Annotated in this window: 45 protein-coding genes (1 of these 45 running past the window's edge); 32 read left to right on the top strand and 13 right to left on the bottom strand. The window is 71.5% G+C overall.

Annotation, left to right across the window (positions count from 1 at the left end; translation table 11 throughout):
- From ACFOYY_RS33820 to ACFOYY_RS33805, 4 genes are all read right to left on the bottom strand, one after another.
- Positions 1–2,028, bottom strand: partial view of a hypothetical protein gene (locus ACFOYY_RS33820; protein WP_386195167.1) — the 5' portion only. Its footprint begins 2,697 nt before the window's first position; only the first 2,028 of its 4,725 coding nucleotides appear in the window; the start codon lies at positions 2,026–2,028; its stop codon lies beyond the left edge, outside the window.
- Positions 2,025–4,133, bottom strand: coding sequence for a CHAT domain-containing protein (locus ACFOYY_RS33815; protein WP_386195165.1), 2,109 nt, complete (start codon positions 4,131–4,133; stop codon positions 2,025–2,027). Before ACFOYY_RS33815 ends, ACFOYY_RS33820 begins: the two co-directional genes overlap by 4 nt.
- Positions 4,130–5,386, bottom strand: a complete 1,257-nt coding sequence (locus tag ACFOYY_RS33810) for a hypothetical protein (protein WP_386195163.1) — start codon at positions 5,384–5,386, stop codon at positions 4,130–4,132. Before ACFOYY_RS33810 ends, ACFOYY_RS33815 begins: the two co-directional genes overlap by 4 nt.
- Positions 5,387–5,616: 230 nt before the next feature.
- Positions 5,617–6,345: a lytic polysaccharide monooxygenase gene (locus tag ACFOYY_RS33805; protein ID WP_352015762.1), complete on the bottom strand. Its 729-nt coding sequence runs from the start codon at positions 6,343–6,345 to the stop codon at positions 5,617–5,619.
- Positions 6,346–6,853: 508 nt separating this feature from the next.
- Here ACFOYY_RS33805 and ACFOYY_RS33800 point away from each other — a divergent pair.
- The 4 genes from ACFOYY_RS33800 to ACFOYY_RS33785 all read left to right on the top strand — a co-directional run bounded on the left by ACFOYY_RS33800 (position 6,854) and on the right by ACFOYY_RS33785 (position 9,671).
- Positions 6,854–7,129 carry an SseB family protein gene (locus ACFOYY_RS33800; protein WP_352015761.1) on the top strand — a complete coding sequence of 92 codons (276 nt, stop codon included), beginning with the start codon at positions 6,854–6,856 and terminating at the stop codon, positions 7,127–7,129.
- Between the two features lie 329 nt (positions 7,130–7,458).
- Positions 7,459–7,911, top strand: a complete 453-nt coding sequence (locus ACFOYY_RS33795; RefSeq protein WP_352015760.1) for a VOC family protein — start codon at positions 7,459–7,461, stop codon at positions 7,909–7,911.
- Positions 7,912–8,007: 96 nt separating this feature from the next.
- Positions 8,008–9,246 (top strand): MFS transporter, encoded by a 1,239-nt coding sequence (locus tag ACFOYY_RS33790; RefSeq protein WP_386195160.1) that lies wholly within the window; start codon positions 8,008–8,010, stop codon positions 9,244–9,246.
- A gap of 209 nt (positions 9,247–9,455) precedes the next feature.
- Positions 9,456–9,671: a hypothetical protein gene (locus ACFOYY_RS33785; protein WP_352015758.1), complete on the top strand. Its 216-nt coding sequence runs from the start codon at positions 9,456–9,458 to the stop codon at positions 9,669–9,671.
- Between the two features lie 2 nt (positions 9,672–9,673).
- On the opposite strand, the gene ACFOYY_RS33780 is transcribed toward ACFOYY_RS33785, so the two are convergent.
- From ACFOYY_RS33780 to ACFOYY_RS33770, 3 genes are all read right to left on the bottom strand, one after another.
- The gene (locus tag ACFOYY_RS33780; protein ID WP_386195158.1) at positions 9,674–10,801 is read right to left on the bottom strand and encodes a right-handed parallel beta-helix repeat-containing protein; all 1,128 of its coding nucleotides are present in this window, start codon (positions 10,799–10,801) and stop codon (positions 9,674–9,676) included.
- Between the two features lie 147 nt (positions 10,802–10,948).
- Positions 10,949–11,746 carry a GNAT family N-acetyltransferase gene (locus ACFOYY_RS33775; protein WP_386195157.1) on the bottom strand — a complete coding sequence of 266 codons (798 nt, stop codon included), beginning with the start codon at positions 11,744–11,746 and terminating at the stop codon, positions 10,949–10,951.
- Between the two features lie 49 nt (positions 11,747–11,795).
- The gene (locus tag ACFOYY_RS33770) at positions 11,796–12,491 is read right to left on the bottom strand and encodes a FadR/GntR family transcriptional regulator (RefSeq protein ID WP_386195156.1); all 696 of its coding nucleotides are present in this window, start codon (positions 12,489–12,491) and stop codon (positions 11,796–11,798) included.
- Positions 12,492–12,690: 199 nt separating this feature from the next.
- Between ACFOYY_RS33770 and leuA the strand changes: the two genes are divergently transcribed.
- Positions 12,691–14,433: a 2-isopropylmalate synthase gene (leuA, locus tag ACFOYY_RS33765; protein ID WP_386195200.1), complete on the top strand. Its 1,743-nt coding sequence runs from the start codon at positions 12,691–12,693 to the stop codon at positions 14,431–14,433.
- Here the strand turns inward: leuA and ACFOYY_RS33760 are convergent.
- Positions 14,430–15,209 (bottom strand): IclR family transcriptional regulator, encoded by a 780-nt coding sequence (locus ACFOYY_RS33760; protein WP_352015754.1) that lies wholly within the window; start codon positions 15,207–15,209, stop codon positions 14,430–14,432. The two genes, leuA and ACFOYY_RS33760, sit on opposite strands and share 4 nt — an antisense overlap.
- A 432-nt stretch (positions 15,210–15,641) precedes the next feature.
- Between ACFOYY_RS33760 and ACFOYY_RS33755 the strand changes: the two genes are divergently transcribed.
- On the top strand, positions 15,642–18,026 hold the full coding sequence (locus ACFOYY_RS33755; protein ID WP_386195154.1) for a M4 family metallopeptidase: 2,385 nt from the start codon (positions 15,642–15,644) through the stop codon (positions 18,024–18,026).
- A gap of 123 nt (positions 18,027–18,149) precedes the next feature.
- On the opposite strand, the gene ACFOYY_RS33750 is transcribed toward ACFOYY_RS33755, so the two are convergent.
- Positions 18,150–19,175 carry a zinc-binding alcohol dehydrogenase family protein gene (locus ACFOYY_RS33750; RefSeq protein ID WP_386195152.1) on the bottom strand — a complete coding sequence of 342 codons (1,026 nt, stop codon included), beginning with the start codon at positions 19,173–19,175 and terminating at the stop codon, positions 18,150–18,152.
- Entirely contained in the window at positions 19,172–19,843 is a 672-nt protein-coding gene (locus ACFOYY_RS33745; RefSeq protein WP_352015751.1) for a helix-turn-helix domain-containing protein, read from the bottom strand. Before ACFOYY_RS33745 ends, ACFOYY_RS33750 begins: the two co-directional genes overlap by 4 nt.
- A 651-nt stretch (positions 19,844–20,494) precedes the next feature.
- Here ACFOYY_RS33745 and ACFOYY_RS33740 point away from each other — a divergent pair.
- From ACFOYY_RS33740 to ACFOYY_RS33620, 25 genes are all read left to right on the top strand, one after another.
- Positions 20,495–22,315, top strand: coding sequence for a DUF4407 domain-containing protein (locus ACFOYY_RS33740; RefSeq protein ID WP_386195150.1), 1,821 nt, complete (start codon positions 20,495–20,497; stop codon positions 22,313–22,315).
- Positions 22,316–22,332: 17 nt separating this feature from the next.
- Complete coding sequence (locus tag ACFOYY_RS33735; protein ID WP_386195148.1) at positions 22,333–24,984, top strand: hypothetical protein; 2,652 nt, start codon at positions 22,333–22,335, stop codon at positions 24,982–24,984.
- Positions 24,981–28,400, top strand: coding sequence for a hypothetical protein (locus ACFOYY_RS33730; protein ID WP_386195146.1), 3,420 nt, complete (start codon positions 24,981–24,983; stop codon positions 28,398–28,400). The genes ACFOYY_RS33735 and ACFOYY_RS33730 overlap by 4 nt, the downstream gene beginning before the upstream one ends.
- Before the next feature lie 19 nt (positions 28,401–28,419).
- Positions 28,420–29,766, top strand: a complete 1,347-nt coding sequence (locus ACFOYY_RS33725; protein WP_352015747.1) for a hypothetical protein — start codon at positions 28,420–28,422, stop codon at positions 29,764–29,766.
- A 52-nt stretch (positions 29,767–29,818) separates the two neighbouring features.
- Entirely contained in the window at positions 29,819–33,010 is a 3,192-nt protein-coding gene (gene fdh / locus ACFOYY_RS33720) for a formate dehydrogenase (RefSeq protein ID WP_386195144.1), read from the top strand.
- A gap of 182 nt (positions 33,011–33,192) precedes the next feature.
- Positions 33,193–33,462: an acyl carrier protein gene (locus tag ACFOYY_RS33715; RefSeq protein ID WP_352015745.1), complete on the top strand. Its 270-nt coding sequence runs from the start codon at positions 33,193–33,195 to the stop codon at positions 33,460–33,462.
- 33 nt (positions 33,463–33,495) lie between these two features.
- Positions 33,496–34,737: a beta-ketoacyl-[acyl-carrier-protein] synthase family protein gene (locus ACFOYY_RS33710; RefSeq protein WP_352015744.1), complete on the top strand. Its 1,242-nt coding sequence runs from the start codon at positions 33,496–33,498 to the stop codon at positions 34,735–34,737.
- Positions 34,737–35,879, top strand: coding sequence for a beta-ketoacyl synthase N-terminal-like domain-containing protein (locus ACFOYY_RS33705; protein WP_386195142.1), 1,143 nt, complete (start codon positions 34,737–34,739; stop codon positions 35,877–35,879). Before ACFOYY_RS33710 ends, ACFOYY_RS33705 begins: the two co-directional genes overlap by 1 nt.
- Positions 35,876–36,808, top strand: coding sequence for a beta-ketoacyl synthase N-terminal-like domain-containing protein (locus ACFOYY_RS33700; RefSeq protein ID WP_386195140.1), 933 nt, complete (start codon positions 35,876–35,878; stop codon positions 36,806–36,808). Before ACFOYY_RS33705 ends, ACFOYY_RS33700 begins: the two co-directional genes overlap by 4 nt.
- Positions 36,805–37,560 (top strand): alpha/beta fold hydrolase, encoded by a 756-nt coding sequence (locus ACFOYY_RS33695; RefSeq protein ID WP_386195138.1) that lies wholly within the window; start codon positions 36,805–36,807, stop codon positions 37,558–37,560. The genes ACFOYY_RS33700 and ACFOYY_RS33695 overlap by 4 nt, the downstream gene beginning before the upstream one ends.
- Entirely contained in the window at positions 37,557–38,462 is a 906-nt protein-coding gene (locus ACFOYY_RS33690; RefSeq protein WP_352015740.1) for a thioesterase family protein, read from the top strand. The genes ACFOYY_RS33695 and ACFOYY_RS33690 overlap by 4 nt, the downstream gene beginning before the upstream one ends.
- The gene (locus ACFOYY_RS33685) at positions 38,459–39,598 is read left to right on the top strand and encodes a beta-ketoacyl-[acyl-carrier-protein] synthase family protein (RefSeq protein WP_352015739.1); all 1,140 of its coding nucleotides are present in this window, start codon (positions 38,459–38,461) and stop codon (positions 39,596–39,598) included. The genes ACFOYY_RS33690 and ACFOYY_RS33685 overlap by 4 nt, the downstream gene beginning before the upstream one ends.
- Positions 39,595–40,590: a beta-ketoacyl synthase N-terminal-like domain-containing protein gene (locus ACFOYY_RS33680; protein WP_386195135.1), complete on the top strand. Its 996-nt coding sequence runs from the start codon at positions 39,595–39,597 to the stop codon at positions 40,588–40,590. The genes ACFOYY_RS33685 and ACFOYY_RS33680 overlap by 4 nt, the downstream gene beginning before the upstream one ends.
- Positions 40,584–41,414, top strand: coding sequence for an SDR family oxidoreductase (locus ACFOYY_RS33675; RefSeq protein ID WP_386195133.1), 831 nt, complete (start codon positions 40,584–40,586; stop codon positions 41,412–41,414). The genes ACFOYY_RS33680 and ACFOYY_RS33675 overlap by 7 nt, the downstream gene beginning before the upstream one ends.
- A 9-nt stretch (positions 41,415–41,423) precedes the next feature.
- Positions 41,424–42,488 carry a beta-ketoacyl synthase N-terminal-like domain-containing protein gene (locus ACFOYY_RS33670; protein WP_386195131.1) on the top strand — a complete coding sequence of 355 codons (1,065 nt, stop codon included), beginning with the start codon at positions 41,424–41,426 and terminating at the stop codon, positions 42,486–42,488.
- 54 nt (positions 42,489–42,542) lie between these two features.
- On the top strand, positions 42,543–42,809 hold the full coding sequence (locus ACFOYY_RS33665; protein ID WP_352015735.1) for an acyl carrier protein: 267 nt from the start codon (positions 42,543–42,545) through the stop codon (positions 42,807–42,809).
- A complete protein-coding gene (locus tag ACFOYY_RS33660) occupies positions 42,806–43,162 on the top strand; it encodes a 3-hydroxyacyl-ACP dehydratase FabZ family protein (protein ID WP_362918299.1) in 357 nt (118 codons plus the stop codon). Before ACFOYY_RS33665 ends, ACFOYY_RS33660 begins: the two co-directional genes overlap by 4 nt.
- On the top strand, positions 43,159–43,650 hold the full coding sequence (locus ACFOYY_RS33655; protein WP_386195129.1) for a 3-hydroxyacyl-ACP dehydratase FabZ family protein: 492 nt from the start codon (positions 43,159–43,161) through the stop codon (positions 43,648–43,650). The genes ACFOYY_RS33660 and ACFOYY_RS33655 overlap by 4 nt, the downstream gene beginning before the upstream one ends.
- Positions 43,647–44,387, top strand: a complete 741-nt coding sequence (fabG, locus tag ACFOYY_RS33650) for a 3-oxoacyl-[acyl-carrier-protein] reductase (protein ID WP_362771999.1) — start codon at positions 43,647–43,649, stop codon at positions 44,385–44,387. The genes ACFOYY_RS33655 and fabG overlap by 4 nt, the downstream gene beginning before the upstream one ends.
- Before the next feature lie 22 nt (positions 44,388–44,409).
- On the top strand, positions 44,410–45,057 hold the full coding sequence (locus ACFOYY_RS33645) for a 2-hydroxychromene-2-carboxylate isomerase (protein ID WP_386195126.1): 648 nt from the start codon (positions 44,410–44,412) through the stop codon (positions 45,055–45,057).
- A gap of 54 nt (positions 45,058–45,111) precedes the next feature.
- Complete coding sequence (locus ACFOYY_RS33640; RefSeq protein WP_362772003.1) at positions 45,112–46,836, top strand: fatty acyl-AMP ligase; 1,725 nt, start codon at positions 45,112–45,114, stop codon at positions 46,834–46,836.
- Positions 46,833–48,470, top strand: coding sequence for an acyl-CoA dehydrogenase family protein (locus ACFOYY_RS33635; protein ID WP_352015729.1), 1,638 nt, complete (start codon positions 46,833–46,835; stop codon positions 48,468–48,470). Before ACFOYY_RS33640 ends, ACFOYY_RS33635 begins: the two co-directional genes overlap by 4 nt.
- Before the next feature lie 12 nt (positions 48,471–48,482).
- Positions 48,483–48,728, top strand: a complete 246-nt coding sequence (locus ACFOYY_RS33630) for an acyl carrier protein (protein WP_352015728.1) — start codon at positions 48,483–48,485, stop codon at positions 48,726–48,728.
- Positions 48,728–50,089 carry a condensation domain-containing protein gene (locus ACFOYY_RS33625; protein WP_386195124.1) on the top strand — a complete coding sequence of 454 codons (1,362 nt, stop codon included), beginning with the start codon at positions 48,728–48,730 and terminating at the stop codon, positions 50,087–50,089. Before ACFOYY_RS33630 ends, ACFOYY_RS33625 begins: the two co-directional genes overlap by 1 nt.
- A gap of 304 nt (positions 50,090–50,393) precedes the next feature.
- Positions 50,394–52,163: an AMP-binding protein gene (locus ACFOYY_RS33620; protein WP_352015726.1), complete on the top strand. Its 1,770-nt coding sequence runs from the start codon at positions 50,394–50,396 to the stop codon at positions 52,161–52,163.
- 124 nt (positions 52,164–52,287) lie between these two features.
- Here ACFOYY_RS33620 and ACFOYY_RS33615 read toward each other — a convergent pair whose 3' ends face one another.
- The 3 genes from ACFOYY_RS33615 to ACFOYY_RS33605 form a co-directional block, all read right to left on the bottom strand.
- On the bottom strand, positions 52,288–53,016 hold the full coding sequence (locus ACFOYY_RS33615; RefSeq protein ID WP_352015725.1) for an ABC transporter ATP-binding protein: 729 nt from the start codon (positions 53,014–53,016) through the stop codon (positions 52,288–52,290).
- A gap of 20 nt (positions 53,017–53,036) precedes the next feature.
- Positions 53,037–54,827, bottom strand: coding sequence for an ABC transporter permease (locus ACFOYY_RS33610; RefSeq protein ID WP_386195121.1), 1,791 nt, complete (start codon positions 54,825–54,827; stop codon positions 53,037–53,039).
- 149 nt (positions 54,828–54,976) lie between these two features.
- Positions 54,977–55,954: a hypothetical protein gene (locus ACFOYY_RS33605; RefSeq protein ID WP_352015724.1), complete on the bottom strand. Its 978-nt coding sequence runs from the start codon at positions 55,952–55,954 to the stop codon at positions 54,977–54,979.
- A 246-nt stretch (positions 55,955–56,200) separates the two neighbouring features.
- Here ACFOYY_RS33605 and ACFOYY_RS33600 point away from each other — a divergent pair.
- A partial coding sequence (locus ACFOYY_RS33600; protein WP_386195118.1) for a condensation domain-containing protein occupies positions 56,201–57,671 on the top strand: 1,471 nt, incomplete at its 3' end.

Below are 57,671 nucleotides of genomic sequence, written 5' to 3'. Positions count from 1 at the left end.
CCTGGCCGCCGCCTGGGTGGCGAGGATCGCGGCCAGGATCGACGGCCCAGGCTCTCCTGCCCGCGGCGCCTCCTCGGCGGCGGCGCGTACCGTGACCTGCTCGGCCCACGGCCAGGCCTCCTGCGTCGCGGCCCTGTTCTCGACCCTTCGCCAGAAATCCGCCGCCTCCCCGGTGGGCAGCAGGCGGACGGCGGCCAGCACGGTCGCCGCCGAGACCTCGGACAGGACGGGGGCGGTGTCGGCGACGGCGGCGGCGTCCCGGCCGAGCAGGTCCCTCCTGAGCGGGAACCTGCCCGGGTCCGCGGCCGTCACGCGGCGCAGGCGGATCCTGACCTGCTCATCAAGCTCGACCACCCGGGGGCGGCCGTCCCGTCCCGTCTCGGTGACGCGTGCCCACTCCTGGGCGGCCAGGCCGTCGAAGACCGCGTCGGGGTCCAGGCCAAGGCGCAGCAGGGCCGGGCGGACCTGTGCCCGGTCGAACCTGCCCAGCTCGGCGGCGACCGCCAGCGCCCGGGTCACCCCCTGGTCGGCGAGACGGCCGATGATCCGGTGCTCGACGTACGGATCACCCTCGGCGTCGCGCAGCCGCAGAGGGTCGAGCCCGGGTTCGCTCAGCGCCCACTCGGTGTAGGCGGCCAGGTCGAAGGGGTTGAAGACGTCCCCGTTCGCCGACCGGGCGAGCACGGCGGGTCTGAGCGGCGGCGGCACCTCACGGGCCGCGAGGTAGTCGTCCGCCTCGGCGCGGGTGAAGCCGTGCGTCCTGACCACCCGCAGGTACGGCCTGGGCCGCAGCAGGGGCCCCGCGGACGTCCCGGCCTCCTCGGCCTCCCCGGTGGCGTCGTACGGCGTGGCGAGCCACCGGCGCCCGGCCAGCAGGACCCGGATCGAGGGCGCCCGTTCGCGCAGCCGTTCCAGCAGGCCGAAGGTCATGTCGATCGCCGGTGCGGGCGCCCCCGGCGGGTACAGCTTGGCCAGCTCCTCGCAGGTGTCCAGCACCAGCACCACCGGAGCCGGAAGTTCCCCGACGAACCGGGCGAAGGCCCTCACCATGTGGTCGAGCATCGGGGCCGCCCTGCCGGACAGGCGCCTGCCGCGCGCCAGCTCCTCGTGCAGGCCGGTGACGGAGTCGACGAACCTGCGGTGGGCGTTCTCGGCGTCCCTTCCGATGCCGAACCCCAGCAGTTCCTCGCCGAGGGCGAGAAGGATCTCCCCGGGACGGTCCTGCGGATAGCGGGGGTCGAGGTGGTCGAAGTCGACCCTGGCCACCGGAACGGGCGCCGGCCCCCGGTCCCGGGCGTAACGGCCGGAGGCCAGGTGGCGCACGACCATCGTCTTGCCCGTCCCGCCCGCGCCCAGCAGGTGCAGCGCCCAGTACGGCGGGTCGTCGCCGAGCAGGTCGGCGAGGGCGGCCTCGATACCCGCGCGGGGCAGGTAATGGCGCAGGAAACGGGCGTCCTCGGCCTCGCGGGCCGCGCGGTCGACCCGGCGCCGGGCCCGCCGCGCGGCGCCGGCGAGCGGCTCGCCGAGGACCTCACCGAGCATCCGGGCGGTCGCGACGAGCTGGGCGGCCTCGCTCACCGCGCCCGACTCGACGAGGCCGGAGACGTCCGCCATGAGCGTGGCGCCCGAGCGGTCCCCGCGGTAGACGGTCGCGGCGCGCCGCCAGTCGCCCAGCTCGGCGACGCGGTACGTCAGCTGGAGCAGCTCTCCGGTGACCTCGTCGAGCAGCCGCCCGTGCGCCTGGCGCAGGTGGGAGCCGAGTTCCGGCCGCCTGCTCGCGCGCACCCAGAACGCCTCCCGCCCGGTCGGCAGGGTCCGTGACTCGACCAGCCCCAGGTCGTCGAGGTCGTCGAGGAACCCGGACAGTTCCTCCTCGGGGGCCAGCGAGAGCCGTACGGCCAGCTCCGTGGTCCACTCGGGCAGCAGCGCGAGCCTGGCCAGCCGGGCCGGGTCGAAACGGCCGAACTGCTCGGCCCGCCACGCGGCGGCGTGCCGTTCCAGCTCGGCGCCCAGGTCGGCCGGGTTCACGGCTCGTACCTCAGGCCGTGGGTTCGGGCGTAGACGCTCCAGCCCTCGGTGTCGTCGTGGGTGAGGAACACCTTGTGCAGGGCCAGGAGCTGCGCCATCCGGTACAGCTCGGTCTTGATCAAACCGGGACGCCCTTCGAGGTGGAGCCTGAAGCTCTCCCTGAGCACCGCCGGATCACTGCCCGGCGCGGCGTAGTAGGTCAGGCGGAAGCGCTCCCTCGGGTGCCACGGCTGCAGCAGAACCCACTGGAAGCCGAGCGAGGCCTCCTCGTCGGACAGCGGTTCGAGGTCGTGGAAGGCGCACCACGGCATTCCGGCCTTCTCCTCGCGGAAGCTGCGCAACGGCGGGCACTCACCGAGGGCGGCGGTCGCGACCACGGGGACCGGCCTGGCGGCGGTGCCGAGACCGTCCGGGGTCAGCAGGTCGAGCAGCCCCTGCGAGGGCTCCGTCCAGCCCAGGGCCCCGACCCACAGGTGCAGCGCCTCCGCCAGGACGACCACGCGGGTGTGGGCGCCGAACGGCGGACCGAGCGTCTCCGCCGCACCGGCCAGGTCGGCCAGGTCGGCGGCGAGCAGCGTGTCGACCGCGCTGGGCGCGAGCGGCGCCGCCGCCGTGGCGAACCGGGCGACCGCCGACTTCACCCGCTGCCGTGCCACCGCCTCGTCCTCGTCCGCGTCAGGACCGTGCCGTCCTCCGCTCCGCGGCGGTCCGGACCACAGGGACCGCAGCCGTGGCACCGGGAGCGAGAGACGCTCGCCCGTCCGCACGACCTGCGCGAGGACCTCCCCGACGACCTGGCGCAGGCTGTGCGGCGCGGACTGGACGTCGTTGAACGGCGCCAGCAGCAGGGGGAGGTGACCCGCCTGCAGCAGCCGGAACCCTATCTCCCTGAGCAGCCGGGTGCCGCCCATGCCGCCGAAGGCGCCGCCGCTGGTGACGCCGAGGAAGGTCCGCTCGCTTCCCGGCGCGATCAGCCCGTCGAGGGTGTCGAAGATGGGTCCCCTGCCGACGTAGGCGGGTCCTTCGAGGAGTTCGAGCCTTCCCGCCATGCTCCTGGTGCGGTTGACCTCCCCGGGATCGACGGCCCTGAAGTCCGCGGGCAGCGTCTCGGCGAGGAACAGGGTCGGCATCGCCCAGTCGAGACGGTCGTCGGGGTTCGGCTCGCCGAGAAGGGCGGCCCTGCGCCCGTGCGCGGCGGCCTCGGCGACCGCGTCCCCGTGCAGAAGCGCCTGGACGAACCGCCGGGAGAACAACCGGCACGCGTACTCGGTCACCTCCCCGGCGACGGCGACCACGATGGGTACCCCGCCGCGCACCAGGGTCTCCACCAGCCCCGAGGTGCGGTCGAGGCCGCCGTGCGCGCCGCTGTGGCAGACGCTGAGGACGACGGCCAGCGGCGGGGGAGCGTCTCCCGAGACCAGCGCCGAGGCAAGGCCGCCACCCCTGGTCCACTCACCCGCCAGCTCGACCCAGGTCTCCCCGTCCACCGGGTCGGGCCTGCCGTGGGCGACCAGGTGCACCAGGTCGGGTCGGAGGGACGCGCAGCGCCGCCGCAGCCGGTCCGCGGTCGTCTCCTCGGAGATCCTGGTCATCGCGAGCCCCTGCGACTCGCACTCCCTGACCAGGCCGAGGAACATCGCTCCCGGGCGGATCACCGGGTCGGTCAGCTTCGCGCCGGAGGCGAACAGGATCCTGGGCGTTCCCCGCACGGTGCGGTGCCCGCCGGGCCCCGGGGCGGGGATGAGCCGGGTGACGGCCACGAGCAGGCGGGGGTGGGCGGCCAGCGGGCCGTCCTCGGTGTACATCGCCTCCCAGATCAGGGGTTGCAGTTCCATCGGCAGCCGCAACGCCAGCTCGATCCCCCGGCCGTTCCCGGTCAGGCCGGTGACCGCCCGCCAGACGGGACGCAGCAGGGCCTCGAACAGCGCGGTGCCGTACGAGCGGGCGTCGGGGCAGGCGGCGGCCCTGGCCGTCAGCGACGGCCCGGCCCCGCGTTCCAGCGGATAGGAGACGGCCCCGTCGTCGCAGGGCAACGGCCTGCCCTCGTGCAGGACCGTCACCGTGTTCTCCGGACCGGTCACGCTGACGAGCAGCCGGGCGCTCATCGCGTGCTCCCGAGCAGTCGTCCCGTCAGTTCCTCGGCCAGCCGGGCGACCGGCGGCCCGGCGGGGGAGACGCCGAGCCTGCCCGGCGGGCCGCACCGGGGCAGGTGTCGCAGCAGGTTGGCGTGGAGCGCGGACGGAGCGGCAGGGCCCGCGTCAACGACCGTCGCCGCCGCCGCGAGGAGCAGCCGCGCCGAGTACGGCTCCGCCAGGCGGGGCAGGAACGGATCGGATCCGGCCAGCGAGCGCGCCTGCGCCCGCACCGTGCCCCGTTCGGCGAACCACCCGGGGGACAGGCCGCTGAGCTCGACGAGCGTACGGCCACCGGCCCGCAGGCCGAGCAGCGCTCCGGCGGCCCCGGCCAGCCCGGGGGCGCCCGCGCCGCCGAGGCCCGCCTGCCTGGCGACCTCGGCCATCAGCGCCAGCCGTACCGGGAGAGGCGGGTAGCCGCCGTGGGCCCGTGTCAGGGACTCGGGAGGGCCGTGGCCCAGTTCCTCGACGATCCACGCGGCGGCGGGGCCGAGCATCAGGACCGAGTAGGCGTCGGCGAAGGATTCCAGCGCCCAGCGGCGCCACCTCTCGTCACCCGTCGCCTCGGCGAGGGCGTCCCTGCTGGCGTTCTCAAGCCCGGGGTCCAGGTCCTTGTGCACGTGGTGGCCGACCTCGTGGGCGGCCAGCGTCAGCCACCACGCCTGGACGGCCGTCCACTCGGGCAGGCAGACCACCGGGACGGGCAGCCGTCCGACGAACTCGGCGACCAGGGAGTCGGCGGGCAGGCGCAGGTCGGGCGGCACGGAGACGCGCGGAGTCGCGAAGGCGTCGAAACGCGGCTCGACGTAGGCGAGCGGCCCGGTCGGCGGCTCACGCCCGAGATCCTCGAACGGCTGCCGCCAGCAGCTGAGCACGACCTCGTCGGCGCAGGCCAGGATCCCGGCCAGAACGGGGTCGCGGCGCTGGTCGTACTTGGCGGCGTACCAGTCGAACAGGCGCCGGATCGTGAACACGGCCCCGTCGAGCTCGCCGCAGCGCCGGTAGGCCTCCCCCGAGGCCGCGCGGGGGTCGATCGCCTCGATCTCACGGACGACGGCGCCGAGCATCCGCGACAGGACCCCGTCGAGCACGTCGAGGTGGCCGGTGAAACGGTGGAGCCGCCGGTCGTCGTGGCCGCGCCGCATCCAGCCGCCGATCTCGTGGCCGAGGCGCAGGGCCGTGGTCGCAGACCGGTCCAGCCTGGCCCGGACCCGCTCGGGATGCACAGCAGCAAAATATGCCGGGGGAACGCGTTCCCGGGGCCGGATGGAAATTCGTGACCGGGTCGTTGCGGGTGCCCTCGCCCGCCCGTTCTCACCCGCCGGGAAAAACCCATTTTGTGCCGTTATTTCGGCTTTTGGGTGCGTAAATGGCCTTACTTACGGGGCTCTGGAGAAAGGGAACGGACCCGCGTCCTGGTGAGACGCGGGTCCGTCCGAAGAAACGACCAGAGGGGTCAGATCTTCTGCCAGAGGCTCGGCACGTTCGCCGGCTCCCAGCCGGGCAGGGCGGTGTGGCCCTGCAGGCAGCGGTAGGTGGAGCCGCCGTAGGTGACCTGGTCACCCGCGCGGTAGGCGGTGCCCGCGGCCCAGGTGCCGCCGGGGTTGGAGGTCGGGGTCACCGTCGGCGTCACCGTGGGGGTAACGGTGGGCGTGGCGGTGGGGGTGGGGTCGGGGTTACCGCCGCCCACCTGTACGTCGACACACGCGTAGAAGGCGTTGCCCGTGTCGGCGATGTTCCAGATGGCGAGGACCTTCTGGCGTCCGGTCCTGCCACCCAGGCTGACGCTGTGGGAGACGGTCGAGCCCGGCTGCCTGCCGCCGTCGTTGAACGAGGCGATCTTGGAGCCGCCGATGAAGTACTCCCACGTGCTGGTGGCGTGACGCGCGGTCAGCGTCCAGGTGAAGTTCACCGTGTTGCCGACGCTGGTGACCGGCCACGCCCTGCTGTCGTCGTCGAGCTCGGTGAAGCGGGAACCGCCGCTGCACTGCCTCGAGCCCTTGGGGGCCTCGACGCTCTGCGGCTCGTACTTGACCTGCCCGCAGGAGATCTTGCCCTGGGCGCAGAACGCCTGACGGCTCGGCGGGGAGGAGATGTAACCGTGTGCCTCGGCAGGAGTCGCCATGAAGACGGTGGTCACCATGGCCAGTATCGAGGCCGATGCGAGGGTTGTCGTTCTCCGCATGTGGTGCTCCTTTGCTGGGGGGTGACTCCGAATATAAAGGAAAGTTTCCTAACAGTAAATCCTCGTGTGGGGTGAGGCCCGGGACGAGGCCGTGACGGGGAGCCGTCACGCGGGGGGTGCTCGCCCCGGGCCGGGGGAGTGTCACGAGGACAGGAGTCCCGCCTGGGAGAAGCCTCCGCCTTTCTCGCGTATGTGCAAGGGGTGTTGAACGCTCGTTGAGTGCCGGTTAAGGGATCGTTAAGGGAATCGGGGAACGTTTCGGGGATCGCCGGGAAACCCCTGGGTGGCGCCGGTCGCTCCCGCCGTCCGGTGTGCCCCGGGTGCGAGCCGTACGGTCCGGCGAAGTCAGGCATCCATGGCCATCTCGGGATCTTCCCTGTCAAAGGGTTGTCAGAGATGGCTCTGCGGGCGTAAGAATCCCGTTTGGATCACTTTTTCCGATCGATGGCCGCCATAGCGTGCTTCTCGCGCGGCCACCGCGCCTCGCTACCTGAAGGAGAAGGAGTCCATGGAGATCTCGCGCCGGAACGACCCCCCGCTGCTGGTGCCCGTACGCGCTGGCCGGGGGAGCCTGGCCCTGCGCCTGTTCCGGACGGCGACCGGGGAGAGGACGGCGGTCGCGTTCACCTCGCGGGACCGGCTCGTCCGGGCACTCGGCGACGGCCACGCCTGGATGTGGCTCACCGAGCGCGCGTTGCGGAGGATGCTGGAGGACCTCGGCGTCAGCGGCATCGTGATCGACCCTGCGGGAACCGAGGGAGACCCCAGCCTGCAGGCGGCGTGAGACGGGCCCCGCCCGGAGGTTCCGGGCGTTCCCCCGTCGCTCTCCGCCGGGCCGACACGGGAACAACGGGGAGGGCGGCCGAACGGCCGCCCTCCCTCACGGATCGGACCGCCGGGTCCCGGAGACGTCAGGGCCTCGTCCTCCCGGATCCCGCGGAGGCGAACGGGGACGCGGAGAGAGCGCACGGGCGGGCCGCTCCCACGGCGCAGGCCGGCCTCTTCCGCCGCGCGGGGGTGAGGTGAGCCCTACCCCAGGCGTTCCGGCGTGTGGCCGGGGAAGGACCACCCACATCGGCTGTACGGCGCGAGGGAGGGTCCAAGGAGGGGCGGATGCCGGAGAAGAGACTCACCAGAGCACGCTGGACGCACGTCGCCCTGCCCAGCGGCGATCTGGACGAGGCGATCGAGTTCTACACCACGATGACCCCGCTGGTCGTCGTCTCCCGGCACGAGGACGACCAGGGACGCAACGCCTGGCTGTCCAACGAGGGGCAGGTCGAGACGCCCTTCGTGCTCGTGCTGGTGGAGTTCGCCGCCGACCGGGGCAGGCGGCAGCCACAGTTGTTCCCGTTCGCGCACCTCGGCATGGAGGTGCCCGAACGTGAGGACGTCGACCGCGCGGCGACCGAGGGGAGAAGGCGGGGCTGCCTGCACTGGGAGCCCATGGACCTGCCCCCGCCGGTCGGTTACGTCTGCGCGTTGCGCGACCCGGACGGCAACGTCGTGGAGATCTCCCACGACCAGCGCGTCTTCGAGGAGGTCCGCACCGTCTGGGGGGACTGACCCTCTCCGCCGGTGTCACCGGTCTGGCATGGTGGCACCGGACAACCCGGGCGAATCAGCGGGAACGCCGGAGCCCGGCGGGGGAGAAGGGGAGCCATGACAGGCGGCGTGGAGGAGACGACGGCTCAGGAGGGGGTCCACGGAACGGCCCGGGGGAGGGGCCGGGCGGAGATCGTGACGACGGTGGTCGCGGTGACCGCCGTCGTCACGCTTTCCCTGAACCTGCGCCCCGCCCTGGCCGGGTTCTCCCCGCTCGCCGGGGAGGCCGGGACCGAGCTGGGGCTGGGCGCGGGCGCGATCTCCCTGGTGACCACGCTGCCGCTGGTGTGCTTCGGGGTCTTCGCCCTGTTCGCCCCCGCGCTCAGCCGAAGGTTCGGCGCCGAGCGGGCGCTCATGGCGACGATGCCCCTGCTCGCGGCGGGCATCCTGCTGCGCGGCGCGGGCGCGACCACGGCCCTTCTCCTCGGGACCGTCCTGGTCGGGATCGCCATCGCCATCGGCAACGTGCTGCTTCCCGGCGTGGTCAAGAGGCGCTTCCCCACGGCGACCGGGGCGATGACCGGCCTGTACGCCTCCGCGATCGGCGGCGGCGCGATGCTCGCCGCCGCCCTGGCCAAACCGCTGGACGACCTGACGCACGGCTGGCGCCCGGCCCTGGCGGTGTGGGCGCTGCCCGCCCTGGCCGCCGCGGTGCCCCTGGCGCTTCTGGCCCGCGCCACCCCGCGCGGCGCCGTGACCGTACCGGACTCCCAGGCCACGCAGGAGGCGGACGCCGGTCGGCGGCCGGTGCGGCGGCTGACCACGGCGGCGCTGGCGGTCTTCTTCGGGCTGCAGTCGGTCGTCTTCTACGTCGTGCTCGCCTGGCTGCCCCGCGTCCTCACCGAGGCGGGGACCGCCCCGGCCGACGCGGGGTTGCCGCTGTCGTTCGTCCAGCTCGTCAGCCTGCCCACGGGCCTGACGGTGTCGATCCTGGCGCGTACCTCCCGGAGCCAGGCGTGGTACGCCGCGGCCTGCGGGGTCGCGGGCGCCGCCGGGTTCACGGGGCTGCTGGTCGCGCCGGGGGCGGCGCCGTACGCGTGGGCGCTCCTGCTGGGGCTCAGCGTCGCCTCGTTCCCGCTGGCCCTGGCCATGATCACAGCCAAGGCGGGCGGGCCCTCGCACGCCGACCGGCTGTCGAGCGTGGTGCAGGGCTGCGGTTATCTCATGGCCGCCGCCGGTCCGCTGGCCGCGGGACTGCTGCGGGACGCGACCGGCACGTGGACGGCGTCGCTGGCCTTCCTGCTCGTCATGGCCGTTCTCCTGGCGCCCGTCGGCTGGTTCGCCGCCAGGCTCTGACCCGCCGCCGGGCCGGCGTTCCTGCGTCCAGCGGGCGGTGAACACACGACCGTCATCGTGGCCGCGTGTTCAGGCCTCCGCTGGAATTCCCGCGGAGGCCGTTTCACGGAAGACACGCTCTAATCGAATGACAAAAGGTTATGGTCACGGCCCCCTCCGGGCCCGGAGAACACTCCCTTCCTCTCACACGCGCGCATTATCATGCGGCAATGACAGACATGAGAAACGGCGTCTGCGCGGTCTGCGGAGGCGAGGAGATCTACACCGCGTCGACCCGTCTGGAGACTCCGACCGCTCTGTTCGGGATGCTCCACACCGAGAAGGTGGATCTCTATGCCTGTGTCTCCTGCGGATTCCTCCAGACCTTCCTCGACCGTACGGACGACCAGGCCCGGTGGATGCGCAACTCCTGGAAACGGGTCTGAGGTCAGGAGCAGTTCAGGCCGGGGTCGTTCCTGGGGCCGCACGGGCCGTGGTTGCCTCCGCCGTCGGTCACCTCGCCCGCCCGTCCCCAGATGACGAATCCGCCGTTGTCCGTGCCGTCGTTGCGGGCCAGTTCGACCGGCGCCTGTTCGGTGCCGGAGACGTGGACACCGTCCTTGATGGGGTCGCCGTCCCTGTCGACGGCGCCGAGCGGTGCCAGGCCGTTGTGCACGAAGGTGTTCCCGCTGACCGGGTAGGGGGTGACCCCGGTGAAGCGGATGGGGTCGATGAGGATTCCGGCCACCCGGTTGCCCTCGAACTTGTTGCCGCTCACCGACACGTTGGAGAAGCTGACCCAGAAGGTCATGCCGTAGCGGTTGGCCTTGAAGACGTTGTTCTCGACCCTGTTCGGGGCGCCGGCCGAGTGCTCGGCACGGAAGCCGACCTGGGCGTTGGTGAAGACGTTGTCGGTGTAGAGGTTGTCGTTGCTCCGCTCGGTCAGGTTCACCGGGAAGCCGTCGAAGAGGTTGCCGCTGAAGACGTTGGAGCCGCTCTCGGCGAGTTCAAGGTAGCCGTTGCTCAGCACGCTGCCCTTGACCGTCCACCCGTGCCCGTTCGTCCCCTGGAGCCGTCCGTGCACGGTGCACCGGTCGATCGTCAGGACGGAGGAGCCGGTCACGTCGATCCCCTCGGCCAGGCAGGCGGAACGCGGGCCGACCAGGGTCAGGGAGGCGGCCTGGTCCGCGCTCAGCGCGTTGCCTGCGAACCTCACCCGGGAGAAGACGGCCGCGCCGCCGACGACCTCGGCCCCCAGGCGGAACCCGCTGATCACGCCGTCGTGTACGGCGACGCCCTTCCTGTCGCCGACGGCGACACCCCTGCCGGTACCGTCTCCGGCGATGCTGTGGCCCGCGAGGTCGACGGTCACGCCGTCCGCGCCGATCGTCAGCCCGTCACCGGCGCAGTTCAGGTCCCGGGTGAGGGTCACGTCCGAGGTCAGTACGGCGCCGCAGCCGACCTCCTCGTCGGCCGCGGCCGAAGGCGAGGGCACGGCCAGCGCGGCCGTCAGGGCCAGGGTGAAGGCGGCCGTTTTTAAAACGTGCCTTTTCCCCGGTTCTTTTCCATAATTCACGGTGGTCTCTTCTCTGTTTTGGGCGGATCGTCCGGGCGTTTTGGCCGGGCCGATGCGAATTCCTTGACCGAAGAACGCGCAAGGCCAAAGACTGCATGATCCGCGCTGATTCGAGAAGTCAGAAAACCTGTGCCGCCAATGCCGTCGTTAAAGCTTTTCCGCTACTGGATCGGAAACGCCGGACGCCTTCTCCCGGCGGGCGACGCGGTAGTGGTAGGCGCACACCTCCTCGAAGCCCGCCCTTCCGTACAGTTGCAGGGCCGGGGCGTTGCCCGGCTCGACCTGTAGGTACATGCGGGCCGTTCCGCGTTCTGCGGCCCAGCGGGCCAGCGCGGCGAGTACCCCGCGGGCCGCGCCCCTTCCCCTGGCCCCGGGGAGGGTGGCCATCCCGAACACCCCGGTCCAGCCGGTGTCGGCGACAGCCCTGCCGACCGCGACGACCCCGCCGCCGGCCACCGCGCAGGCGTAGGCGCACGGCAGGTCCAGACGGGTGAGCATGTCCCACTCGGCACGGGAACCGCCCCGGCCGTTCACGGCCTGCCAGGTTCGGAACCACTCCGCTGTCGGCCGCTCGTCCAGCCGTATCCGAAGCGGGGCGTCCCCGAGGCGCTCCAGCACCCGTGTGGTGGGCGCGGCCTGTAACGACACCGCGTTCACCCTGAGGTAGCCGCGCTCAGCCAGGAGGGGGTCGAGGTCTCCGGGACACGCCGGGCTGATCTGGAAGCGCGATCTCGTACGGTGACCGGCGTAGAACGCCTCCGCCTCGACGATTCCCCGTGTGAGGTCACCGGGACCGGGGTCGCCGTGGGGCAGCACCGTTCCCGCCCACCAGGAGGGGCCGCGGGTGTGGCGCAGCGACCACTCTCCGAGGGGTCTGACGTGCTCGACGGGCAGGGCGCGGGCCGCTCTCTCCTGCAGTTCCCTCACCGGCCTCTCACCGTCCACGGCGACGCACCTCCTCGCCGCGACACCTTAGCCGGGACCGTCCTGGTGATCAGTCGTTCGCGTTTCTCAGCAGGGTCAGGTTGTGTTCGACCTCCTGCCGCATGATCTCGCTCGCCCGTCCGGCCTCACCTCGCCGTACGGCGTCGACCAGGGCGGTGTGGCTGTCGGCGCCGGGGTCGGGGCGGTCGTGGCGCAGGGGGAGCAGCCTGACCAGGTCGACCAGGCCGTCGCGCAGCGCGGGCTCGAAGGCGGAGAACAGCTCGGTCAGCACCGGGTTGTGCGCGGCGGCCACGACCGCGGCGTGCAGTGCGACGTCGGCGGCGACGAACTCCTCGTCGCCGCCGGGGGCCGCGGCGTGCCGGGCGGCCAGCGCGTGGTCCAGGGCGGTGAGGTCGTCGTCGTCCCTGCGCAGCGCGGCCAGCCCCGCCGCCTCGACCTCCAGCAGCGCGCGGACCTCGAAGAGGTGGACGGCCGAGGCGCGGCGCAGTGTGGTCCGCAGATCCTCGACCGGCCGGACGGCGACGACGAACACCCCGGACCCCTGCCGGGTCTGCAGCATCCCGGCCCCGGCCAGCGCGCGGATGGCCTCACGCACGGTCGAGCGGCCGACGCCGAGCTGTTTGGCCAGCTCGTTCTCTCCGGGGAGCCTGGTGCCGACCGGCCAGCGCCCCGAGGCGACCTGTTCGCGCAGCGTCCGCGCCGCCTGGTCGGCCAGCGGGCTGCGGGTCAGGGGATTCAGTGTCACCTGTCCAAACCTCTCAGGTTGTCTGAGGAGTTGTTTCGGGGTTAGTCTACCCGGCATGACACCGCGTGCTCTCCTTCTCGGCCGCCGCGGCGGGGCCTGACCTGACCGGCACCCCGTCGCGGAGTGCCGCTGTGCCGCCGGTCACCACGACGGCCCAAAGGAAACCCCCGTGATCTGGAACACCCAGCGCCCCAGCGCGATGCCCTCCTTCCGTTACCGCCCGGCGCACGAGCGCGTCCCGCTGCCGCCGGTCGAACGCACCTGGCCTCTTCGCCGGATCGAGCACGCCCCCCTGTGGGTGCCGGTCGACCTGCGCGACGGCAACCAGGCCCTCGCCGAGCCGATGGACCCCGCCCGCAAGCGCCGCATGTTCGACCTCTTCCTCGCCATGGGGTTCAAGGAGATAGAGGTCGGCTACCCCTCCGCCAGCCAGACGGACTTCGACTTCGTCCGCCACCTGGCCGAGGAGGACCTGGTGCCCGACGACGTCACCGTGGTCGTCTTCACGGCCGCCCGCGCCGACCTGATCCGGCGGACCTACGAGTCCGTCGCGGGCCTGCGCCGCGTGGTCGTGCACATGTACACCGCGACCGCGCCTACCTGGCGCCGGGTCGTCCTCGGCCGGGAGCGCGACGAGCTGCGCGACCTCATCCTGGCGGCGGGCCGGGACGTCGCCAGGGGCGCGGACGCGATGCCGGAGGGCTCGGTGCGCTTCGAGTTCTCCCCCGAGGTCTTCAACCTCACCGAACCCGACTACGCGCTGGAGGTCTGCAACGCCATGTCGGAGCTGTGGGACGCCTGCCCGGACCGGCCGGTGATCCACAACCTCCCGGCGACCGTCGAGATCGCCACCCCCAACGTCTACGCCGACCAGATCGAGTACATGGACCGCAACCTGGCGCGCCGTGACGGCGTCATCCTGTCGGTCCACCCCCACAACGACCGGGGCACCGGCGTCGCGTGCGCGGAACTGGCCCTGCTCGCCGGGGCGCAGCGCGTCGAGGGATGCCTGTTCGGCAACGGTGAGCGCACCGGCAACGTCGACCTGGTCACCCTGGCGCTCAACCTCCACGCCCAGGGGATCGACCCGATGATCGACCTGTCCGACATCGACGGCGTCCGCCGTACCGTCGAGCACTGCAACCGCATCCGGGTCCACGAACGCCACCCGTACGGCGGGGACCTCGTCTACACGGCCTTCTCGGGAACCCACCAGGACGCCATCGGCAAGGGGCTGGCCCATCACGCCAGGCGGGCCGCCGAGCTGGGCGTCCCCGTGGAACGGGCCCCCTGGGACGTGCCGTACCTGCCGATCGACCCCGCGGACGTGGGCCGCGACTACGAGGCGGTCATCCGGGTCAACAGCCAGTCGGGCAAGGGCGGTGTCGCCTACGTGCTGCGGACGGCCCACGGCCTGGACCTGCCGCGCCGACTGCGGATCGAGTTCTCCGGGGCGGTGCAGCGCGCGGCCGACCGCGACGGCGGCGAGATCGGCGCGGAGGGACTGTGGGACCTCTTCCGGGCCGAGTATCTCGACCGGCGCGGCCCGGTGACCCTCGGTTCCTGGCGGGTGCGCGAGCCCGAGCCGGGCACGCACCTCTTCACCGGGGAGTTCCGCGTCGGCGGGGAACGGGCCGAGCACACGGGGACGGGGCAGGGGCCGCTGTCGGCCCTGACCCGGGCCCTGGCGGAGGTGGGGATCGAGATCGACGTCCTCGACTTCGCCGAGCACGCGCTGGGACAGGGCCGTGACAGCCACGCAGCCGCCTACGCGGAGTGCCGGATCGGCGGGGTGACCCGCTGGGGGGTCGGACTCGACGCCTCGGTGCTCACCGCGTCCGTGCTCGCCGTGCTCTCCGCCGTCAACGCCGTGCTCTCTCCCGAGGGCGCCCGGGACGGGGCGGCCGCTTTCGGCTCCGGCCGTTCCCCGGAAACGGGTTAGAAGTCGGTGATCCTGCGTTCCTCCGGCGGCAGCAGGAGCACTTCGAGCGCCCTGGCGCAGGCCCGCGCGTGCATGGCGAACCAGCCGATCCGCGTGTCGGTGATGACCTCGGGCGTCGAGCGCACGGCCAGCGCGTACCTGACCTGCTCCGCCCGGTCCAGGACCGGGACCGCGAGGGTCCTGATCCCGTGGGAGGACTCGCCGTCGTTGAGGGCGTATCCGGCCTTGCGTACCCGCTCTATCTCGGCGCGCAGTTCCTCCGGGTCGACGATGGTGCGTTCGGTCTGCGGCCGCAGCGGGCCGAGCGCGGCGACGTCGTCCTCTCCCGGCGGGGCCCAGGCGAGCAGGACCTTTCCGAGCGCGGTCGAGTGCAGCGGCCTGCGCAGGCCCGTTCCGTCATCCGGGTCGACCGAGCCGCCGATCAGGATCACGGCGTGGGGGCCGTTGCGGATCGCCAAGTCGACGGTGGCGGAGGTGGCGTGGGCGAGCTGGCCGAGCTCCGGCGCGACCCGGTGCAGACCCCGCTGGTGGAAGGAGAGACGGCCGAGCTCCGTCATCGAGGGGCCGAGACGGTACCTGGAGGTCCGCGCGTCCTGTTCGAGGAAACCGGTCGACACCAGCGCGCGGGCCAGCCGGTGCGCGGTCGAGGTGGACAGCCTTGTCCTGCGGGCGAGGTCGGAGGCACTCAGCGTGGGACCTCCGTCCCTGAAGCAGGCCAGCACGCTCATGGCCCGCTGTACGGCCTGCGTGCCGGACGGGACCCCGCTCTTCTCCATATTCCCACGATATAGGAAATATCCGCATGTCACCGGGTTGAGGTCCGGGCTTATCACCTGCTTTGCGTGGTTTTGTTCCCACATTATGGGATAAAGCGCATTTCCTGCTACTTTAGTGGTGAAAAACGGGAGGGTTGGTCCCCTCCTCCCGGGCATGTCCCAGGGCGGCCTGCGCGTGAGGGTGTCTGCCGCGGCAGGATGCTCAAGAAGGTATGGCGTAATGAGATGGCCCGCCGGTGGCGACCGGTATCGGACAGGGCGTCCGACCCCATCAGCCATGTTTCAATGCCCCGTCGTTCTATATCGCGAAGTTATGGAAATTCGTGGGGTACTCCGCCGTACCTCCTCGGTGTCAGCTTTGGTCCAGCCCAACTGTCAGGGCTCCTTGCATCCCTCTAACCCCCCAAGGGACACCGAGAGGAGTCACCCCGCGTGAATCCCAAGGTCAAACTGGGCGCGGTGGCCATGCTGGCGGCCGCAGCCATGACCACTACGTCGATCGTGAGCGCCACGAGCGCCACCGCGGCACCGGCGAACACCGCGGACCGCACTATAACGGCGGCCGCACCCGGCTTCACCAAGCCGACCCCCCAGGGGCAGAAGAACGCCATCGCCCTCGCGGGCAAGGCCATTGCCGCCCAGGAGAAGAGCCTCGTCAAGAGTGAGGACGACGTCTTCTCCCTGGAGAAGGCGACCTCGGTCGGCGGTGCGCAGTACCTCACCTACAACCGCACCTACAAGGGGCTGCCGGTCTACGGCGGTGGCGTCGTCGTCGCCACCGACGGCGCGGGCCTGAAGGTCTCGACCCTTGAGACCGCGCAGAAGACCGAGCTGAACCTGGACGTCAAGCCCTCGCTCTCGGCGCGCAAGGCCGCGAACAAGGCGCGCACCCTGGTGGCCAAGGTCGAAAGCGTCACCACGCCCAAGCTGGTCGTGCACGCCCTGGCTGAGACGGGCGCGCCCCGCCTGGCCTGGGAAGTCGTCGTCAGCGGCAGCTCCAAGACCGCCCCGAGCGTCCAGCACGTCTACGTCGACGCGCTGAACGGCTCGATCCTGAGCAACTGGGACGCGGTCAAGATGGGAACCGGCAACGGTTTCTACAACGGCCAGGTCACCATCGCCACCACCCCCTCCTACACGATGCGGGACAACACCCGCAGCGGTCTGGCGTGTGGTGGCCAGGGCGGCACGCCGTACACCAAGAGCACCGACAGCTGGGGCAACGGCCAGGGAACCAACCTTGAGACCGCCTGCGTGGACGCCTACTGGGCCGCGCAGAAGGAATGGGACATGCTCAAGGACTGGTTCAACTACAACGGCTTCAACGGCCGTGGTGGTGGCTTCCCGGCGCGGGTCGGCCTGAACCAGGTCAACGCGTTCTGGAACGGCTCCTACACCAACTTCGGCCACAACCAGGCCAACACCCAGCAGGCGACCCCGATGGACGTCGTCGGCCACGAGTACGGTCACGCCATCTACCAGTTCGCCGGTTCCGGCGGCGGCGGTGGCGGCGGCAACGAGGACGGCGGCCTCAACGAGTCCACCGGTGACATCTTCGGTGCCCTGCTCGAGCACTACGCCAACAACTCCAACGACCCCGCGGACTACACCGTCGGCGAGGAGGTCAACCTGGTCGGCCAGGGGCCGATCCGCTACATGTACAAGCCGAGCACCAACGGTGACCCGGACTGCTACAGCTCCTCGATCCCGAACACCGAGGTGCACGCGGCGGCCGGTCCGCAGAACCACTGGTTCTACCTGCTGGCCGAGGGAACCAACCCCGGCGGCGGCAAGCCGAACAGCCCCGTCTGTGGTGGCCCGTCCAGCCTGACCGGCATCGGCATCCAGAAGGCCGGCCAGATCTACCTGGCCTCGCTGCAGCTGCGGACCACCTCCAGCCTGACCCACGCCCGGGCTCGCTCGGCGACGCTGACCGCGGCCAAGCAGCAGTTCCCCAACAGCTGCACCGAGTTCAACGCCGTCAAGGCCGCCTGGACCGCCGTCAGCGTTCCGGCCGTCTCCGGTGAGCCCTCCTGCACCATCCAGAACCCGAACGACTTCTCGATCGCGGTGAACCCGGCCACGGTGAGCGTCCAGGCCGGCGCGTCCGCCTCGGCGACCGTCAACACCGCGGTCACCGCCGGTAGCGCGCAGAACGTCGCGCTGACCGCGACCGGTGCCCCCTCCGGGACCACCGTGAGCTTCAGCCCGTCCAGCGTCACCGCCGGTCAGTCGTCCTCGGTCAGCATCGCCACCTCGGCGAGCACCCCGACGGGCAACTACACCATCACCGTCAACGGTGCGGGCAGCTCGGTCAGCCACTCCACCACCTTCAAGCTGTCCGTCACCGGCCAGCCCGGCCAGGACGACTTCTCGGTGTCGGTGAACCCGTCCTCCGCGACGGTCAACGCCGGTGGGTCGACGAGCGCCACGCTGTCCACCGCGGTCACCTCCGGTAACGCGCAGAACGTCTCGCTGAGCGCCAGCGGCGCCCCCTCCGGGGTCACCGTGAGCTTCAGCCCGGCCAGCGTCACCGCCGGTGGGTCCTCCACGGTCAACATCTCCGCCTCCTCCAGCGTCCAGGCTGGTAACTACACCATCACCCTCACGGGCACGGGTGCCTCGGCCGCCCACGGCACCAGCTTCGCGCTGACCGTCAACGGCGACACGGGCGGCACCACCTGGCAGGAGTGGAAGCAGTACAACGCCGGTGACGTCGTCACCTACAACGGCGCCAGCTACCGCTGCCTCCAGAGCCACACCTCCCTGCCTGGCTGGGAGCCGCCGATCGTCCCGGCGCTGTGGCAGGCGATCTAGTCTCTGACTGATCGATCACACAACTGAAGACCGGGTACGGCGGGCGGGCATGGCCGCCCGCCGTACCTCTTTTCCAGGAACGGTCACGCGCCCCAGGGCGGGTGACCGTTTCGCGTGGGCGGGTCAGCGCAGCAGTACGGCGGCGCCCTCGACGCGGTCGGCGGCCAGGTCGGCGAGCGCCCGGTCGGCGGCCTCGAAGGGATAGGCGACGGTCGTCACCTCGGGGGGATGTCCGGTGGCGAGCTCCAGATAGGCCCGCGCGTCGGCGCGGGTGTTGGCGGTGACGCTGCGCAGCGTCCGCTCCTGGAACAGGTGGCGCCGGTAGTCCAGCACGGGGATGTCGCTGAGGTGGATGCCCGCGACGGCGAGGGTGCCGCCCCGGTCCAGGGCTTCGAGCGCGACCGGCACCAGCTCTCCGGCGGGCGCGAACAGGATCGCCGCGTCCAGCGGCTCCGGCGGGGCCTGTGCCGCCTCCGCCGCGGAGGCGGCCCCCAGCCGCAGCGCCAGCTCGCGGGCCCGCGCCGAGCGGGTCATGACGTGCACGGTCGCGCCCTGCGCCACGGCCAGTTGCGCGGTCAGGTGCGCCGAGGCGCCGAAACCGTAGACGCCGAGCCTGCCGCCGGGGGGCAGGTCGCTGCGGAGCAGGGCACGGTAGCCGATGATCCCCGCGCACAGCAGCGGGGCGAGTTTCTCCGCGGACGGCCCCTGCGGCAGCGGGTGGACGTAGTCCTCCGGGGCGGTGAGGTATCCGGCGTAGCCGCCGTCGGCGTCCCAGCCGGTGTAGGTGGACGACGGGCAGAGGTTCTCCGCCCCCCTGAGGCAGTGGCGGCAGCGCCCGCAGGTCGAGCGGAGCCAGGCCACGCCGACCCGGGTGCCGCGTGGCAGCCGGGAGGCCCCCTGGCCGTGCCCGGCCACCCGGCCGACGACCTCGTGGCCGGGCACGGTCCCCGGCCGTCTGGGGGGCAGGTCCCCCTCTGCCAGGTGCAGGTCGGTACGGCAGACGGCACACGCCTCGACCTCGACCAGCACCTCCCCGGGACCCGGTTCCGGGACGGGCAGCCGGACCCGCTCCAGGGGGCGCGTGGCCATCGGCCCAGGGCGGGAGACGACCCAGGCGTCCATCCCGGCCGGGCTCCTGCCCAGGGTCACGGGGTGTTCCTGATCCGCCGCCCGGTGATCTCCACTGGGACGATCTTGATGTACAGGTCGCGCTCTCCGCCGGCCCAGGGGGCGACCCCGGATCCGGCCGCCGCCTCCCGTTCCTCGCCGGTGACGTGGTGGGCGCCGCCGCGCGCCAGCACGCTCCAGCCCTCGCGGTTGACGTCGTCGATCCGGTCGACCTCGAACGCGATCTTGAACTCGACGCCCCGGACACCCGTGCGCAGGCTCTCGTCCAGGGTGCCGCCCAGGGAGGTACGGAAGATCACCGCGCCCTCGCGCAGCACGTAGTTGACCGGCAGGATCGCGGGACCGCCCGCCTCCTCGAAGGCCACCCTGCCGACGCCCCCCGGGGCGATGAGCCGCAGGCACTCCTCGGTCCCCAGGGGTTCGAGACGGGCGTGGGGGCCGGGAGCCCCGTGGCCGGGCGGCAGGTCGACGGTGCCGCCGAGCAGTTCCTCCGGGCTCGTGTCCAGGGCGGCGGCCAGCCGTCTGACGGTCTCCGCGGTCGGGGAGGCGGTCGTCTCCTCCAGATAGCCGAGGTATCCGGAGTCGATCCCGGCCAGCGCGGCCAGGCGTTCGCGGGTCATGCCGAGCTCCTCGCGTCTGCCGGTCACCCGTCGGCCCAGGTCGCCGGGTGCCGTCGCACGTTCGGTCATCGCAGTCTCCAATGGCAGGTGAGGGGCGTCCGGGGCTCCGGCGCGCTCTTTCTGCCTGCCTCCCCCCGGTGGGCCGCCCTAATCCGGCCCCGGCTCCGTGGCAGGAGGCATGGGGGATCTCGCAAAATCTACATTGTAAAGCGAGGGGGTCCTGTCGATTGGAGAAAGGCCGCCGGGGTCGCGCCCGGAACGCGACGGCCGGGTATCCTGTAATGCCACTTTTGGTAATTATGGTGATGTACGTTCTTTTTGAACGGCTTCGTAGTGCCAGGCATGCGGTGTGACCTGCGTCGTGAGGCTTCTCCGCGCGTCCCGGCCCTCTGAGGGGTAGAGTCCGGAGAAGTGGTGATTTGCGGCTTTTGGCGAGCAAGGTTCTGGGCCACGCCCCGGAACTCTTCCCGGGGGTCCCTCGTTTGGGGTAAATGTGGGCCGTACTATAAACCCTCATATATATGCATTAGATCGGTGGGCATATTGCATTGTTCCGGCATGGGCCCCGGGGCGGCCGCACGGAGCGGTGACCGGGACCGGCAGGTGCCTGGGCAGGGCGAGGGGCGGCCTCCGCGAGGACGGCCGGGGGCCGGACGCCGGGAAGCACGAGGCCGGGCCCCACGATGGATTCGACACCGGACCTGAGGTGCTGCTGAGCCGATGACGGAAGACAACCGGTTCCGTGACTACGCCGCGCCGGGGGGCGACTTCACCTGGTCGCCGCCCTCGCGCAACGGTCAGAGCCCCCCGAACCCCCCGGCCTCTCAGGAAGACGAGACCCAGCCCGTGCGGGTGGGCACCGTGCTCACCGGCGGCGACTCCGGCGTCGAGCCCGCGGACGGGAACGGGGACGGGCGGGAGAGCGGTCCTGAGCATCCCCTGCCCGGCGGTCCCAACGGGACACGCGCCTACCGGAGCCCGGCCGGTCGCCGGGCCGCCTCCGGCGTGGGCGAGCCGGACGACGCGGTGCCGGGCGCGGCGCAGGCCCCGACGACCCCGGAGCCGAGCCCGGGCTCCTACTACAGCGAGTGGACCGCCAACGACCCGACGGACGTGTTCTCCGCGATCCGCGGCGCAGACCGCGATGCCGGCCGTGACCGTCCCGGCACGCGTGAGCTCGTCCACGAGGACGAGGAGGAACGCCCCCGGGGACTCGGCGCCGCCTACGAACGCCTGTCGGGATCGCTCTCCGGGAGGCTGTCCGGGCTGAGACGGCGACGGGAGTCCCCGCCGCCCACAACGCCGCAGCCGGCGCCGGTGCGTGCCCCGTCCCGGCTCGACACCGACTTCACCGGCATCACCGCCTACCGGGTCCCCCGCCTGTCGCGTCCCTTCCTGTGGTGCGCGGGCGCCGACCCCGCCCTCATCCCGAACCGCAGCGAGCTGTACCGGTACTCGACGATCGGCGTCTTCGTCTGCCTGGTCTCCTTCGTCGCCGCCACGATGTTCGCGGTCTTCGCCTCGGTCATCGGCGGTGGCTTCTCCCTGGCCGTCCTGCCGTTCGCGGCCATCTGGGGCATTCTCATCTTCTGGGTCGACCGGTCGATCGTCGCCGAGCCGAGCTACGGCAAGGTGCTGTCCGGCACCGACGCCACCGGTCTGCTCGATCCGGTCGGCAAGGTCAGGAAGCCCGGCTGGCTGACCTACGTGATGCGTGGAGTCCTCGCCCTGGGCGTCTCCTTCGTCATCGCCGAGGCCGTGACCCTGCTCATCTTCCACTCCGAGGTCCGTGACCAGCTCGCCTTCAACCAGAACGCGCGCGCCGACCGGCTCGACGCCACGTTCAAGGCGGCCGACCAGGACAAACGCAAACAGCTCGATGCCAAGTACGACCGGGTCGAACTGTGCGCGACCGCCAGGAGCAAGGAGAAGGTGCGCGACGCCGCGCTGAAGAAGAAGCAGGACGAGTCGCTCGGCAGGAGGGGCGAGGGGCTCAGCGGCACCGTCGGGTTCGGCCCGATCGCCACCAAGCTGGAGGCCGACTACAACAAGGCCCAGCGGGAGTACGTCACGGCCCAGGGCAGGTGCGACCTGGCCCGCGACTCGGTCAGCAGGGAGTTCAAGGTCTACGAGGGCCAGGAACGCGCGAACCGGGAGGCCGAACGCGCCGACGTGCGCAGGAACGTCGGCTGGGTCGCCCAGGAGCAGGCCCTGCACGACTTCATCGACAACAGCGGCAGCGCCGTCGTCGTCGCCCTGCCGTGGGTGCTGCGGGTCACCATCCTGCTGCTCGACCTGCTGCCGCTCAGCGTCAAGCTCTTCGGCGGCCCGACCGTCTACGAAAGGCGGCTGCGCGAACTGGCCTACAGCCAGGCCTACGAGACGCAGCGTCTGCGCGACTCGCACATCGCCAAGATCGACATGAGGTACGACCTCGACCGGTTGAACACACGGGACAGCTACGACCGGGGACGCGAGGACATCCGCGGCCCTGGCCGGAGCGTCTCGGGGACCCGGATCGACCGCAATCCATCTCCTTGAGAACCTGAGGAGTCTCGTTGACCGATTTCCACGCCGGGCAGGGCGGATCGGCCTCCTCATCCGCCACCGGCCACCGTACGGCGATCGCCCGCTACCGCGAGCTGGCCGACCGGGCGATGACCGCGCTCGGCCAGGAGGACGTCCCGCAGGCGGCGGCCTTACGCCAGGCCCACGACCGGGCCGCGGGACTGGCCGTGAAACTGAGGGAGCGCTGCGCGAAACCCGTCTCGGTGGGGATCGTCGGAGAGTACAGCGCGGGCAAGTCCATGCTGCTCGGCACGTTGCTCGGCGCCCCCGGGCTGCTGCCGGTCTCCGGTTCGCCCACCACGGGGAACGTGACGGTGCTGCGCGTCGAGCCCGCCCCGCCGGGCGAGCCGACCCGGGTGCGCGCGGCCAGGATCGAGTACCTCACCCGTGACGAGCTGGCCGAGACGGTCGGCTACATCATGGACGAACTGGTCAGGACCGTGCAGCGGGCCGGAGGCGGCAGGGACGTCTCCGCGCTGGGCGGCTACAACCCCGTCAGGGACGGCTGGGACGTCCTGAACCGGTGGGCGGAGAACACGCTGGACTGGGCGGCGATGGAGAACTCCAGGCTGCTGGGCATCACGCTCGAACTGACGAGGATCCGTGACGCGCTCAGACTCGCCGGGGAGTTCGTGCTCGACGGCCACACGGGGCTGACCCTGCCGGTCGAGCCGGACATGCTCCGCCAGGCGCTCGACATCGAGGACATCAGGGACCTGCCGCGTGCCTTCCCCAGGACCGCGCAGGGCTTCCCCCTCTCGCCCCGCGACCCGCTGACCGCCCAGACCCTGCGGACCACCTTCACCCTGATCCGCAGGGTGGTCTGCCAGGTCTCGGTGGCCCAGGGGGACTGGGCGGGGCCGCTGCCCGGGGACGGCACCGCGGCGGAGCTGTGCGACCTTCCCGGGCTGGGCGCGACCGCGGTCCGCGACGAGTACCTCAGCGTCAGGGAACTGGACGAGATCGACGCCATCGTGATCGTGCTGCCCTCGCACCGGGCCGAACGTGACGACGCGCGGCAGTTCTACTCGCTGCTCGAACGCAACCGCAGGGGCAAGGGCGCCCTCAGCGAGTCGATCCTGGTCGCGGCCAACTGCTTCGACCTGCTGCAGCCGCCGGACGTCCCGTTCGCGGGCGTGGCCGACCTGGTGGCCTCCTCCCGCGACCTGTCCTCCCTGCACCGGATGGCCACCACGCTCAACGGGCGCAGGGAGGACCGGGTGGCCTTCACCTCCTCGCTCGTCGCGATCGCCGCGCAGGGCCTGCCGTACGAGACCGGCGGTGAGGAGGGGGAGAAGATCACCGCGTCGCTCGGCGCCGCCGGGGCGCAGGCGGAGCGGTGGAAGCGGATCGCCGCGGACCTGGCCCTGACCGATCCGGGCCACCCGTACACCGCGGCGTTCGGCGGGTTCGGGCGGGACGGAGGCGTCGCAGGGCTGCGGGACATGCTGGACCGGCACGTGCAGACCTACGGCGTGTTCCTCAAGCACGAGGCAGTCGTGCCGATCGCCACCGACCTGCTGGCGGCGCTGCGGGCGCTGGACCGGATGCTGCGCCCGGCGCTCGGCGGCGCCCAGGCGGGGGTGCGTGACACGGGCTCGCTGACCGCGCTGTTCCGGATGATCGAGGAGGAGACCTCCCACACGGTCAGGTCGCTGGGGCTGCTGGCCGACCCGGAACGCCTCGCGGCCGACGGCACGCAGGTCGTCCCCGGCGGCTCCGCGGTCCTCGACCTGGCGCGGGCGGGCGCCACCTACGACGTGTTCACCTGGCGGGAATGGCAGCAGTACCGGGACCGGGTCGGTGACGACGGCCGGATCGGGCCGCCGCTCGGCGGGGGGAGGGCGGCGGGCGGCCGGGGCTTCGGCGTGGCACGGCGCATGCCGACCGAGGCCGACGCGACCGCCCCCGACACCACGGAACGGCTCTTCGCCAGGTTCGAGCCCACCTGCGTCAGGGCCGTCGGCGAGGCCAGGGAGATCTACCTGGAGGCCGTCGCCGCCTGGGCGGAACGGCGCCACCGGGAGCTGGCCCACGTGCGCGAACGGCTGCGCGCCCCGGACACGGCGGAGTCCGTCGGGCGGCTGCTGGCCGCGCTCGACCCGGAGGACGACGGCCAGGCGCGCGGGCACAACCTGCTCAGCCTGGTCTCGATGGACTGGCTGCCCGACGCGGCGGCGGGCCTGCTGCCGGTGCCCGTCCCGCCGTCCAACGGGGACCGCTCCCACGGGGACCCCCATGGAGGCTCCTATGGGGACTCCTACGAGGACAGGGAACGGATCGCCGAGCGGTTCCCGCTGCGGACCGCGCAGGCGCTGCCCTGGAACGGCGGACGCCGCAACATCGCCGGGGACGCGGGGGCCAGGATCGTCACCCACCAGATGAACATCTTCCGGGTGCGCGGCGACATCGTCGCGGCGGTCGGCCACCACGTACGGCGTCATCTGCTGGCCGACGCGGTCCGGCTGGGCCGGGAACTGCGCGTGGAGCTGCAGGAGCTGCGTGAGGCCGTACCGGCTGAGGAGAGCGTGCGGCGCCTCACCCGGCGGGGGTCGCACGAGGGCGGACGGGCCCCGGCGGGCGGCCCGGTCCGTGACCTGCTCGACGAATGGGACGCAAAGCCCGGAGGTAACGCCCGATGACCGTGCGCCTGCTGTTCGCGGGACCCAACGACGGCGAGGGGGACGACGAGACCTCAGCCGGTGTGTTCACGATCTTCGAGGTGAACGGGGAGTACCGCCTGCCCGACGTGTTCGCCGAACCGGACGGGGTGGCGAACGCCGTGGACGTCCACGGGCCGGGGCCGCAGCCACCGGGCGACGAACTGGCCGCGCGGATCGCCGAGCTGTACACGCTTCCCGGCTGGCGCCCGCGCCCGATGCCGGGACGCTACCTGCTCGTCCAGGGGCCCGCCGTCCCGGCCGCCGACCTCGGGCTCGGCGGTGAGCGGACCGTCAGGATCGCCTGGTGGATCGGCGAGGCGGGATCGGCGCCCAGGGAGTTCACGCTCGAACTGCGGCTGATGCCGCCGGGGGCGCGTCCCTCCAGGAGCGGCGTCAACCGGGACGCCACCCGGCGGGTCGCCCCGATCGGTGAGCCCCGGCGGCACGTGAGCTTCTTCGGGCACGCGGCGGTCGACTTCGGCACCTCCTCCTCGACCGTCACGCTGTACGACAGGACGGGCGGCAAACGCGTCGAGATGGACGAGCAGCAGTTCGAGGTGCTGCTCGCCGGGTTCGACCGGCTGCTGCTCGACGGCCCCGCCGGGACGCACGAGGCCGACTGGGCGCAGGCGCGCGAGGACATCGTGCGCGGCCTGACCACCCGGCTGAACTCGCTGCTCGGCCTGTCGGGCACCGGCGACTCCGTCCGGGTCACCGTCACCAGGGAGGGCCTTGAGGTGCTCCAGCCGGGCTTCCAGCACCTGCCGGTGCCGAAGGTCCGCTACCGGGACGTGCTCTGCAAGGAGCTCGACGTGGCGATCTCCCGGATGGACGAGAAGCTGGGCACGGCCTACGCCATGAGCCTCGACGGCTGCTACGCCGACGCCTTCGGCACGCCCGCGCTCGGCTCGCTGTACCTGCACCAGGTCGTCTTCGACGGTGACTCGCCGGAGATCTCCAGCGAGATCAAGGTGCTTGAGGGCTCCCCGCTGCGGGCGGTGCTCGGCGACCGGGCCGACCGGGTGACACGCGCCTACCCGGGGCTGAAGCGCGCCTTCTCCCGGCCCCGTGAGCTGCCCGAACTGCGCAGCGAGGGCGGGACTCCGGTGACGACGGACACGTTGCTGATGCACGCCTACAACGACCTGGTCGACAAGACCATCGAGTACGGTAACGAGAAACGTTCCGCGGAGTGGGGCATCCGCGGGCTGAACCACCTCGTGCTGACCTACCCGACCACACTTCCGCCGTCGGGGCGTCGCGCGCTGGAGAAACTGGCGCAGTCCAGTCTCAGGATGGCCAGGGTGACCACGACGTTCGACGAGGCCGTCGCCGCCGCGCTGTTCTTCGTGATGCGCGACTTCGGCGGCGAGTCCGACACCGGTGTCGAACCGTTCCGCGCCAGGTCACGGCGGGTACGGCCGGGGCGCCCCGCCTGGCGGCAGAACATGCTGGTCATCGACATCGGCGGGGGCACGACGGATGTCGCGCTGTTCGCGCTGCACCTGCTCGACCGGCAGGTGCCCGCCGAGGACGTCCCCGAGGAGTTCTTCGGCCGCCACTACGTGATCCGTCCCGAGGTGCGTGGCTCGACCGGGCACCCGCAGCTCGGCGGCGACCTGCTGACCCTGCGGGTGTTCCACTGGCTGAAGGCGGAGATCGCCGACGCCCTGATGGCCCTGACCACCCGCAGCGGCGGGGACACCGCCGCCGGGAGCGCCGAGGAGGAGGCGTGGCTGGGGCACTGGCCGTCCTCCCACGTCGGCGCCGACGGTGTGCCGCGCCCCATCGCCCCGGCCTTCATCGCCAACCCCGATCCGGGGCCGAGACCCGAGCGGGTCTGGACGGCGCTGCGGGAGCTGCTGCCCACGCACAGCCCGGCGCTGGCGGCGGGCGGGCGCGCCGCGCCGGGGCGGGCGTTCTTCCGGCTGTGGCAGGAGGCCGAACAGGCCAAACGGCTGCTGGGCGCGGGCCGGGAGTACACCCTGCCGAAGAACAAGCTGCAGGAGGTGCTCAACAACGTCGACGGCCGGTCGAGGCCGCCCGCGGCGCTGGTCGAACGGCTCGGGCACACCGTGGTCACCCTGCTGCCCGAGCAGTTCGAGCACCTGGCGACACCCGTGATCACCGCGGCCGTCGACATCGCGCTCACCACCTTCAGCGCGCAGCGCCGCCGGGAGCCCGAGGAGCCCATCGACATCGTCGCGCTGTCCGGCAAGACCAGCACCATGCCCCTGGTCGAACGCATCGTGGCCAGACGGCTGCGCGAGCTGACCCTGAACGCCACGGACGGGACGGACGCCGTCCCGGTTCCCCGCCTGGTCGTCGAGCGCCGCTACGCCAAGCAGGCCACCTCGATCGGCGCGTGCTGGGCGCACAGCTTCAGCCGCTACGCCGACATCGAGAGCGAGGACACGGGCGGACCCTCGGGTGAGGCCGAACGCCACGTGGACGGCCGCGAACGGCTGCGGGCGGGCCAGAACGTCGTCGGCATCGCCGTGGACAACCTGTTCCAGAGCCTGCCGTGCGACTTCTCCCTGCAGAACGCCGACACGCGGGTCGGCATGCTGCTCAACGCGGGCGACCAGCTCGACGTCGCCGACCGCACCGGCAGACTGTCGGTCCGTACGGCCTGGCGCCCGATGAAGGAGGACATCCACATCCACCGCGAGCTGGGCGGCGACCGGGGCGAGTCCATCGAGTGGGGCAGGTTCACCTTCGACAGCAGGCAGGACAGGCTCACCAGGGCCAACGTCGACTGGGGCAGGATCCGCTTCCAGATCGAGATCAACCAGGAGCTGGAACCGGTCATCCACCTGTGCCACGGCGGCAACCCCGTCTACCTCGTCGACGGTGACCACGGCGAGGTCGCGACGGCGCTGAACGGCGGACGCCGGGGCGTCCCGCTGGAGGCCACGGGGCTGCCCGCCGCCATCCACGTCAGGAGGACCCCGGACGCGCTCGACGACAGGGCGACCGTCGAGCTGTTCCCGATCCTGGCGCCGGGTGAGGAGACCCGGCGGCACCTGCGCTCCTACCTGCTGGAGAGCGGAGGCGACGGCCGGGTGTTCAGCGGGGCGATCTCCCCGGCCTGGCTGCCCCCGCCCGCCCAGGCGTACGGCGCGGCGACCTGGGAGTTCCTCTGGGTGGACGGGCGCGGCAACCTCTCCCCGCTGTTCCGGATGTCCGCGCCCCGCAGGGACGCGCACGTGCGCTACCACGTCACCCTCGACCACCTGGGGAGGCTGCGGATCCACGTCGGATACCCCCGCTACCTGGCCGCCCGCAGTCTCACCGACCTGGCCGACTACCCCGGCGCGGTGTTCACCTCCCCGATGGAGCCGGGGGAACCGTTCGGCAAACCGGAGTGGGAGCCCTTCACCGGTGACCACTGACCTTCGACAGGACGACTCCATGCGAACGCTCGACGATCTGCTCGAACCCCTGCTCGGCCTGGACGGGCGGCCGGCGCCGTTCGCCGGGCCGTTGCGTGACCTGCTGCGCGACGTCGTCACCCGCCTGGACACCCACCTCGACCAGCGGGCCGCGCAGGTGCCGACCGACCTCTACCTGCGGGGACAGGACCTGATCGGCCGGCTGCGCACCGTCTGCCGGGTGCCGGGCAGGCAGGTGCACCGGGCGGTGCAGGCCGAACTGGACGACGCGGCCAGCCCGCTGCGGGTGCCGCTGTGGAGCGCGCTCGGCGACCTGGCCGGGCGGCTGATCATCCTGCTGCACAGGGACGGCCCCCGGCAGCGGGAGGAGGCGGACGGCGACCTGGTGCTCGGCCTGGTCGGCGTGCTGCTCGGCCTGACGCACCCCGCCCCGCACCAGGAGTCCCGCAGGGAACCCCCGGCCGCTGTGGAGCCGGCCGAGCCCGTGGAGTCCGTGGAGCCCACGGCCCCCGTCGCGGCGCCCGTCGAGGAGACGGGCAGGAGGGGGCCCGGCGACCTGACCGTACGGCTGCGCGACGAGTACGACCGCCTCTACCAGGACAGCGTCGTCTACCTGGGCGAACCCGACGAGGCCCCGGAGACGGCCGAGGAGCTGTGGATCGGCCTGCACGTGGCCTGCCTGCGGCTGCCCGAGGCCATCGCCAGGTTCCAGCGCGAGCACTTCGCGCGGACCTTCGGCGGTGAGCCGGGCGAGGCCGTCGTCCCGGCGCTGCCGGCGATCGGCTTCCCCGGGCTCGGTGATCCCAAGGGGCCCGGCGGCGACCACTGGCGTTCGGCGAGGACCGAGAGGATGTACGACATCCTGGTGGAGATGTTCGCCGTCGCCGAGCTCGACCCCGGCGTCTACCACGGCCTCGACGAGATGGCGCGCGACGCCCAGGCCCCGATCAGGCTGGACGCCGAGACCCGGCGTCAGTACCGGGAGCGGGCGTGGACCAGGCTGCGGGAGCTCGACGAGCTGCAGCCGGGCAGCGACCTGGAGATCAGATACCTGGCCTGGGTCGACGAGGTCGTCTCCTCGTTCTTCCCGCTGCCGCTGCCCGTGCCGGACAGCTGGTGGGCCGAACGGTACCGGCGCTCCCGCGCCCTGGTGCTCGACGCGGTCAGGGCCGCGGGCGGCAAGGCCGACGTCCTGGACGGCAGGCCGTACGACAGGGCGTTGCGCGGCAGGCTCAGCGGAACCCAGATGATCATGCCGGTCGAGGAGGCCGACGCCGACCGGGTGCTGTGGACGTTGCGGCTGCCGTGGGAGTTCGGCGGCAGCGGCGAGCCCGGCCGGGTCGTCCACGGGGTACGGCGTCGCTGACGTGATGGCCGTTATGGCGGTTAGTGACCGTATCGGCGGGTAGGACCGCCACGTGGCACAGGGGGGATGGATCTCCCGCTGGCCGGTTGTCCGGCAGCTCAGGGGAGAAGACGGCAGGTCGCGCGCCGCCCGTTCGGCGCGCACCGACGCGCTGCGCCCCAGGACCGAGCTGGCCGACAGCGTCACCAGGTCCGTCTGCCCCTACTGCGCGGTCGGATGCGGCCAGCTCATCTACGTCAAGGACGGCCGCGTCACCCAGATCGAGGGCGACCCCGACTCGCCCATCTCGCGCGGCAGGCTCTGCCCTAAGGGCTCGGCGAGCAAACAGCTCGTCACCCACCCCGGCAGGCAGCGGCACGTGCTCTACCGGCGCCCCCACGGCACCGAATGGGAGCCGCTCGACCTCGAAACCGCGATGGACATGATCGCCGAGCGGGTGCTCCGTACCCGCCGGGAGACCTGGCAGCAGCAGGAGGAGGGCAGGACGGTCCGGCGCACCATGGGCATCGCCAGCCTGGGCGGGGCGACGCTGGACAACGAAGAGAACTACCTGATGAAGAAGCTCTACACCGCCCTCGGCGCGATCCAGGTCGAGAACCAGGCCCGTATTTGACACTCCTCGACCGTCCCCGGTCTGGGGACCAGCTTCGGGCGCGGCGGCGCGACGAATTTCCAGCAGGACCTCGTCAACGCCGACTGCATCGTCATCCAGGGCTCGAACATGGCCGAGTGCCATCCGGTCGGGTTCCAGTGGGTGGTCGAGGCCAAGGCGCGGGGCGCGAAGGTGTTCCACGTCGATCCGCGCTTCACCCGCACCAGCGCGCTGGCCGACCGGCACCTGCCGATCCGCGCGGGCGCCGACATCGTGCTGCTCGGCGCGCTGATCAACCACGTGCTGGTCAACGAGCTGGACTTCCGCGAGTACGTGCTGGCCTACACCAACGCCTCGGCGATCGTCTCCGAGGACTTCAGGGACACCGAGGACCTCGACGGGCTGTTCTCCGGCTTCGACCCCGACAGCCGTAAGTACGACCCGTCGAGCTGGTCCTACGAGGGAACCGAGGAGGAACCCGCCGCCGGGCTGCGCGGCGAGCAGCTCGAAGGCGGGGCCTACCACGCGGAGGTGGCCGGTCCCGACCAGTACGGCTCCGGCGGCGCGCGGGAACAGGCCAGGCCGCCCGCCGATCCGACGCTGCGCCACCCGCGCTGCGTCTACCAGATCCTCCGGCGTCACTTCGCCCGCTACACCCCGGAGCTGGTCGAACAGGTCTGCGGCGTCTCCAGGGAGGACTTCGCCGAACTGGCCGGGGCGATCACCGAGAACTCCGGCAGGGAACGCACCACCGCCTGGGTGTACGCGGTCGGCTGGACCCAGCACACCGTGGGCGCGCAGTACATCCGCACCGCCTCGATCCTGCAGCTACTGCTGGGCAACATGGGACGGCCGGGCGGCGGCATCATGGCTCTGCGCGGCCACGCGAGCATCCAGGGTTCGACGGACATCCCGACGCTGTTCAACATCCTGCCCGGCTACCTGCCGATGCCGAACGCCCACGGGCACGACACCCTCGACGACTACCTGCGGGGGGCCGGAGCGGAGACGGGCTTCTGGGGCAGGAAACGCTCCTACATGGTGAGCCTGCTCAAGGCGTGGTGGGGGGAGCACGCCACCCCGGACAACGACTTCTGCTTCGGTTACCTGCCCCGCCTGACCGGCGACCACGGCCACTACACGACCGTGATGGGGCAGATCGACGGCACCGTCAAGGGCTACTTCGTGGTGGGGGAGAACCCGGCCATCGGTTCCTCGGGAGGCAGGGCGCAGCGGCTCGGGCTGGCCAACCTCGACTGGCTGGTCGTGCGGGACCTGACCCTCGTCGAGACCGCCACGTTCTGGAAGGACGGCCCGGAACTGGCCACCGGGGAGATGCGCACCGAGGACATCGCGACCGAGGTGTTCTTCCTGCCCGCCGCCAGCCACGTCGAGAAGGAGGGCACCTTCACCAACACCCAGCGGCTGCTGCAGTGGCGGCACAAGGCACTCGACGCGCCGGAGGACTGCCGCAGCGAGCTGTGGTTCTACTACCACCTCGGCAAGCGGATCAAGGCCGCGCTGACCGGCGACGAGATCGACCGCCCGCTGCGCGAGCTGACCTGGGACTACCCGGAGGAGGGCGAGCGCGCCGAGCCGTCCGCGCCCGCCGTGCTGCGGGAGATCAACGGCACCGGCCCCGACGGGCGGACGCTGTCGGCCTACACCGAACTCAAGGCGGACGGCTCGACCCGGTGCGGCTGCTGGATCTACTGCGGCGTCTACGCCGACGAGGTCAACCAGGCCGCCCGGCGCAGACCGGGCGACGAGCAGAGCTGGGTGGCGCCCGAGTGGGGCTGGGCCTGGCCCGCCAACCGGCGCGTGCTCTACAACCGGGCCTCCGCCGACCCCGAGGGCCGCCCCTGGAGCGAACGCAAGGCCTACGTCTGGTGGGACGCGGAGAAGGGCGAGTGGACCGGCCACGATGTGCCGGACTTCGAGCCGGCCAAGCCGCCGAGCTATCTGCCGCCCGAGGGGGCCGTGGCTGAGGACGCCCTGGCCGGGACCGACCCGTTCATCATGCAGGCCGACGGCAAGGGCTGGCTGTTCGCCCCCGCCGGCCTGGCCGACGGGCCGCTGCCCACCCACTACGAGCCGCACGAGTCACCGCTGCCCAACCCCCTGTACGGCTGGCGGGCCAACCCCGCCCGCCGCGTCTACGACCGCCCGGAGAGCCCGTACAACCCGCCTGAGTCACCACGTTTCCCCTACGTCCTGACGACCTACCGGCTGACCGAGCACCACACGGCGGGCGCCATGAGCAGGCCGCTGCCCTACCTGGCCGAGTTGCAGCCGGCGCTGTTCTGCGAGGTCTCACCGGAACTGGCCGAACTGACCGGGTTGGTCAACGGCGGCTGGGCGACGATCGTGACGACCCGCACCGCGATCGAGGCCCGGGTCCTGGTCACCCGACGCGTCCGGCCGCTGCGGCTGCAGGGCCGTACGGTCCACCAGGTCGGCTTGCCGTACCACTGGGGATGGGGCGGGGGCGGGCTGGTGACCGGCGACGCCGCCAACGACCTGCTGCCCCTCGTGCTCGACCCGAACGTCTACATCCAGGAGGGCAAGGCCGTCACCTGCGACCTGAGGCCGGGCAGGCGCCCGACCGGCCCGGCGCTGCTCGAACTGATCAGAGAGTACCGCGACCGCTGAGCGGACGGGCGGCCTGACGACCCGGAGTGTGTTCCAGTGGCCCTGGACGCGTGACGGCATTCTCGATGATTTCCCGCAGCCGAGGTTGTATAGGAAAAGTATAGCGGTCCGCAGAATATTTCTTCCACTTAACCGGTTCGATGTGCCCGCGGCGGCGAGCTCATGCCATTAATGGAGGAACAATGACCGAACTCAACGTGCCCGCCGGTCTGGCTCCTGCGCAACGCGCCCAGATCAAGAGCCTCATTTGCGAGATCCTCGAGATCGACCCGGACGGGGTCACCGAAACCAGCCTGTTCAGCGAGGACCACGGCGCGGACTCCCTGCGGGCCATCGAGATCCTCGCGGCCCTTGAGCGCACCCTCAAGGTCAGCATCGACCAGGAGGAACTGGTCAGGATGACCAACCTTGAGGGCGTCTACACCGTCGTCACGGAGGCGTCCGCCCGATAACACCTCTGACGGCGACTGGACAGGAGGGCGTTGATGAGCGGACCGCGAACGGATAAACATTTCAGAAGACGGGTGGTCGTCACCGGTATCGGTGCGATCACCAGTATCGGCATCGGCGTGCAGGAATTCCTTTCTGGATTACGAGAAGGGCGTAGCGGGGTCAAACCCATCACCGCGTTCGACACGACCGGGTTCGAATACGCCAACGCATGCGAGGTCACCGATTTCGATCCGGCCGCGTCGATCGACCGTCTCGACCCGGCCGAGCTCGGCCGGGCCAGTCAGCTGTCGGTGGCGGCGGCGGGGATGGCCGTGCGGGACGCCGGCCTGCAGCCGCGGGAACTGCGCGCGCGACGCGCGCTGGTGTCGGTCGGCACTACCAACGGTGAGGGGCGGGACTTCGACAACCTGGCCGGACAGGGAATCGACCGCGGCCTCGACCGGCTCGATCCCGCGCTGAGCGGGCGCGTCGGTGCCGGCAGGCTCTCGTCGAGCATCGCGCGTGAGCTCGGCATGACCGACGTCGAGGCCGTCACTCTGCCCACCGCGTGCGCGGCGGGCAACTACGCGATCGGCCACGGCTTCGACGCCGTGCAGAGCGGCGACGTCGACGTCGCCTTGTGCGGCGGCGCGGACGCGCTGTGCCGCAAGACCTTCGCGGGCTTCTACCGCCTGGGGACGATCGCCCCCCAGGTCTGCCAGCCGTTCGACCGAGGCCGCAAGGGCATCCTGACCGGCGAGGGAGCGGGAATCCTCCTGCTGGAGAGCATGGAGTCGGCGCTGGCCCGCGGCGCGCGCATCTACGCGGAGATCCTCGGGTTCGGGCTGAACTGCGACGCCCACCACCCGGTCGCGCCCGACCGGGACAGCATCGCCGACTGCATGCGCCTGGCCCACCGGGACGCAGGAGTGAAGCCGGAGGAGATCGACTTCATCTCGGCGCACGGTACCGGGACGAAGGCCAACGACATCACCGAGGCGCGCGCCATCCACCAGGTGTTCGGCACCAGGCCGCCCGCCACCGTCTCGATCAAGTCGATGATCGGGCACTCGATGGGCGCGGCCAGCGCCCTCGCCGCGGCGGCGTGCGCGCTGGCCATCACCGAGGGCTTCATCCCGCCGACGATCAACCACGTCGAAACGGACCCGGAGTGCGCGCTGGACTGCGTGCCCAACCAGGCGCGCCCGGCGGAGCTGAACGTGGTGCAGAACAACGCGCTCGCCTTCGGGGGCAACAACGCCGTGCTCATCCTCGGCAAGTACCGGGGGGCGTGATGGTCGCCGTCTGCGGTGTCGGCGCGGTCGCCAGTGCCGGCGTCGACGTGGAGGAGATCTTTGCCTCGCTGTGCGGGGGCTGGGGAGCGGCGGCCGAGCCGCGCGGATTCGACCTGAGCAAGTACCGGACCAGGCTCGCCTTCGAGATCGACGACCGGCCCGAAGAGGGCGGTGACGTGCCGCTGCGCTCGTCCAGGTGGCTGGAGCACGTGGTGGGGGTCGCGGCCCGCGACGCGGGTCTGGGCGAGGACCTGCGTGACGTGCCGATCCTCGTGGGAACCACCCTGCGCGAGCTGCGCTCGGTCGAGTTGAGCTGGCGCGACGGCGTCGCCTTCGACACCGACGAGCTGCACTTCGGCACCGCGCTGCGCCGCCGCTTCAACGCCTCCCAGACCTTCACGGTCGCCAACGCCTGCGCGGCCTCGCTCTACGCGCTCGCGCTCGGCACCGATCTGCTGAACGCCGGCGCCGCCGACGCGGTGATCGTGGCGGGCGTCGACAACATCTCGGAGAGCACCTACGGCCTGCTCGACCGCTGCTATTCCGACCCGCCCGACGCCCTGCGCCCCTTCGACAAGGGACGCAGGGGCATGCTCCAGGGCGAGGGGGCGGCCGCGGTCGTCCTGCGCCGGGCATCGCAGGCCACCTCCGGGAAGGTGTACGGGCTGGTGCGCTCGGTCGCGGTGAACTGCGACGCCTACCACCCCTCCGCGCCCGACGCCAAGAGCATCGCCCTGGCGGTACGGCAGGCGCACGAGCGTGCGGGCCTGACCCCGGGCGACATCGACCTGCTGCTGCTCCACGGTACGGGGACGCCGCTGAACGACGAGGCCGAGGCGCGCAGCCTCGGCGAGGTCTTCGGCGAGGTCCGTCCTTCGCCCTGGATGACGGCGATCAAGTCGATGACCGGGCACACCGCGGGGGCCTCCGGCCTGCACAGCCTGCTCGTCGCGCTGGAGTCCATGCGGACCGGGGTCGTGCCGCCGGTGGTCGGCGTCACGGACGTCATGGACGAGATGGAGGGACTGCGCCTGGTCCGCGACCGGGCGGTGCGCGCCGCGGTGCGATTCGCCCAGGTGAACGCGTTCGGGTTCGGCGGCCTGAACGCGGTGGCCGTTGTGGAGAAGGCGGCGGACCGATGACGGTGATCACCGGTGTGGGAACCGCGATCGGCGGGGTGGCCCGGCCGGCGGACCTGTTGCTGACGACCACGACGCCGGGTGGAGAGGATCCGATCACCGGGCTGAGCGGGCGTGGCCTGCGGTACAAGGACCGGGCGACCAAGCTGGCGCTGTGCGCGGGCAGGGACGCCCTCACCGACGCCGGCCTGCTGCTCGATCCGGGCCTCGCGGTGCCGGGCGAGAGCATCGGTGTGGTGGTCAGCTCCAACTTCGGCAACGTGGACACGGTGTGCGCCACGGTGTCCACCATCGCCGAGCACGGTTACGGCGCCACCAGCCCCATGATGCTGCCCGCCACCGCGAGCAACGTGACGGCCTCGTGGCTGGCGATCTCGTTCGGACTGCGCGGGGTGAACCTGACCCTGTGCAACGGGCCCACCTCCGGCCTGGACGCGGTGTACTGGGCCGGGATGATGATCGACGCCGGGCGGGCGCGGCGGATGCTCGTGGTCGGCGTCGAACCGGTCAACGAGGTGGTGACCCACCTGGTCGGGCCGCTGTTCGACGGCGCCGCCGCGCTGGTGCTGGAGTCGGAGGAGGCCGCGCGCGAACGCGGAGCCGGGTCGCTGGCCCGGCTGGGCCGCTACGCCAGGCGGGAGACGCACGACGAGGCGGTCGGTCACGTACTGGAGCAGGCCGGACCCGTCGGTCTGTGGTGCCTGCCCGAACAGCCGCCCACGACGGAGGAGACGGCCGGAGCTGCGACCCATGACCTGACCGCGCTGCTCGGGCGCTGCTCGGGCGCGCTCGGCGTCGTGCAGTGCGTCGCCGGTGCCTCCTGGTTGAGCGCGGGTGGCGACGGCGCCGTACTGGCGAGCGTGAACGCCTCCGACGCCGCGGCGGCCACCGTGCTCACTCCGGCGCCCACCACGGCCGGGACCGGTCGATGACCCCCCGGGTCAGGTGCCGCCGCCCCGCCACCGTCGAACGACCGGTGCGTGTGCTGATGCTGTACGGGCTCGGCGGTGGCCCCTCGACGTGGAACCGGTTCGCGGAGCTGGCAGGCCCGGACCTGGAGCTGTGGGAGGCCGCCCTGCCGTGGTCGGCGGGCGACACCGGAGAGTGGAGCAGGCGGGGCGACACCACCTCGTGGGTCAGGGCGGCCATCGACGAGGCCGGCGCCGTCGACCTGGTCGTCGCGCACTCCTTCGCGGCCAACGTGCTGCTGGAGGTGCTCGCGCGCGACGGCGGACCGGCCGCCGTGCTCGTGTCGCCGTTCTACCGGGCCAGCCCGGCCGAGTTCGACTGGGCGACCATCGAGAGCTACCTCCATGGTTTCCACGGCATCCTCGACGACGGTCTGCGGGTCAGCTCGGAGGGCCGGCTGGCCGCCGGCGTCCGCCACGACATGGCGCTGAAACTGCGCGAGCGGCTCGGCCCGTACGGGTGGATGCGGTTCTTCGACGCCTACCTGCGCTCACCCATGCTGGACACCGCCGCCGTCACCGTACCCTGCCTGGTGATCAGCGGCGCCGACGACCCCGCGGCCCCGCCTCGGGACGGGCGGACGCTGGCCGAGGCGCTGCCACACGCCCGCTTCGAGATCCTGCCCGCAGGGCACCTGCCGATGATCGAACAGGCGCACCGATTCGCCGAGCTGATCGGTGAGTTCGCCGCGACACACCATCTGGAGAGCACGTGACCGTCACCCGCCTGGAGATCCGGCCCCGGTACGAAGGTGCGAACGTCGGCACCTGGATCGGCTTCAAGCACCTGAACTACCTGGTCGAGGAGGCGGTGCTCGAACACCTGCGCCGGTCGGGGATAAGAGCCACCGATCTCTACCACGATCACGGGCTGTGCGTCGACCTGGTCGACATCGACACCAGGATCCTGAGCGCGCTGCGCATCGACGACCTGGCGACCGCCGAGGTCACCGTTGCCGAGCCCGGGACGCTCACCTTCACCGTCGTCATCCGGCCCAACGCGGACCCCGGCGCGCCGAAGGCCGTCAGCGCCAAGGTCAAGGTGTCGCTACGGCACGACCCTCGCGGCGGCGCGGGCGAGATCCCGGCCGAACTGCGCCCGTACACGGTGGCTCGGCTCGGGGAGCAGGACAAGAGTGTGCAGGTGCCCGACGGCGCCGACCCGCTCGACGTCCTGACCGGCGGCCGCAACGCCTTCGCCTGGAAATGGCGGATTCCCTACTTCTACTGCCACTTCACCGAGCGCATGCAGATGTCCGGATATTTGCGAATTATGGAGGAGGTTGTGGACCTCTTCCTCGCCGACCGCGGTGTGTCGGTCAAACGACTGCTCGACGAGCAGGGATGGATCCCCGCCGTGCCGCACTCCAGGATCACGCTGCTGGACGAGGCGCTGATGGAGGAGGAGCTCTACACGGTCCTGACCGTCGAGGACGTCTTCAAACGGTTGACCTACACCTCGCGGATGGACTGCTACGTGCTCCGCGACGGCCTGCTCGTCCCCACCGCCACCGGCCGGATCACCCACGGATACGCCGAGCTCTCCGGCCGGTCCGAATGGGGCCTGGTGTCCTTCGACGACCGCCTCTCGGCCGCGCTCTCCGGCGCGTCGCGATGACGGACGTCCTGGTCACCGGCGTCGGCGCGGTCACCTGCCAGGGGTACGGTGCCGCGGTGCTGCGGGCGGCGATGGCCGGAGCCCTGCCCCCGGTTCCCGAGCGCATCCCCGACCCGGGGGCGAACCTGCGTCACCCGCTGATGCACCGGGTGCCCGACGCGGCGTTCGGCGACGGGCGGGCCGGCCGGCTGCTGAACTCGGCGGTGAGCGAGGCGCTCAGGGACGCGGGCCTGGAACGGCGCGACTGGCCCATGCGGATCGGCGTGGTCATCGGCTCGTGCATGGGCGAGGCCATGCTGCACGAGAGCGGCAGGAGCCGGGAGCCGGGCACCGGCTGGAACCCGACGTTCAGGCTCGCCTCGGAGGTGGGCGAGCGGCTCGGCGCGTTCGGTGTCAACGTGAGCATCAGCAACGCCTGCGCCGCGGGCGGGTTCGCGCTGAGCGTCGCCGCCGACATGGTTCGCGGCGGTGAGGCGGACGTGGTGATCGCGGGCGGGGTGGACGCCTACTCCAGGGTCGGCTGGGCGTCGTTCGACCGCCTCGGCGCGATCGATCCGGTCCGGTGCCGTCCCTTCGACCGGGACCGCCGGGGGACCGTGCTCGCCGAGGGCGCGGGAATCCTGGTCCTCGAATCGGCCGAGCACGCCTACGGGCGCGGGGCGGCCGTGTACGGCAGGGTGGCCGGGGCCGGCTGGAGCTGCGACGCGCACCACCTCACCGCGCCGGAACCCAGCGGGGAGCAGATCGTCCGCGCGATGCGGGAGGCGCTGGGCGAGTCAGGACGCCTGGGATGCGTCATCCCGCACGGCACCGGCACGCGGCTCAACGACCTGGTCGAGAGCCGCGCGCTGCGGACCGTCCTGGGCGAGCGGGCCGACAAGGTCCCCCTGTACAGCATCAAGGCGCTCCTCGGGCACACCGGCGGGGCGGCGGCCGCGCTCGGCGCGGTGGCGGCCGCCCTCATCCTCCGCTCCGGCACGGTGCCGCCGAACGTCGCGATCGGGGAGCAGGACCCGGAGTGCGAGGTGTACCTGCCGGTCGACGGCCCGGTCCGCCTCAGGACGCCGCGGATCATGGTCAACGCGTACGCCTTCGGCGGCAACAACGCCTCCTTCGTCCTGGAGGAGGCGGCATGACCGGGGAGATCAGGGACATCAGGGACATCAGGGGCATGGGGGACATGGGGGACATCGTCGTCACCGGTGTCGGGACGGTCGTGCCCGAGCGCCACGGCCCCTGGTTCGACGTGACCACGGAGCTCGGGCCGCGCGGGTACAAATACCTGCCGCCGGCCTCGCAGTACCTGCTCGCCGCCGCGCGGCGCGCCGTGACCGGCGGAGGCGGCCTCGAACACGTGCCCGCGCACCGGCGCGGCGCGGCGGTCGGCACGAACGGCGCACTGCGCGCCTACTTCGACGACGTCGACCGCGTGGTCACCACGGGACACTCCGACGACCTCAGCCCGGCGGGAGCCCCCTACTTCGCGATCAACGTGCTCAGCGGCCGCCTGGCCAGCGACCACCAGATCAAGGCGTTCAGCCTGACGCTCACCTCGCCGCGGGTGGCCGGGTTCGAGGCCGTCGAGATCGGGTTGAGGGCGCTGGCTGCGGGCCGGGCCGACGTGCTGATCGCCGCCGCCATGGAACACGGCCTGCCGCACCACGCGCCGGGACTGGCGGCCGAGCAGGGAGCGGTGGCCATGACCATGGAACCGCGCGCGCTGGCCGAGGAACGCGGCGCGCCCATCCTCGGATCCTGCTTCGCCAGGACCGCGTTCGCGCCCCCCGCTCTGATGACCACCTCCGCCGGGCGGCGCCAGCTGGCCGCGCAGATCGAGACCGCGGTGTCCCGGCTGGGCACCGGTGACGTCGTGGTCCGCCCGGTCCTCGACGACTCGGCGGTGAGCCGGGCCCTGGCCGGTGTCCTCGCCGCCACCGGCCTGACGGTGCGTCCCGCGCTCACCGCCGACGGCGGCTGCCTCGCCCCCCTTCTGCTGCTCGCCCGGCTGTTCGGCGCGGCCGAGAGGCGGCCCAGCCTGGTGATCACCGCGACCGCCGAGGGCAACTTCGCCTTCGGCGGGATGCGTCCCGTCCATTCGGCCCAGCCAACCGGGAGTCGGCAATGTTGACGTCACTCGACAAGAGCTGGGGCCTGGTCCTCGGCGTCTCCAGCGGAATCGGCCGGGCCTGCGCGCTGGCCATGGCCCAGCAGGGCATGAACGTCGTCGGGGTGCACTTCGACACCGCCGCGATGGACGAGTCCGTCACCCAGCTGAGGGAGAAGCTGTCCTCCTACGGGGTGCGGGTCCACTTCCACAACGCCAACGCGGCCCGTAAGACCGTGCGGCAGGAGATCGTCGCCGGGCTCGCGGAGCTGACCGACGGCGCCGGGCTGAGAGTCCTGCTGCACTCGCTGGCCTTCGGCACGCTGGTGCGTTACCTGCCCGCCGAGGAGGGCACGGCCGGGATCAGCGGACCGCAGCTTGAGATGACCATGGACGTGATGGCGAACAGCCTCGTGTACTGGGTCCAGGACCTGGCCGCCGCCGATCTGCTTCCCCCCGGCGCCAAGGTGTTCGCGATGACCAGCGCCGGGGCGGTCCAGCACCTGCCCAGCTACGGCGCGGTTTCGGCGGCCAAGTGCGCGCTGGAGGCGCACGTGCGTCAGCTGGCCTGCGAACTGGCGCCGAGAGGCGTCGCGGTGAACGCGCTGCGCGCCGGCGTCACGCTGACGCCCGCGCTCCGGCGGATCCCGGAACACCACGAGTTCAGCCGGAACAGCGCGCGGAACAACCCGCACCACCGGCTGACCGTCCCGGAGGACGTCGCCGAGGCGGTGGTGTTGCTGTCGAGCACCACCACCTCGTGGATCACCGGCAACACCATCGGCGTTGACGGGGCCGAACTGCTGGCCGCGGGCAGTTCGTGGGCCGGCGGCGAATCCGGGAGCTGAGGAGAGAACATGGATGAGTTGGTCATGTCGGGGTGGTCCGTGGCCTCGCCGTTCGGACTCGGGGCCGGTCCGTTCGCGGCCGGAATCGGCACGGGACGGCAGCCGTCGCCCGTCACGGACGGCGGGCCGTTCGACCGGGCGTATGTCATCCCCGGCTTTGACATTCCCCCCAAACTCGGCGGAAAGAGCACCCGGGGGATGGACCGGGCGACCGGCATCGCGGTGACAGGTGTCGGCATGCTGCTGGAGGAGTACGGCGGCGGGCCCGGCGACCACCCCGAGCGCGTCGGGCTCGTGCTCGGCACCGGGTCGGGGAGCGTCCAGAGCATCGTCGACTTCACCAGGGACTCGATGGTCGGTGAGCGGCCGTACGACGTCGACCCGGCCCGCTTCCCCAACACGGTGATGAACCGTGCCGCCGGGCAGAGCGCCATCTGGTACGGACTGAAGGGGCCGAACGCCACCGTCGCCGGTGGAGCCGTCACCGGCCTGCTCGCCCTCAACTACGCCTCCAGACTGCTGCGGCGGGGCCGATGCGAGACGATCCTGTGCGGCGCGGTCGAGGAGTTCTCCGAACACCGGGGCTGGCTGGCGTGGCACTCCGGTCAGCGGAGCGAGCCGCTGGGCGAGGGCTGCGCGATCTTCCTGCTGGAGTCCCGGGAGAACGCCGTCCGATCCGGGCGGACCCCGCTGGCCACCGTGCTCGGGTCGCGGTTCGCCGCGTTCGGCCACCAGGAGGAGGCGGGGCGGCGGCTGTCGGAGTGCGTCACGGGACTGCTGACGCGTTGCGATCTCGACCCCGCCGACGTGCGCATGGTGGCCACCTCGGAGACGACGGGAACGCTCGGCGAGCAGGAGAGCGCGGGCGTCACCGACGCGATCGGGGGCGCCGCCGTACGGCTGCGCTGCCGGGAGGCACTCGGCGACACGGCCGCCGCGTCCGCGGCGTTCCAGCTCGCCGCCACGCTGGCCGCCGGGCGGGACGAGCCGGCCGGGAGCCTCGCCCTGGTGACGTCCGTTGACTGTGGCGGCGTTGTCGGTTGCACGGCGCTGCGCCTGGAACCCTGCCCGTGACCTGCGGCTCCGGTTCGGAGCCGCCTGATCCCGTGCTTATGAGAGGAACGGAACATGACCGAACAGATCATCACCGCGGTGGACAAGGAAGAGCTGCGCACGCTGATCGCGGCGACGCTCGACGTCGACGTGGCCGAGGTCACCGACGAGGCGCACTTCGTCGAGGATCTCGGGGTGGACTCGCTGATGGCGCTGGAGATCACGGTCAACCTGGAGAAGAAGTACCAGGTGAGAATCGACGAATCCGAGGTCGCCGGAGTGACCACCTTGGAGAGCACGTACGCCCTGCTGGGAGAGTTGCTGCGAAAGGCCGCCGGGTGAGCCGGCCCGCCGCGCTCACGACATCGGCCGTACGGGTCGGTGCCGATGGGGACACGATCACCGCCACGGTGGTCGTCGATCCGGACGAGCCGATGTTCGCCGGCCACTACCCCGGCTTCCCCGTGTTCCCGGCCGTCGGCATGCTGGAGTTCGTCGACCGCGCCCTGCGCGCGTCGTTCGGCGCGGACCTGACGCTGAGCGAGATCGTGAGCGCCCGCTTCCTCAGCCCGGTGCTTCCAGGGGACGAGCTCACCGTGCGGGCCACGCCACGCGACGGCGACTACACCGTGGTGGTCGGCACCGAGCGCGGCGAGTCCGCCCGGCTCCGGCTGCGGTACCGGGAGGCGGCGTGATCGGGGTAGACGAGATCAAACGGTTCATTCCGCACCGGTACCCGATCCTGCTGCTCGACCGGGTCACCGAGGTCTCACCGGGCCGGAGCCTGACCGCGATCAAGGCGGTCACCTGCAACGAGCCGTACTACCGGCGCGTCGGCGCCGACGCGGGCCCCAGGGGCCACCACTACCCGTCGTTGCTGCTCCTGGAGTCGTGGGCGCAGGCCGCCTCGCTGCTCGTCCTGTGGGAGCAGCCCAACCCGGACGTGCTGTCCGGCAAGGTCGTGCTCGGCGGGGTGATGAAGAACGTGCGCTTCCTGCGCCCCGTACTGCCCGGCGAGGTGCTCTCACACCGGGTGCGCCTGGTCCGCCAGGTCGAGGACAGCTCGATCGTGGAGGGGGAGACCCTGGTCGGCTCCGAGGTGGTGCACGAGGCCGGCGCGGTGGTGTCGCTGCGGCCGGCCGAGGTCCTGCGTCAGGCGGCACCGGTGGGAGGCGCGTCGTGACCGGCCGTCCGGTCGCGCTGGTCACCGGCGGATCGCGGGGCATCGGCAGGGCCGTGGTGACCAGGCTCGCCGCCGACGGCTACGACGTGGCTTTCTGCTACCAGTCCAACGCCGAGGCCGCGGACGAGGTGGCGAAGGAGGCGGTCGAGGCGGGAGCGGGGGTGCTGGCCCGTCAGGTGGACGTGACCGACCGCTCCCAGGTGCGCGCGTTCGTCGGCGACGTCGAGGAGGAGTTCGGCCCGGTGCACGCCGTGGTCACCTCCGCGGGGATCACCAGGGACAGGCCGCTGGCGCTGCTGACGGATGAGGACTGGGACCGGGTGCTCACCGTCAACCTCGGCGGTACGCACAACGTGGTGCGGGCCGCGATCTTCCGGATGATGAAACGCAAGCGGGGCGCGGTCGTCACGCTGTCGTCGGTGGCCGGCGTCGCGGGGAACTCCGGCCAGACCAACTACTCCGCCTCCAAGGCGGGCATCATCGGCTTCACCAAGGCGCTGGCCAAGGAGGTCGGCCGTTACGGGATCACCGCGAACGTGGTGGCGCCCGGATTCGTCGAGACCGACATGACCGCCGGCCTGTCCGAGAAGGTCGTCCAGCAGATGGGCGAACGGATCTCCCTGGCCCGTTTCGGCACGCCCGGCGAGGTCGCCGACCTGGTCTCCTTCCTCGCCTCCGGCCGTGCCGCCTACATCACCGGCCAGGTGATCCGCGTCGACGGAGGCATCGCCCTGTGAGGGGTTCGGGAAGGGAGCGAGGGTGAGGTTCTACTTCAGCCTGCGGAGTCCGTACTCCTGGCTGGCACTGCACGACCTGCTGAACGACTACCCCGGCCTGGCCGAACGGCTCGAATGGATTCCGTTCTGGGACCCGGAGGAGTCCATGCTCAGGGAACTGACCGAGGCCGGTGGTGAGTTCGGCTACGCGACCATGCCCAAGGCCAAGCACCTGTACATCCTGCAGGACGTGCGCAGGCTCGCCCGTGACAGGGGACTGCGGACGCGCTGGCCGCTGGACCGGGAGCCGCGCTGGGAGGTGCCGCACCTGGCCTACCTGGTGGCCGCGGACAAGGGCCGGGGCCGGGAGTTCGTCATGCTGGCCTCGGAGATGCGCTGGGAGCGGGGGCTCGACATCTGCGCCCCCGAGGTGGTCGCGGAGATCGCCACCGCGCTCGACCTGCCGGCCGGCGAACTGGCGGAGGCCGCGGACCGGCTCCCGGTTCGCGAGCAGGCCGTACAGGCGCTGCTGTCCGCCTACCGCGACGGCGTGTTCGGAGTCCCGTTCTTCGTCCGTCGCTACGACAAGTACTGGGGAGTCGACAGGCTGGACGCCTTCGCGGGCTCGCTCGGGCTGCGGCCCGCCGCCTCCCTCAACCCGGCCGAGGAACACGCCGGCGGCTGTGGCTGAACAGTATGGCCGGAGTATAGGGCTCCGGCGGAGCATGCAGGAGAGGTGAGCGGGATGAACGGGGTGACGGGATTCGAGGGCTTCATGGCCCGGCTGGGCGACAACGCCGAGCGCTTTCCCGACCGGCGCGCGCTGGTGTTCTGCCGCGACGGCGGCGAGGAGGAGGTGCACACGTACCGGAGCCTCGATCTGGCCGCGCGGTCCGTGGGCGCCTGGTTGGCCACGAAGGTCACACCGGGAGAGCGGGTGCTGCTGTCCTACCCCTCCGGCCTGGGCTTCGTCACGGCGTTCCTGGGATGCCTGCACGCGGGCGCGGTCGCCGTACCCGTCCCCGTACCCGACACCTACCGGCGGCAGTACGACCGCGTCACGGCGGTCTGCCGTGACGCGGAACCGGCTCTCGTGCTGACCGACGCCGACCGTGCCGAGGCGGTGTCCGCCTGGATCAGCCACAGCGGGCTGGGCGTCGAGGTCGCCGTCGTGGGGCGCGGTGAGCCGGGGCGGCGAGCCGAGCTCTCCCGGGACGCGCTGGCGTTCCTGCAGTACACCTCAGGCTCGACCAGCGAGGCCAAGGGCGTGATGGTCAGGCACGGAGACCTCGTGGACAACATCCTGGTGGGCAGCCGGCTGCTCGACCTCACCGAGGGCCCGCGCTTTTGCAGCTGGCTGCCCGTCTACCACGACATGGGCCTGGTGGCGATGATCCTGCTCCCGCTGTACCTCGGCGGGACCACGGTGCTCATGTCGCCCACCGACTTCCTGCGCCGTCCGTGGGTCTGGCTCGACCTGATCGGCAAGTACGGCGCGGAGGTGAGCGCCGCCCCCAACTTCGCCTACGACCTGTGCGCCCGCCGGGTCACCGACCAGCAGGTGCGCGGCATGGACCTGTCGAGCTGGCGGCACGCGTGCAACGGCGCGGAACCCATCGACGCCGGCACCCTGGCCAGGTTCGCCGACCGCTTCGCGGTGGCCGGTCTGAAACCGGAGGCCCTGACGGCCGGGTACGGCATGGCCGAGGCCACGCTGTTCATCTCCGGCACCGCTTCCGGGCGCCCACCGGTCGTGACCAGGGCCGACCCCGGCGCGCTCGCCCGTGACACGCTGCTGCCCGACGACGCGGGCAGGCCGCTGGTCAGCTGCGGCCGCCCGGGGGTGATGGATGTGCGCATCGTGGATCCGGACACCCACGCGGAGCTTCCAGACGGGCGGGTCGGCGAGATCTGGGTCCGCGGTGACGGCGTCGCGTCCGGGTACTGGCGCAAGGAGGAGGAGACGCGGCACTGTTTCGGCGCGACGACCGGATCCGGGGAGAGCGGCTTCCTGCGCACCGGTGACCTGGGCGTGCTCGCCGACGGCGAGCTGTACGTCACCGGCCGGATCAAGGACATGGTCATCGTCAACGGGCGCAACCTCTATCCGCACGACATCGAGCGGGCGGTGGCCGGCCTGGTCCCGGCCATGGAGAACCTGCCGTCCTGCGTGTTCTCCGTCACCGTGCCACACGAGGAGATCGTGATCGTGCAGGAGATCAGGACCCGCGCTGTGACGGAGGAGACGCTGACCCGGCTGGCCGGCGAGATCAGGTCGGCGCTGGGCCGGCGGCTCGGGGTGACGGTGGCCAACGTCTCGTTCGTCCGCCCGGGCACCATCCCCAAGACCACCAGCGGCAAGATCCGGCGGGGTACGGCGCGCGAGCTGTTCGTCTCGGGGAGGCTCGACGCGCGCCACGAGGACCTGTCCGCGGGAGTGATCGGCCACCACCGCGGTGGCGTGTCATGACCTACCGGCCGTTCGCGCTGGCCGAGCGCATCGAGGACGCGCTCGGCGACCCCGCCGACGAGGGGAACGTCTTCTCCGTCTCCCGCTGCCTGGAGCTGGACGGGCGCGAGGAGTTCCCCGAGGACATCTGCGCGCACCTGGACAAGCTGGGCCTGCCACGGTTCTACGTGCCCGTCGAACACGGCGGTGACCTGGACACCTACGAGAACCTGCTCCAGGTGATCCGGACGCTGTCCCGGCGTGACTTCACCGTCGCCCTGGCCCACTGCAAGACCTACCTCGGCTCGGTCGCCACCTGGGTCGCGGGCACGCCCGGCCAGGCGGAGGGCCTGGCCCGGCGGGTACTGCGCGGCGAGGTGGTCTCCCTGGCGCTCACCGAGCGCGACCACGGCAGCGACGTGCTGGCGGGGCGGGTCTCGGCCACCCCGAGCGGCGCCGGGTACCGGATCGACGGCGAGAAGTGGCTGATCAACAACGCCACCCGCGGCGATCTGGTCTGCGTGCTGGCCAGGACCAGTCCCCGGAGCGAGGCACGCTGCCACAGCCTCTTCCTCGTCGACAAGCACCGTCTGCCCTCCGGCGGCTACCACCACCTGCCCAAGGTCAGGACCCACGGGGTACGGGGCGCCGACATCAGCGGCATCCACTTCACCGGGGCGGAGGTCCCCGCGGACGCGATGATCGGAGAACCGGGCGCCGGGCTGGAGATCCTGCTGAAGGGACTGCAGATCACCCGCACGCTGTGCGGGGGGATGTCGCTGGGGATGGGCGAGCACGCGCTACGTTTCGTCGCCGGTTTCGCCGAGCGGCACCGGATGTTCGGCCGCCCGCTGATCGAGCTGCCGCAGACCGCGCGTGTGCTGGCGGAGTCCTACGCGGACCTGATGGTCGCCGAGGCGATGACCCTGGTGTCGACGCGGGCGATCCACACGCTGACCGCGGAGCAGAGTGTGATCTCCGCGGTCGTCAAGTACTACGTGCCCACGATCGTCGACCGTGCCGTCAACCGGCTGGCCAAGGTGCTCGGCGCGCGAGCCCTGCTGACCGACGGACCCTTCCAGAAGCTTCAGCGGGACCACCGGATCGTCGGCATCTTCGACGGCAACACGCTCGTCAACCTCAACGCGGTGGTCAACCAGTTCTCCGGCCTGGTGCGGGGATACCGGCGGGAACGGGTCGACCACGACGGCCTGGACGTCGCGGCCGGGCTCGACCTGGCGGTGCCCGCGTTCGAGCCGGACAGGCTGAGCCTGCTGTCTCGCGGCGGCTGCAGCCTGGTGCAGGACCTGCCCGCGCGCACCGGCGCCGCGATGGACGCGGCCCCGGAACACCTGGGCAGGCTGCGCCGCTACGCGGACGGGCTGCACGCCGAGCTCGCCCGCTGCCGTCCGGTCGCCCGGGACGTCCCGCCGGAGATGTTCGACCTGGCCAGGAGATACGCGGCGGGTTACGCCGCGGCGGCCTGCCTGCGGATGTGGGCCGACAACGGCCTGGACACGCTGTGGCTGCGGGTGTGCCTGGCCCGCGTGCTGGGCGGGAGGGACGAGGCCGTGGACCGGCTGCTGCCCGTCCTGCGGGAACGGCTCGACGACAGGCGGCCGCTCTCGCTGCTGGCGTACCGATCGACTCATTAGGAGCTGCCATCTATGTCGCCTGACACCATTCGCATGTGGTTACGCGAGCGCGTCGCCTTCTACGTGGAGCGCGATCCCGAGGAGATCGACCCCGATGTCGAGCTCGTCGAGATCGGGCTCGACTCGGTCTTCGCGATGAGCCTCAGCGGTGACATCGAGGACGAGTTCGGGGTCTTCGTCGAGCCGACGGTCGCCTGGGACCATCCCACGGTCAACGCGCTGACCGGTTACCTGCACGATGTGGTCGTGACCATCTGATGGACGGCCTCCGCGAGCTTTCGGTCGGCCAGCAGGCGATGTGGTTCCTGCAGCGGCTCGCCCCCGGCAGCACCGCCTACACGATGATGGTGGCGGTCCGCGTCCGCGGCCCGCTGGACGTGGCGCGCCTGCGCCGTGCGACGGACGCCGTCGTGGCCAGGCACGAGATGCTTCGCTCGGTGTTCGCCGAGGTCGACGGGGTGCCGTACCGGGAGGTCGCGGACCTGCCGTCGCCGCTGACGGTGATCGACGTGGGCCCGGTGGAGGAGGAGGTGCTCCACGAGCGGGTGACGCGGGCCGGCAAGGCCCCGTTCGACCTGGGCCGGACCGGGGCCTTCCGCGTCACGCTGGTGCGCCGGACCCCGGACGACGCCGTGCTGATGCTCGTGGCGCACCACATCGTGAGCGACGCGATGTCCCAGTGGCTGGTCCTGCGTGACCTGCTGTGGGCCTACGAGGAAGGGGACGACCCCGGCTGGCCGGAGCTCACCCGCACGTTCGACGACTACGTGCGCGCCGAACAGGACCTGCTGGCCTCTCCCAGAAGACCGCGTCTGGAGCGTCACTGGCGTGAGGTGTGCGCAGGGGCGACCGCGGCGCGGCTGCCCACCGACCGCCCGCGCCCGGCCAGGCCGTCGTTGCGGGGGGCGGCGACCGTCGTGTCGTTCTCCGAACGGACGGGCGCGCGGCTGATCGAGGACTCGCGCGCGGCGGGGGTCACGCCGTTCGCCACGGTGTTCGCGGCGCTGCAGGCGGTGCTCCACCGGTACGTCGGAACCGGCGACTTCCTCGTCGGCTGCCCCGCCAGCACACGTTTCGGCGGCGGCATGCGCAACGTGGTCGGTTACTTCGCCAACACGCTCCCGATCCGGGCGAACCTCACCCCGGAGACGACGTTCGGACAGGCGGCGGTCGCGGCGCACCAGGGGATGGTCCGCGCCATGGCGAACGCCGCGCTGCCCTCCGCGCTCATCGGCGACCTGTCGCCGAACCGGGCGCCGCTGTTCCACGTCGCGGTCAACCTGCTGTCGATGGACGCGATGGACCCCGCGCTCCCGCTGGCCGTCGACGGTTCGGTCGAGGGGCCGGAGACGACCTTCCGCGGCCTGCGGCTGGCCGCCTACGACGTATCCCAGATGGAAGGTCAGTTCGATCTGACGGTGGATGTTCGTAAGGCGGCCTCCGTTTTCACGGCGGTCGTCAAATACGACACCGACCTGTTCGACGCCCCGACGGTCGAACGATTCGCCGCGCACTTCCGCCGGGCGGTGGAATCAAACGTTCCAAACCTTCCCGTCGGCCGTCTCTCGCTGGTGGACGAAAGTGAGGCGCGGCTTCTGCTCGCGCTGGGCACGGCATAAGACCCCCGGAGGCAGGCCGTCATTAATGAATTCAACTGCCTCCCCGGCCTGGTGGCGGCCGGGTGGGCGATCGGTGGACTTTAACGGATGCCCATTTCCAGTCACGCTGCACAATGGTAATATAAGGGCCCTGACTTATTACCGGAATATAGTTCGGGAAAATCTGAGCCCGGCTCATATGTGATTGCGTTAAGTTTCGGAAACATGTGTCTGCTTGACGTTTGACTTCGGCGTCCAAGATTCCAGGTCATGACCGAAATATATTACCTGCTGGTATGTCTGGAAGGTAGCCGGAGGAGTCCGCGTGCGAAATGAATCGATTTTCGACGCCATCGTGGAGCAGGTGGAAGAAAGGCCCTGTCAGAACGCCGTTGTCCTGGAGGACGGAGACGGCCGCGAGCACCACATCGGCTACCTCGAACTGCATCTGCTGGCCACGTCACTGGCGGCCTGGTTACAGAGCGTGTGCCGGCCCGGGGACCGGGTCCTGCTGTGCTATCCGACGGGGATCGAGTTCACCAGGAGCCTGCTGGCGTGCCTCTACGCGGACGTCGTCCCCGTGCCCGTACCGCTTCCCGGCCGGACCGACCACCACCTCAGCACGATCACCGGGATCGCGCTCGACGCCGAGGCGTGCCTGGTCCTGACCGACGCCGCGCACTCCGACGAGGTGTACGTCTGGCTGACCCACGACGATCTCGGCATCCACGAGTGCGTCGCCACCGACGTCATCGAGTTCGAGGACGCCTCGGACTGGGTGGAGCCGCTCAGGAAGGGCGAGGACCAGGCGCTGCTGCAGTACACCGTCGGCCCCGGAGGCGGCCCGATCGGCATCACGGTCTCGCACGCCAACGTCCTGCACAACTGCGCCCTGATCGCCGCGGCCTACGGGCTCGGCTCCGGTGTGCGCTCCGGCGGCTGGCTGCCCCTGCACCACTCGATGGGCCTGATCGCCCTGCTCCTGGCACCGCTGATCAGCGGCGGCACCGCGGTGCTGATGCCCCCCGAGACCTTCTGCGCCGACCCGATCAGGTGGTTGCGGCTGATCGACCGGCACGACGTGAGGTTCAGCGTCTCACCCACCTTCGGCTACGGACTGTGCGTCAGCGAGATCACCGACGACCAGCTCGCGGGGCTGGACCTGTCACGGTGGCGGCACGCGCTGCTGGTGGAGATGACGGGCGCCTCCCCGGCCGAGGCGCGCACCGTCGAGCTCTTCGCCGAGCGCCTGCGCACCGCGGGCCTGCGTGCCGAGGCGCTGCGAACCTCGTACGGCCTGGCGGAGGCCACCCTGCTGACCGCCGTCGGCGCCCCCGGAGGGGCGGTCGAGGCCAGGTGCTTCGACTCCCGGGCGCTCGACAGGAATCTCCTCATCCCCACCTCGGACACGCAGGGACCGCGGCTGCTGGGCCTCGGCGTGGTCCCCGAGCCCGACCTGCGGATCGTCGACCCGGTCACCGCCGGCGCGCTTCCCGAAGGCAGGATCGGCGAGATCTGGGTGCGCGGACCGCGCGTCGTGCCAGGTTACTGGCGCAAGGAACGTCTCACCGGGGAACGGTTCGACCAGGTCACCGCGGACGGGGAGAAAGGCTTCGTGCGGAGCGGGAACCTGGGGGCGATCGTCCGCGGCGAGCTGTACGTGACGGGGCTGATGCGGGATGTGTCGAGGTACGGCGGCCGCTACCTCGACCTCGGCAGGGTGGAGCGCGCGATCGTCGGCGGCGGCTCCATCGTGGCCTGCAGCGCCTTCCCGGCGCCGGCGGACCGCGACGAGATCATCGTGGTCGCGCAACCGGCCCGCGCGGAAACGGACGAGGGCTCGTCGCCGCTGATCCGCGAGGTGCGGGACATTCTCGCGCTGCGTTTCGGTGTCCACCGCACAAAGGTGGTGCTCGTCAAACCGGGGCAGGTGCAGGTGATGCCGGACGGGGAGGTCAACCGGCAGCTGACGAGGGAGCTGTTCGTCGCCAACGCGCTGGACATCGTCTACGCCGATGTCGCCAGGGAGTTCTTCTTCGAGGAGGTCGCGGCCCTTCCCGGGACCCGCGAGGCGGAGGGCTCGGCTCTGACCTGACCGCGCGGACGGCTCCGGACAACCGGACAGCCGGCGAGCGGGGTCAGGAGGGCCGACGGGCCGAGGCGCCGTCGCCCGCCGTCGGAGAGCGGCCGATCCATCCGCCGCCCTCCGTGGCGGGACGTCACCGGCGCTCCAGATTGGTCATGCGGGTGGCGATCCGGTCGGCGGCGGGATCACGCATCACGTCGACCACCCGCCCGTCGGCCAGGAACATCACGACGTCGGCGTAGGAGGCGGCGACGGGGTCGTGCGTCACCATGATCACCGTGCGGTGGTGCTGGTCCACCACGCCACGCAGCAGTTCGAGCACCTCCCGGCCGCTGCTGGTGTCCAGCGCGCCGGTGGGTTCGTCGGCGAACAGCACGTCGGGCTTGGTGATCAGCGCGCGGGCGATCGCGACCCGTTGCTGCTGGCCGCCGGACAACTCCCCGGGCCGGTGCGCGGCGCGCTCGGCGAGTCCGACCGAGGTCAGGGCCCAGTCGACCTCCGCGTCGCTGGGGGTGCGCCCGCCGAGCAGCAGCGGAAGCCGTACGTTCTGCGCCGCGGTCAGCGCGCTGATCAGGTTGAAGGCCTGGAACACGAAGCCGATCCGCTCCCTGCGCAGCAGGGTGAGCTGGTCCTCGTTCAGCGTGGCCAGATCGACGTCGGTGAGCATGACCTGCCCCGAGTCCGGCCGGTCCAGTCCCGCGGCGCACTGCAGCAGCGTGGACTTACCCGACCCCGACGGGCCCATCACGGCGGTGAAACTGCCGGCGGGGAAGGAGAAGCTCAGATCGGCCAGCGCGGTCACCCGGGCCGCGCCGGAACCGTACACCTTGGTCACGGACCGCAGATCGACGGCCAGATCCATGGCAATCACCTTTCTCGTGGTCACTCGGCTGCCACGGCGCGGCCGATGGCGGAGGTTTTCAGGGTCGCCCTGGCCGTCAGGGTGGTGGCGGCCACCGCGAGCAGGGCGCTGGTGGCGGTGAGCGCACCCACCGGCGCCCACGGGATCGCCAGCGAGGCGGCGGGCTCCAGCTGGGTCAGCGCGCTGAGCAGCCCGGCGAAGTTGAGCGAGGAGGCCGCCACGGCCAGCACCGTCCCGACCGCCACCACCAGGACCGACTCGGCCAGCAGCGAGAGCACCGCCTGCCGCGAGGTGGCCCCGGCCAGGCGCAGCATGACCAGATCCCGTCTACGGCCGGACGCCGCCATCACCATCGTGTTGACGATCGAGATGCAGCTGTAGACCACGGAGATGCCGAGCGTCACCATCATGCCGATCACGCTGGTGCCCTGGTCGCTGTTCCGGGAGACGGCGACCCATTCGGCCCTGGTCAGCACCTGCACGCCCTGCCCGGCGGTCTTCTCGCGCAACGGTCCGGCTCCACCGGGGGAGGTCTTCACGTAGGCCACCTCCGGCGTGCTCCGTCCGGCGTGGGAGGCGTCCAGGTAGAAGTCGGCGCCGCCGATCCCGCTCCTCAGCACCGCGGCGACCTTCAGCCGGACCGGCTTCCCGCCGGCCGGCGTGACCTCGACGCGCTGGCCGACGCGGCGCTCCCAGTCCTCGGTCACCACGATGGCGTCCTGGCCCAGGTTCTTCAGCGATCCGGCGACCACCGGGAGGTCCGTCGTCGCGGCGAGCATGGCGGGAGCGGTGGCGTAGCCCGACAACTCCTCGACGGTGCCGAACTCGTCGGCCGCGCTGACGGTCACCGGCGTGAGCGCGGCGATCTGGGCACCCGCGACGGAGCGTGCCCGCTCCAGCGCCTCCGGGCGGATACCGGTGGAGCCGTCGGGAACGAGCACGTGGTCGGCGCGGAGCTGGGCGGCCGTCTCGGCCGACCGGGCCTGGCCGATCGTCTCAAGCGCGCCGAGCAGGGTGATCGACAGCCCGACGGTGAGGAGGATCGGGATGGCCGTCGCGGCCGTGCGCCGGACCATGGTGAGGGCGTTCTCCCGCACCAGGAGGCCGACCGCGCTGCCGCCGCGAGCCCACGGCCAGGTCAGCAGCCGGATCACCGGAGGGATGAGGGCAGGGGCCAGCAGGGCGGCCGCCGCGATCGGCATCAGCAGCACCCAGAGGTACACCACGGGAACACCGGATATGCCCGGCATGGCGACCGTGATGACGGCCATCCCCATGATCGCGATGGCCAGGAAGCCCAGGCCGAACAGCGTGCGCGGCGAGCGGAGGCCGCGTGAGAGCGGCGTGTCCATGGCGGACTCGCGCAGAGTCTCGGTCGGCCGTACGGTGGCCGCGCGGCGGGAGGCGGCCGAGACGCCCAGCGTCGCGACCCCGAGACCCATCAGGCACGAGAGCAGGAGCGGCACGGGCGAGACGGCGACCTGGAACCAGGACGGCGCGATGTCCCCCGCCACCAGCGTGGCGGCCAGCGCCGGGGCACCGGCCAGGCTGAGCAGGCAGCCGACGACGCAGGCGACCGTGCCGAGCAGCAGCGCCTCGGCCAGGATCATCCGGCGAACCTGGCGCGGGGTGGCCCCGACCAGGCGTAGCAGGGCCAGCTCGCGCGTGCGCTGGATCACCGCGAAGGCGAACGTGGAGGCCACCACGAAGACGGTGACGAACCCCGCCACGCCCGCCGAGACGCTCAGGAGCACCACGGTCCCCGTCAGGACGGCGCGCGCCCGCTCGTAATTCGCGAGGGCGGAACTCATCACCAACGCGATGGTGGCGATGATCCCGACGCCGAGAGAAAGCGAGAGAAAGGTTCCCGAGAATGTGATCCATCGTGCACGAAGCGTGCTCAGTGCGACGCTTATCACTCGCGAACCTCCATTGTCGACGCCAGGGGGTGGCGGATCCGTCAGGTGATGATTCTGGATCGTGCACCACTGCCGGCGTATATGCGCCGCACGTCGCGAATCAGATTGAGCCTTTTGAGCCAGCGATCGTTTCCATCGTATCTGGCGGAGAACGGCTCGCGGCCGTGAACGATCCGGTAGTTGTCGACGAATATCGCCTCCCCCGGTCGCAGCACGATTCTCTCCACCGCCTCGCAGAGCAGGCCGTGCATCACCGTGATCGCCTCCGCCGCCCGCCCGGCCTCCTGGTCGGCCGTCATGAAGTCCCTGTCGAAGCGCAGGTAGGAACGCTCGGCCGGACCGAAGACCACCGGGCCGACGGTGCTGCGGCGGCCGGCGAGCCCGCCGCCGTCGACCACGTTGAGGATCTCCCCGGTGTGGGAGTCGTCCGGATAGAACCTGAAGGACTCCTCGGACAGCGCCTCGCGCAGCTCACCGGGGAAGTCCAGCGCGTCGAACCGGGTGATGGTGGTGCCCACCTCGTCGGGGTTGCGCAGGCAGAACAGCGACACGTAGTCGCAGCGGAAGGGGTGGAAGACGTCCTCGGTGTGCAGCGTCAGGGGCTCCGTGCTGCTGGCGCTGGTCAGCGACCGCTCCATGCCCGGAGTGGGGACCACGTCGTGCACCAGGCGCCCGTCCTGCTGGTTGGCCCAGCCGAACGGCTCGCCGAGCACGGCTCCGACCAGCAGCAGCACGAGCTCCTCCCGCCGCCCCGCGCCGTTCTTGGCGGCCATGTCCCAGCCCGCCGGGGTCGGCGCGAGAGCGGGGTCGACCGGCAGGCCGGACACGAGCGCCACGTCCGCCTCCGCCGCGCGCACGTCGGCCAGGAACCGGCGCAGCCGCAGCGGCAGGCCGTGCGCGACGGAGCCCGCCTGCTCGGCGAACCGCAGGGGATCCCACGACGTCCAGTCCGCCAGCACGTCGTCGACGAGCCTGTCGACCTGCGCCCGTTCCTGCGCCGTCAAAAGGAAATTCTCCACGCTGGTCCTCCCGATGGGTCGCCGTATGGCCGCGCCCGGGCTGTTGCCTTTCAACGGGCGATATGCGAGTGAATGCTGCCTGCGGGAGGATCCGATTTCAATGTTTCCGCTGAATATAGAAGAACTATAGTCGCGCACGGAACGCTCGTCGGTGGAATCGGCCGCCGTGCCGGTGTCCGGTGCTTCATTTCCGGGCGGACGGCACTGATTCTCCGTGACCCCTGTATTCCGGTGGAGGAGAGCGACATGAGCACGGAAGCGTCGGACTTCAGCGCGCGACGGGACGAGCTCATCCGGTTGCGTCTGGCCGAGAAGAAGGGGACGCGGGGAGGCCGCATCCCCCGGGCCGACCGAGAGGGGCCGATCGGGCTCTCCTCCGGGCAGCAGCAGATGTGGTTCCTCAACCGCCTCGACCCGGGCAGCCCGGAGTACCTGGTTCCGCTGGCGTTGCGGCTGCGCGGCCGGCTCGACCACGGCTCGCTGGAGCGTGCCTGGCGGGAGGTCATCGCCAGGCACGAGAGCCTGCGTACCCGTTACGTGCTCGTCGGGGAGGACCCGACCCAGGTGATCGACGAGCCGTACGCCGTGCGCCTGCCCGTCGACGACCTGCACGGCGTGGACGGGGAGGGGATGCTGGATGCCGTGGGGGCCGTGGTGGCGACCTCGTTCGACCTGGCCGCGGAGTGGCCCGCGCGGGCCCGCCTGCTCCGGCTGGCCGACGACGACCACGTGCTCGTCCTGGTGCTCCACCACATCGCCTGTGACGCGTGGTCCCTCGCCGTCGTCGTCGGGGAACTGGCCGAGCTCTACAGCGCCTTCACCGAGGGGTCGCCCTCCCCGCTCGCACCGCTTGAGACGCAGTACGCCGACTACGCCGCCTGGGAGAGCGGTCGCTCCTTCGACCGTTCGCTCGCCTACTGGCGCGAGCGGCTCGCCGACCTGCGCCCGCTCGACCTGCCCACCGACCGCCCCCGGCCCGCCACCAGGGTCTGGACCGGCGACGTCGACACGTTCGAGATTCCGGCCCCGCTCGCCGAGCGGCTGCGGGAGGTGGCCCGGCGGCACGGCTCGACTCTCTTCACCGTGCTGCTGACCGCCTTCAAGCTGCTGCTGTCGCGTCACACCGGCCTGAACGACATCCCCGTCGGCACCATGGTCTCCGGCCGCACCCGGCCCGAGCTGCAGGGGCTCGTCGGATACTGCATCAACAGCCTCGTCGTGCGCTCCCGCTGGGAGGGGGACCCGGCCTTCGCCGACCTGCTCGCCCAGGTCAGGAACACGGTGCTGGAGGCGTTCGACCACCAGGACGTGCCCTTCGCCCAGCTGGTGGACGAACTGCAGCCGGAGCGCGACCTGTCCCGCACGCCGCTGTTCCAGGTCGCCTTCACCTTCGAGCCGGCCTCGGACGGACCGGCCTGGACCGGGCTTGAGGTCGCCCCGCTGCCCGGCCGCTCCCGTGTGTCGCGCTTCGACCTCACCCTCCTCGTCAAGGAGGCGCCGGACGGCTCGCTGAGCGCGACGATCGAGTACGTGCCCGACCTGTTCGACCGGGCCCGGGTGACCCGGATGGGTGGCCACCTCCTCCGCCTGCTCGACGGCGTGGCCGACGACCCCGGTGCGCGGGTCTCACACCTGGAACTGCTCGGCGCCGACGAACTCGCCGTCGTGCTGCCCACCGCTGAGGTGGGGGGTGTTTCGCGGTGTGTGCATGAGGTGT

This window comes from Streptosporangium jomthongense (genome assembly GCF_042650425.1).
Taxonomy (GTDB): domain Bacteria; phylum Actinomycetota; class Actinomycetes; order Streptosporangiales; family Streptosporangiaceae; genus Streptosporangium.
This window is presented reverse-complemented; position numbering and strand designations above follow the sequence as displayed.

Excerpts from the sequence above, each read along its gene's own strand:
- ACFOYY_RS33700 (WP_386195140.1), top strand. The coding sequence starts at position 35,876 with ATGACGGTGATCACCGGTGTGGGAACCGCGATCGGCGGGGTGGCCCGG.
- ACFOYY_RS33760 (WP_352015754.1), bottom strand. The coding sequence starts at position 15,209 with ATGGAGAAGAGCGGGGTCCCGTCCGGCACGCAGGCCGTACAGCGGGCC.
- ACFOYY_RS33635 (WP_352015729.1), top strand. The coding sequence starts at position 46,833 with ATGACCTACCGGCCGTTCGCGCTGGCCGAGCGCATCGAGGACGCGCTC.
- ACFOYY_RS33640 (WP_362772003.1), top strand. The coding sequence starts at position 45,112 with ATGAACGGGGTGACGGGATTCGAGGGCTTCATGGCCCGGCTGGGCGAC.
- ACFOYY_RS33665 (WP_352015735.1), top strand. The coding sequence starts at position 42,543 with ATGACCGAACAGATCATCACCGCGGTGGACAAGGAAGAGCTGCGCACG.
- ACFOYY_RS33630 (WP_352015728.1), top strand. The coding sequence starts at position 48,483 with ATGTCGCCTGACACCATTCGCATGTGGTTACGCGAGCGCGTCGCCTTC.
- ACFOYY_RS33815 (WP_386195165.1), bottom strand. The coding sequence starts at position 4,133 with ATGAGCGCCCGGCTGCTCGTCAGCGTGACCGGTCCGGAGAACACGGTG.
- ACFOYY_RS33785 (WP_352015758.1), top strand. The coding sequence starts at position 9,456 with ATGACAGACATGAGAAACGGCGTCTGCGCGGTCTGCGGAGGCGAGGAG.
- ACFOYY_RS33800 (WP_352015761.1), top strand. The coding sequence starts at position 6,854 with ATGGAGATCTCGCGCCGGAACGACCCCCCGCTGCTGGTGCCCGTACGC.
- ACFOYY_RS33795 (WP_352015760.1), top strand. The coding sequence starts at position 7,459 with ATGCCGGAGAAGAGACTCACCAGAGCACGCTGGACGCACGTCGCCCTG.
- ACFOYY_RS33730 (WP_386195146.1), top strand. The coding sequence starts at position 24,981 with ATGACCGTGCGCCTGCTGTTCGCGGGACCCAACGACGGCGAGGGGGAC.
- ACFOYY_RS33670 (WP_386195131.1), top strand. The coding sequence starts at position 41,424 with ATGGATGAGTTGGTCATGTCGGGGTGGTCCGTGGCCTCGCCGTTCGGA.
- ACFOYY_RS33805 (WP_352015762.1), bottom strand. The coding sequence starts at position 6,345 with ATGCGGAGAACGACAACCCTCGCATCGGCCTCGATACTGGCCATGGTG.
- ACFOYY_RS33740 (WP_386195150.1), top strand. The coding sequence starts at position 20,495 with ATGACGGAAGACAACCGGTTCCGTGACTACGCCGCGCCGGGGGGCGAC.
- ACFOYY_RS33615 (WP_352015725.1), bottom strand. The coding sequence starts at position 53,016 with ATGGATCTGGCCGTCGATCTGCGGTCCGTGACCAAGGTGTACGGTTCC.
- ACFOYY_RS33710 (WP_352015744.1), top strand. The coding sequence starts at position 33,496 with ATGAGCGGACCGCGAACGGATAAACATTTCAGAAGACGGGTGGTCGTC.
- leuA (WP_386195200.1), top strand. The coding sequence starts at position 12,691 with ATGCCCTCCTTCCGTTACCGCCCGGCGCACGAGCGCGTCCCGCTGCCG.
- ACFOYY_RS33680 (WP_386195135.1), top strand. The coding sequence starts at position 39,595 with ATGACCGGGGAGATCAGGGACATCAGGGACATCAGGGGCATGGGGGAC.
- ACFOYY_RS33745 (WP_352015751.1), bottom strand. The coding sequence starts at position 19,843 with ATGACCGAACGTGCGACGGCACCCGGCGACCTGGGCCGACGGGTGACC.
- ACFOYY_RS33675 (WP_386195133.1), top strand. The coding sequence starts at position 40,584 with ATGTTGACGTCACTCGACAAGAGCTGGGGCCTGGTCCTCGGCGTCTCC.
- ACFOYY_RS33725 (WP_352015747.1), top strand. The coding sequence starts at position 28,420 with ATGCGAACGCTCGACGATCTGCTCGAACCCCTGCTCGGCCTGGACGGG.
- ACFOYY_RS33705 (WP_386195142.1), top strand. The coding sequence starts at position 34,737 with ATGGTCGCCGTCTGCGGTGTCGGCGCGGTCGCCAGTGCCGGCGTCGAC.
- ACFOYY_RS33715 (WP_352015745.1), top strand. The coding sequence starts at position 33,193 with ATGACCGAACTCAACGTGCCCGCCGGTCTGGCTCCTGCGCAACGCGCC.
- ACFOYY_RS33685 (WP_352015739.1), top strand. The coding sequence starts at position 38,459 with ATGACGGACGTCCTGGTCACCGGCGTCGGCGCGGTCACCTGCCAGGGG.
- ACFOYY_RS33695 (WP_386195138.1), top strand. The coding sequence starts at position 36,805 with ATGACCCCCCGGGTCAGGTGCCGCCGCCCCGCCACCGTCGAACGACCG.
- ACFOYY_RS33610 (WP_386195121.1), bottom strand. The coding sequence starts at position 54,827 with ATGAGTTCCGCCCTCGCGAATTACGAGCGGGCGCGCGCCGTCCTGACG.
- ACFOYY_RS33625 (WP_386195124.1), top strand. The coding sequence starts at position 48,728 with ATGGACGGCCTCCGCGAGCTTTCGGTCGGCCAGCAGGCGATGTGGTTC.
- ACFOYY_RS33790 (WP_386195160.1), top strand. The coding sequence starts at position 8,008 with ATGACAGGCGGCGTGGAGGAGACGACGGCTCAGGAGGGGGTCCACGGA.